The sequence below is a fragment of the Hymenobacter sediminis genome (assembly GCF_003231285.1).
GTDB lineage: Bacteria > Bacteroidota > Bacteroidia > Cytophagales > Hymenobacteraceae > Hymenobacter > Hymenobacter sediminis.
Window position 1 is genome coordinate 1 of sequence record NZ_QKNS01000009.1, and the last position, 57,671, is coordinate 57,671.

45 protein-coding genes (1 of these 45 running past the window's edge) are annotated in these 57,671 nt (G+C 58.4%); 4 read left to right on the top strand and 41 right to left on the bottom strand.

What is annotated here, in order from left to right; all coding sequences use genetic code 11:
• From DNI29_RS20470 to DNI29_RS20510, 9 genes are all read right to left on the bottom strand, one after another.
• Nucleotides 1–660: glycoside hydrolase (locus DNI29_RS20470; RefSeq protein WP_498366058.1), on the bottom strand; the 660-nt coding region annotated here is incomplete at its 3' end.
• Nucleotides 661–1,318: 658 nt separating this feature from the next.
• Nucleotides 1,319–2,713: a DEAD/DEAH box helicase gene (locus tag DNI29_RS20475; RefSeq protein WP_110980013.1), complete on the bottom strand. Its 1,395-nt coding sequence runs from the start codon at nt 2,711–2,713 to the stop codon at nt 1,319–1,321.
• A gap of 64 nt (nt 2,714–2,777) precedes the next feature.
• Nucleotides 2,778–3,830 (bottom strand): aldo/keto reductase, encoded by a 1,053-nt coding sequence (locus DNI29_RS20480; protein WP_110980014.1) that lies wholly within the window; start codon nt 3,828–3,830, stop codon nt 2,778–2,780.
• A gap of 159 nt (nt 3,831–3,989) precedes the next feature.
• On the bottom strand, nt 3,990–4,907 hold the full coding sequence (locus tag DNI29_RS20485) for a helix-turn-helix domain-containing protein (RefSeq protein ID WP_110980206.1): 918 nt from the start codon (nt 4,905–4,907) through the stop codon (nt 3,990–3,992).
• A 95-nt stretch (nt 4,908–5,002) separates the two neighbouring features.
• Entirely contained in the window at nt 5,003–5,998 is a 996-nt protein-coding gene (locus DNI29_RS20490; RefSeq protein ID WP_110980015.1) for an aldo/keto reductase, read from the bottom strand.
• 174 nt (nt 5,999–6,172) lie between these two features.
• Complete coding sequence (locus DNI29_RS20495) at nt 6,173–6,676, bottom strand: cupin domain-containing protein (RefSeq protein WP_110980016.1); 504 nt, start codon at nt 6,674–6,676, stop codon at nt 6,173–6,175.
• Between the two features lie 60 nt (nt 6,677–6,736).
• Nucleotides 6,737–7,786, bottom strand: coding sequence for a LacI family DNA-binding transcriptional regulator (locus DNI29_RS20500; protein WP_110980017.1), 1,050 nt, complete (start codon nt 7,784–7,786; stop codon nt 6,737–6,739).
• Nucleotides 7,787–7,889: 103 nt separating this feature from the next.
• Nucleotides 7,890–9,161, bottom strand: a complete 1,272-nt coding sequence (locus DNI29_RS20505; RefSeq protein ID WP_110980018.1) for a sugar MFS transporter — start codon at nt 9,159–9,161, stop codon at nt 7,890–7,892.
• 161 nt (nt 9,162–9,322) lie between these two features.
• Entirely contained in the window at nt 9,323–11,935 is a 2,613-nt protein-coding gene (locus tag DNI29_RS20510; RefSeq protein ID WP_110980019.1) for a beta-mannosidase, read from the bottom strand.
• 456 nt (nt 11,936–12,391) lie between these two features.
• Here DNI29_RS20510 and DNI29_RS24600 point away from each other — a divergent pair, with 456 nt between their 5' ends.
• The 4 genes from DNI29_RS24600 (at nt 12,392) to DNI29_RS20525 (ending at nt 15,971) form a co-directional block, all read left to right on the top strand.
• Nucleotides 12,392–12,529, top strand: coding sequence for a hypothetical protein (locus tag DNI29_RS24600; RefSeq protein WP_162303685.1), 138 nt, complete (start codon nt 12,392–12,394; stop codon nt 12,527–12,529).
• 100 nt (nt 12,530–12,629) lie between these two features.
• Nucleotides 12,630–13,706 carry an SGNH/GDSL hydrolase family protein gene (locus DNI29_RS20515; RefSeq protein ID WP_110980020.1) on the top strand — a complete coding sequence of 359 codons (1,077 nt, stop codon included), beginning with the start codon at nt 12,630–12,632 and terminating at the stop codon, nt 13,704–13,706.
• A 59-nt stretch (nt 13,707–13,765) separates the two neighbouring features.
• Entirely contained in the window at nt 13,766–14,770 is a 1,005-nt protein-coding gene (locus DNI29_RS20520; protein ID WP_110980021.1) for an ROK family protein, read from the top strand.
• 136 nt (nt 14,771–14,906) lie between these two features.
• Nucleotides 14,907–15,971, top strand: a complete 1,065-nt coding sequence (locus tag DNI29_RS20525; protein ID WP_110980022.1) for a LacI family DNA-binding transcriptional regulator — start codon at nt 14,907–14,909, stop codon at nt 15,969–15,971.
• An 84-nt stretch (nt 15,972–16,055) separates the two neighbouring features.
• Here the strand turns inward: DNI29_RS20525 and DNI29_RS20530 are convergent, their stop codons facing one another.
• From DNI29_RS20530 to DNI29_RS20680, 32 genes are all read right to left on the bottom strand, one after another.
• The gene (locus DNI29_RS20530) at nt 16,056–16,781 is read right to left on the bottom strand and encodes a 3-keto-disaccharide hydrolase (RefSeq protein ID WP_238388167.1); all 726 of its coding nucleotides are present in this window, start codon (nt 16,779–16,781) and stop codon (nt 16,056–16,058) included.
• Between the two features lie 182 nt (nt 16,782–16,963).
• On the bottom strand, nt 16,964–17,854 hold the full coding sequence (locus DNI29_RS20535) for a hydroxypyruvate isomerase family protein (protein WP_110980024.1): 891 nt from the start codon (nt 17,852–17,854) through the stop codon (nt 16,964–16,966).
• 9 nt (nt 17,855–17,863) lie between these two features.
• Entirely contained in the window at nt 17,864–19,132 is a 1,269-nt protein-coding gene (locus tag DNI29_RS20540; protein ID WP_110980025.1) for a nucleoside permease, read from the bottom strand.
• Between the two features lie 210 nt (nt 19,133–19,342).
• A complete protein-coding gene (locus tag DNI29_RS20545) occupies nt 19,343–19,822 on the bottom strand; it encodes a c-type cytochrome (protein WP_110980026.1) in 480 nt (159 codons plus the stop codon).
• 19 nt (nt 19,823–19,841) lie between these two features.
• Nucleotides 19,842–20,894, bottom strand: coding sequence for a sugar phosphate isomerase/epimerase family protein (locus DNI29_RS20550; protein WP_110980027.1), 1,053 nt, complete (start codon nt 20,892–20,894; stop codon nt 19,842–19,844).
• Between the two features lie 6 nt (nt 20,895–20,900).
• Entirely contained in the window at nt 20,901–22,049 is a 1,149-nt protein-coding gene (locus DNI29_RS20555; protein ID WP_202910552.1) for a Gfo/Idh/MocA family protein, read from the bottom strand.
• A gap of 89 nt (nt 22,050–22,138) precedes the next feature.
• Nucleotides 22,139–22,738 (bottom strand): gluconate 2-dehydrogenase subunit 3 family protein, encoded by a 600-nt coding sequence (locus DNI29_RS20560; protein ID WP_110980029.1) that lies wholly within the window; start codon nt 22,736–22,738, stop codon nt 22,139–22,141.
• 11 nt (nt 22,739–22,749) lie between these two features.
• The gene (locus DNI29_RS20565) at nt 22,750–24,426 is read right to left on the bottom strand and encodes a GMC oxidoreductase (protein WP_110980030.1); all 1,677 of its coding nucleotides are present in this window, start codon (nt 24,424–24,426) and stop codon (nt 22,750–22,752) included.
• A 60-nt stretch (nt 24,427–24,486) separates the two neighbouring features.
• Nucleotides 24,487–25,386, bottom strand: coding sequence for a sugar phosphate isomerase/epimerase family protein (locus tag DNI29_RS20570; RefSeq protein ID WP_110980031.1), 900 nt, complete (start codon nt 25,384–25,386; stop codon nt 24,487–24,489).
• Between the two features lie 510 nt (nt 25,387–25,896).
• Complete coding sequence (locus DNI29_RS20575) at nt 25,897–26,583, bottom strand: ferritin-like domain-containing protein (protein ID WP_110980032.1); 687 nt, start codon at nt 26,581–26,583, stop codon at nt 25,897–25,899.
• A gap of 217 nt (nt 26,584–26,800) precedes the next feature.
• Nucleotides 26,801–29,044, bottom strand: coding sequence for a xanthine dehydrogenase family protein molybdopterin-binding subunit (locus DNI29_RS20580; protein ID WP_110980033.1), 2,244 nt, complete (start codon nt 29,042–29,044; stop codon nt 26,801–26,803).
• Between the two features lie 11 nt (nt 29,045–29,055).
• A complete protein-coding gene (locus DNI29_RS20585; protein WP_110980034.1) occupies nt 29,056–30,042 on the bottom strand; it encodes an FAD binding domain-containing protein in 987 nt (328 codons plus the stop codon).
• A gap of 9 nt (nt 30,043–30,051) precedes the next feature.
• The gene (locus DNI29_RS20590) at nt 30,052–30,687 is read right to left on the bottom strand and encodes a (2Fe-2S)-binding protein (protein ID WP_438834633.1); all 636 of its coding nucleotides are present in this window, start codon (nt 30,685–30,687) and stop codon (nt 30,052–30,054) included.
• Between the two features lie 255 nt (nt 30,688–30,942).
• Nucleotides 30,943–31,536, bottom strand: coding sequence for a DNA-3-methyladenine glycosylase I (locus tag DNI29_RS20595; RefSeq protein WP_202910554.1), 594 nt, complete (start codon nt 31,534–31,536; stop codon nt 30,943–30,945).
• Nucleotides 31,537–31,807: 271 nt separating this feature from the next.
• The gene (locus DNI29_RS20600; protein ID WP_110980036.1) at nt 31,808–33,859 is read right to left on the bottom strand and encodes a glycoside hydrolase family 127 protein; all 2,052 of its coding nucleotides are present in this window, start codon (nt 33,857–33,859) and stop codon (nt 31,808–31,810) included.
• A gap of 198 nt (nt 33,860–34,057) precedes the next feature.
• Complete coding sequence (locus DNI29_RS20605; RefSeq protein WP_110980037.1) at nt 34,058–35,740, bottom strand: sodium/sugar symporter; 1,683 nt, start codon at nt 35,738–35,740, stop codon at nt 34,058–34,060.
• A gap of 64 nt (nt 35,741–35,804) precedes the next feature.
• Nucleotides 35,805–37,295, bottom strand: coding sequence for an L-arabinose isomerase (araA, locus tag DNI29_RS20610; protein WP_110980038.1), 1,491 nt, complete (start codon nt 37,293–37,295; stop codon nt 35,805–35,807).
• A gap of 196 nt (nt 37,296–37,491) precedes the next feature.
• Entirely contained in the window at nt 37,492–38,193 is a 702-nt protein-coding gene (locus tag DNI29_RS20615; RefSeq protein ID WP_110980039.1) for an L-ribulose-5-phosphate 4-epimerase, read from the bottom strand.
• The gene (locus DNI29_RS20620) at nt 38,190–39,923 is read right to left on the bottom strand and encodes a ribulokinase (protein ID WP_110980040.1); all 1,734 of its coding nucleotides are present in this window, start codon (nt 39,921–39,923) and stop codon (nt 38,190–38,192) included. Before DNI29_RS20620 ends, DNI29_RS20615 begins: the two co-directional genes overlap by 4 nt.
• Nucleotides 39,924–40,008: 85 nt before the next feature.
• The gene (locus tag DNI29_RS20625; protein ID WP_110980208.1) at nt 40,009–41,211 is read right to left on the bottom strand and encodes an aldose epimerase family protein; all 1,203 of its coding nucleotides are present in this window, start codon (nt 41,209–41,211) and stop codon (nt 40,009–40,011) included.
• Nucleotides 41,212–41,500: 289 nt separating this feature from the next.
• Nucleotides 41,501–43,204 carry a family 43 glycosylhydrolase gene (locus tag DNI29_RS20630; protein WP_110980041.1) on the bottom strand — a complete coding sequence of 568 codons (1,704 nt, stop codon included), beginning with the start codon at nt 43,202–43,204 and terminating at the stop codon, nt 41,501–41,503.
• A gap of 31 nt (nt 43,205–43,235) precedes the next feature.
• The gene (locus DNI29_RS25160; protein WP_262510234.1) at nt 43,236–43,361 is read right to left on the bottom strand and encodes a hypothetical protein; all 126 of its coding nucleotides are present in this window, start codon (nt 43,359–43,361) and stop codon (nt 43,236–43,238) included.
• 39 nt (nt 43,362–43,400) lie between these two features.
• Nucleotides 43,401–43,643, bottom strand: coding sequence for a family 43 glycosylhydrolase (locus tag DNI29_RS20635; RefSeq protein WP_162303686.1), 243 nt, complete (start codon nt 43,641–43,643; stop codon nt 43,401–43,403).
• Nucleotides 43,640–43,864 carry a glycoside hydrolase family protein gene (locus DNI29_RS20640; RefSeq protein WP_110980043.1) on the bottom strand — a complete coding sequence of 75 codons (225 nt, stop codon included), beginning with the start codon at nt 43,862–43,864 and terminating at the stop codon, nt 43,640–43,642. Before DNI29_RS20640 ends, DNI29_RS20635 begins: the two co-directional genes overlap by 4 nt.
• A 181-nt stretch (nt 43,865–44,045) precedes the next feature.
• Nucleotides 44,046–45,563, bottom strand: a complete 1,518-nt coding sequence (locus DNI29_RS20645; protein WP_110980044.1) for a RagB/SusD family nutrient uptake outer membrane protein — start codon at nt 45,561–45,563, stop codon at nt 44,046–44,048.
• Nucleotides 45,564–45,632: 69 nt separating this feature from the next.
• Complete coding sequence (locus DNI29_RS20650; protein WP_110980045.1) at nt 45,633–48,779, bottom strand: SusC/RagA family TonB-linked outer membrane protein; 3,147 nt, start codon at nt 48,777–48,779, stop codon at nt 45,633–45,635.
• Nucleotides 48,780–49,063: 284 nt separating this feature from the next.
• Nucleotides 49,064–50,254 carry an MFS transporter gene (locus DNI29_RS20655; protein WP_110980046.1) on the bottom strand — a complete coding sequence of 397 codons (1,191 nt, stop codon included), beginning with the start codon at nt 50,252–50,254 and terminating at the stop codon, nt 49,064–49,066.
• A 233-nt stretch (nt 50,255–50,487) separates the two neighbouring features.
• Nucleotides 50,488–51,618 (bottom strand): transaldolase, encoded by a 1,131-nt coding sequence (gene tal / locus DNI29_RS20660; protein ID WP_110980047.1) that lies wholly within the window; start codon nt 51,616–51,618, stop codon nt 50,488–50,490.
• A 155-nt stretch (nt 51,619–51,773) separates the two neighbouring features.
• Nucleotides 51,774–53,825, bottom strand: a complete 2,052-nt coding sequence (gene tkt / locus DNI29_RS20665) for a transketolase (protein ID WP_110980048.1) — start codon at nt 53,823–53,825, stop codon at nt 51,774–51,776.
• A gap of 211 nt (nt 53,826–54,036) precedes the next feature.
• A complete protein-coding gene (locus tag DNI29_RS20670; protein WP_238388168.1) occupies nt 54,037–55,041 on the bottom strand; it encodes an arabinan endo-1,5-alpha-L-arabinosidase in 1,005 nt (334 codons plus the stop codon).
• Between the two features lie 73 nt (nt 55,042–55,114).
• Nucleotides 55,115–56,071 carry a glycoside hydrolase family 43 protein gene (locus tag DNI29_RS20675; protein WP_110980049.1) on the bottom strand — a complete coding sequence of 319 codons (957 nt, stop codon included), beginning with the start codon at nt 56,069–56,071 and terminating at the stop codon, nt 55,115–55,117.
• 43 nt (nt 56,072–56,114) lie between these two features.
• Nucleotides 56,115–57,671: the 3' portion of an alpha-L-arabinofuranosidase family protein gene (locus tag DNI29_RS20680; protein WP_110980050.1), read on the bottom strand. 546 nt of this gene lie beyond the right edge of the window; the window shows 1,557 of its 2,103 coding nt (coding positions 547–2,103); the start codon falls outside the window, past its right edge; the stop codon is at nt 56,115–56,117.

Here is a 57,671-nt window from a genome sequence, read left to right on the forward strand (position 1 = left end):
GTTCTTGGTGTCCTTCATCCAGGCCGGCGGCGACCAGGGGCTCACGTACATGGTGAGCTTGCCGCCAGCGGCGGCCGTGGCCTGCTTGATGAAGGGGATTTTGTACTGCTGGTCGTGCTTGATGTCGAAGCTTTTGAGCTCCTTGTCGCCCTCCTGCACGTAGGTGTACATGTCGGAGGAGAAGTCGCAGCTGTTGATGTTGGTGCGGCCCAGCGTGTAGCCGATGCCCTGGCTGGGGCTGAAGTAGGCCTGCAGAAACTCTTGCTGCTGGGCCTTGGGCAGCTTGGCAAAGGTTTCGGCCGAGGCATCGGTCAGGGCCCCGCCAATGCCCACCAGCGACTGGAAGGTGTGGGTGGGGTCCACAAAGACGGTGGGCTGGGTTTCCAGCGGCTGGCCTACTTCCTTGAAGCTGAGCTTGTCGGTGGGCGAGAGGCGCAGCTGGGAGCCGGCGGCGGTGGTGTACACCTGCACCTGCTTGCCAGCGGCCGAGTAAGTTTTTTTGGGGGAGGTAAGAGCTTTTTGAGCGGAAGCTGCGGTGCCCATACAGGAGGCTAGCAGCGCGGCAATAAGGGTTTTCTGCATGTAGATAAAGTGAGCGTTGCGCAGGGTTGGGCTGGGCGTTGGGGGTAGGGTGCCACCACACGTAAGTGACCGTCGCACCCGGGCTGAGTGTAGCTGTCAGGGTTCTGCTTTCGGCGTGTGCAGGCGTATCAGTATAGTATCGTGACGTAACTGCTAGCCAGTGAAGGCAATAGCCCGACGCAACGCAGAAAAGCGGTGTCAACCATAAGTAGGCTGCTCAGTGTCTTTGCGCCCTCTATTTGGGTGCTAAGCAGATCGTAAAATGCTGACTGCATGCGTTACTACAAGGCTTGGGGGTTGCTGCGGGGTAGCAAAGTAGGTGGGAGTAGGTAACCCTGGCTGCATATGGTACTCTGTGCTGACCTAGGGCCGCCAAGCCAACGTCTAGAACCAAATATATTGACCTTACAGTGGAGAATACAAGCCGGAAAAACTGCGTTTCCGTAGCGTAGCAGTTGCTTTATACACTTACCGCACACTTCCGTACTGGTCTTTTTCGGCTAAGTGGGGCTTGATAGAATGCGAAGACTGCGCGGCCCGGCCGGATAAGAAACAACAAAACAAGGGCGGCTTTTTCCGGGGCGTTTCCGGGAAGCAGTTCTGGTTTCTTAGGAATGCCCAGCATGACGGAGAGTAGCCCAAAAACGAACTGGGGCCGTAGCAATAGCCGCGGCCCCGGTGGGTATTCTGAAGATAACAGGTAGTCAGCCCCGTTTGGGAAGGGCGGAGCGGGGTGCTATTCTACCACCGACACCCGCACCTTTTTACCTTTCACTTTGGCTCCGGCCAAGCGCTCGGCTACTTCCTTGGCTTGCTGGCGTGGCACGGCCACGTAGCTGTAGTAGTCGAATACTTCAATGCGGCCCACCTGCTCGCGGGCTACCCCCCCTACGTTCACGAAGGCTCCCACCAAATCGTGGGCACTTACCTTGTCTTTCTTGCCTGCCGAAACGTGCAGGGTTACGTTCTCGGGGCGGGGAGCTTTGGGAGCAGCCGGGGGCAGCTTGGGTGCGTGCATGGCTTTCCACTGAATGGAAGCCGCTACCGGCCACTTTTTCACATGGGCCTGCTCCTTGTCCGTTACCAGAATGTGCGCCGTGCCCTCAGCACCGGCGCGGGCCGTGCGGCCGGCCCGGTGCTGGAACGCATCGGCTTTATCGGGGGCATCGTATTGCACCACCGTGTCGAGCTGGGTTACGTCGATGCCGCGGGCCGCTACATCGGTGGCTACCAGCACCTGGCTGGAGCCGTTGCGCAGCTTTAGCAGGGCTTTGTCCCGCTCGGGCTGGGGCATTTTGCCGTGCAGCACCTCAGCCGCTACCCCCCGGCCCACCAGGAAGCGCGTCAGCTCCATGCACCGCTCGCGGGTGTTGCAGAATATTAGAGCGCGGCCCGTTTCAGGCTGGTGCAGCAGGTGGAGCAGCGCGGCGGGTTTTTTCTCCACGGTGCCCACATGGCCCACCAGGGTCAGGTTTTCGGGCAGCTCATCGGTGTCCTCGCCGGCGTTTACCACGCGGGGGCGGGTCAGGTTTTTCCGGATCAGCTCTACTACTTTCTCCGACATGGTGGCCGAGAACAGCAGGGTCTGGCGGCGGCGGGGCAGGCGCTTCACAATTTCCACCAGCTCATCCTGAAAGCCCAATTCCAGCAGCTTGTCGGCCTCATCCAGAATCAGGGTTTTCAGCTGATTCGGGATGATGCTGCGGCGCTCGAAGTGGTCGAGCAGGCGGCCCGGTGTGGCCACCACAATGTGCGGGGCCTGGGTTAGGGAGGCAGTTTCTTCACGGAAGGCGTGGCCCCCGTAGAAGGCCGCTACCCGCAGGTTGGGCATAAACTTGCCTAGTTTTTTGAGGGCGTCGCGCACCTGCAAGGCCAACTCCCGGGCGGGCACCAGCACAATCACCTGCACGGCATCCAGCTTCAAATCCAGCAGCTGCAGCACCGACAGGCCATAGGCGGCCGTTTTGCCCGAGCCTGTGGGTGCCTGTCCGGCTACGTCCTGCCCGGCCAGGGCCATGGGCACTACCTGCTCCTGCACGGGGGTAGGGGCCTGGAATTGCAGTTCTTCCAGGGCTTGCAGTAGCTCAGGCGTGAGGCCCAGGTCGGCGAAGGAGGGGGTAGTCGAAGTCATAAGCGGGTTGTTCGTCCCGCAAAGGTAGCCGGATTTGGGCTGGTAATGGGTAGGTAGACTTCTGCTACCAGCCTCGTACGGTGGCACCACCGAAAATACTCTGGTTCACGGCCGGAGTGAAGATAGGGTAGGGGTAAGCCGGCGTCGGCGCGCTGGCCTGGTCTAGGGCGTGCAGTTGCGGGGCAGTCAGGTGCACATGGAGCGAGGCCAGCGAGTCGCGCAGCTGCTCCACCGTGCGGGCACCCAGAATAGGGGCCGTAACGCCGGGCTGGGCCATTACCCAGGCCAGTGCCACCTGGGCTAGGGGTAGTCCAGCTTCCTGGGCTACCTGCCGCAACACCGCCAGTATCTGCCAGTTTTGGTCGATAAACAGCTGGTCGCCAAACGGGTTAGGGCCGCTGAGCCGACCCTCGCCGGTGGCGCCGCCCGCTTCTGTGGGCTGATACTTACCCGTCAGAAAGCCCCCGGCTAGTGGGCTCCAGGGCGCGATGCCCAGGCCCAAAGCGCGGGCCGCGGGCATATGCTCCCGCTCAATGTTGCGCTCCACTAGAGAGTAATCGAGCTGCAAGGCAATAGGGCCGGGCGCGCCGTGGGCCGCAGCCAGCGTAACGGCTTGGGCAGCGTACCAGGCAGGTACGTTAGAGAAGCCGAAATAGCGGATTTTGCCAGCCCGTACCAAGTCCCCGAGGGTTTGCAGCACTTCAGAAACGGGGGTAACCAAATCCCAGGCGTGCAGCCAGTACAGGTCTACGTAGTCGGTGCGGAGGCGGCGCAGGGAGCCTTCCAGCGCCCGGTAGATATTTTTGCGACCATTGCCGCCCGCATGCGGATTCCCGGGAGGCCCGGCGTTGAAGGCAAATTTGGTCGCCAGCACCACTTGGTCACGCAACCGGCGGGCGGCTACGTAACCGCCCAGCAGCTCCTCGCTGCGGCCTTTGGCGTACACGTCGGCCGTATCGATGAAGTTGCCGCCCGCATCCACGTACTCGTTGAAAATAGCTTCTGATACTTCATCCGGCGAGCCCCAGCGGGCAGTACCGAACGTCATGGTGCCCAGGGCCAGCGGGCTGACCACGAGGCCGGAGCGGCCCAGGGTGCGAAAGTCGGTGAGGGACATAAGAAAACAGGAATACAGAAAGTGAAATCCGGCCCCAGGCGCGCAGACTCTACCGTGCCCGTTAGCATGCCGTGGTATCCTCAGCGCAAAACAGTCCGGGCATGCCGCCCTACCCCACCTCGCGGGTCAGAACCACCGGGAGTAGAATAAAGGAAAAGACTACTGCGCCGAAAACCGGAAGGCGGCGGGCGTTTGGCCGGTTTTGCTTTTGAACAGGCGGGTGAAGTACTGCGGGTACTCGAAGCCCAGTTGAAAGGCGGTTTCGTTGATGGAGAGGGAGGTAGTGAGCAGCAGACGCTTGGCTTTCTCAATCAGGTGATGATGAATGTGCTGCTGAGTGTTCTGGCCGGTGAGGGTGCGGAGCATGTCGCTGAGGTAGGCCGGCGAGACATTCAGCGCATCGGCGAAGTACTGCACCGACGGCAGACTCCGCTCGGCTTCCTGCGCAAAGTACCCGGTCAGCAGCACCTCAAAGCGGGTGAGCAAGTCGTGCTCGGCCGTGCGGCGTGTCAGGAACTGTCGGTGGTAGAAGCGGTTGGCATAACTCAGCAACACCTCGAGCTGGGCAACCAATACATCCTGGCTAAAGGCATCAATCGGCAGCTCGTATTCGGCGTGGATACCTTGCAGCAAGTTTTCCAGCAATCTTTCTTCTTTGGCTGAGAGGTGCAGGGCCTCGTTGGCCTGGTAGGAGAAAAAGCCGAAGCCGCCGATTTTCTTACCCAGCGGGTATTTCAGCAGCAAGTCGGGGTGAAAGACCAGCATCAACCCCTCTATCTGCGAAACGTCCAGCGTTTCGTCGGCCGCAAACACCTGCCCCGGCCCTAAAAAGAACAGCACACCCTCACTGAAGTCGTACGACTGCCGGCCGTAGTAAATGGTACCACCCTTCAGGCCGCGCTTCAGCGCCACGGTGTAGAGTTGCTGCACCACGGGCGTAGTTACCCGCGGCAGGCAGCGGGCATATTCTAGGTCGATGACGGTAAGCAAGGGGTGGGCCGGTGCTGGTAGCCCGTAGAAGCGGGCGTAGTCCGTTACGGTGTTTAGGACCCGAAATTCTTTGGCTGCATGTTTCATGGGCATAGGGCAAAAAGTCAGGCCGACTGTCCGCCGCAGGAGCTGCCACGTTGCGTAATGGCTCCTGCGACGGGCAAAATGCGCGTCTGGAAAAACTATAGACCTTCGGGGTAGGCAGCGCCAACAGCACTACCAACCGGCATAATGGCATCTAGTTCAGCTAGCTCCTGCACCGACAAGGTAAGGCTGGCCGCTGCTACATTTTGCTCCAGGTACTTGCGGCGCTTGGTGCCCGGAATGGTTACTACCCCTTGCGTGAGCACCCAAGCCAGGGCCAGCTGGGCGGTCGTTACGCCTTTGGTTTGGGCCAGAGCCTGCAGCTTTTCTACCAGGGCAATGTTTTTATAGAAGTTCTCGCCCTGGTAGCGCGGAAAAATGCGGCGCGAATCATTCGGCTCCAAGTCGTCCGGGGTCTTGATTTCGCCCGACAGAAAGCCCCGGCCCAGCGGTGAGTAGGCCACGAAACCAATACCCATTTCCTGGGTTGCCTGTAAGATGCCTTCTTCCTCTACGTGCCGGTCGAAGAGGGAGTACTCGGTTTGCAGTGCCGTGATGGGGTGCACGGCGTGGCCCCGACGCAGCACCTCCACCGATACCTCCGAGAGGCCCAGGTAGCGCACCTTGCCCTCTTCCACCAGCCGGCTCATGGCTCCCACGGTTTCCTCAATGGGCACGTTGGGGTCTACGCGGTGGAGGTAGTAGAGGTCCACATAGTCGGTGCCCAGGTTGCGCAGGGAGCGTTCAATGGATTTGCGCACGTAGGCAGGCTGGCCGTTGTAGCCGCCGGTCCAGTTTTCCTGGTCGTCTACTTCGAAGCCAAACTTGGTGGCGATGGTAAACTGCTGGCGCCGGCCGGCAATGGCCCGGCCCACCAGCCGCTCGTTGAGCATGGGGCCGTACAGGTCGGCCGTGTCCAGCATGGTCACGCCCAATTCCAGGGCCCGGTCAATGGTGGCCAGGCTTTCGGCTTCGTCAGCCTCGCCGTACACGCTCATGCCATTTACGCCGGCCGTCATGCCCATGCAGCCCAGGCCCTCTACCGATACGCTCAGGCCCTGGCTGCCCAAGGCTACTTGTTTGATGGTGCTCATGTTGAGTTTGTGAAGTAAGTAGGTGAATAGATTACTGCACAAAGGTCTGGCCGCCACTAGGGGTAGGAGTTATACAAATCACAGGTTCTGCAACACAAAACGCAGCCCAAAAAAAGCCGCCTACCCAGCAGATGAGTAGACGGCCTTTTTTGGGCTGCGTTTTAAAGAAGCCGATTAGCGGCCGAAGTCGTCCTGCACGCGCACGATGTCGTCTTCGTCGGAAGGCTGGTTGGCGTCGGTGTGCTGCCAGATTTCGGCAATGGTGCCCCAGCCCTCGAGGCCAATGAGGCGGTGCCGCTCACCCTGCTGCAGGGTAATCTGCTCGCCGGGGCCGTAGGATTTCAGCTCGCCTTCCTCGTCGGTGTGGCTGGTGATGATGCCAACGGTACCGCTCACTACGCGCCAGATTTCGGCGCGGCGGTGATGGTACTGCCACGAGAGGCGCTGGTGCGGCGCTACCAGCAGCACCTTGGGGCTCAGTTTGCCCGAAATACGCAGACTGTCCACCGAGAGGCCATCGAAATAGGTATCAGCAAACTGCTGGGCCTGGTTTTCGTCAATCACGAAGAAGCCGCCCCACGGACGCGTTTGATCCTGGCGCTCAATGCCGAAGCCCTGCTGCTGGAGCTGCTGCTCAACTTGTTGGAATACCTGTGGTTTAGCGAGTTCTGAACTCATAAGCTGTTAAGAAAGGATGTAGGGAAAAGCAAGAAAATAAGGTTTTACACAGCCGGTCAGCTACCGCAGCAGCTCCTGCGAGCGGTGCAACGATGAATCCCGAATGATCAGCTCAGGCTTTAGCACCAGGTGGGGCGGCTCGTAGGCGGGGCCGCGCTTAAGTAGTTGCAGAAACAGGCGCACCGCTGTTTCGCCCATCTGTTCGGCCCGCTGGTCTACCACCGTCAAGTGAGGTTGAATCATCGTGGTGAAGGGCTCATTGCTAAAGCAGGCTAGGGCAATATCCTGGGGCACACGTACGGGCTTTTCGTGCAGCACTTCCAAGGCTCCCACTGAGGGTATGGCGTAGGAGGCAAACACCCCATCCAGCTCGGGGCTGAGGGCCAGCAAGTGCTGCATGGCCAAGCGGCCAGCCTCGTGGGTCAGGGCCGGTAGGGCATACACACGCTGCTCATCGAAGGGCAGCCCATGGGCTTCCAGCGCGGCCTTATAGCCCAAAAACCGGTTGCGGCTGGTATTCAGGTGTTGGGGGCCTGCCAAGTGGGCTATGCGGGTGCAACCTTGCTCAATCAGGTGTCGGACGGCCTGGTAGGCGCCCTGAAAGTCGTCGAGGATAACCGCCATGCTGCGCGGCAGGTCCGGGGCCCGGTCGAAGAACACGAGGGGCGTACCCTGCTGCCGCACCTGCTCAAAGTGCTGGAGGTCATCGTGGGTAGTGGCGGAAACCGATACCAGAATGCCCTCAACCTGCGCGGCCAACAAAGTGTCAATGTTGCGCTGCTCCCGGCGGACATCCTCGTTCGACTGGCAGAGCAGCACGTTGAAACCTTCGCGGGTGGCTACCTTCTCAATGCCGTTCATCACGGCCGGAAAAAAGTAGCCTTTGATGTGAGGCACAATCACGCCCAGGGTTTTGCTGTGGCCTTTGCGCAGGGCCGCCGCCAGCTGGTTTGGGCGGTAGTTCAGCTCCTGTGCCAGCTGCCGCACCCGCTCCTTCGTGGCTTCCCCAATGTCGCGGTGGTCGGCCAGCGCTCTTGATACCGTGGAAGTAGATAAGTTAAGCTGCCTGGCCAGGTCCCGAAGAGAAGTCTGCTGCTTTTTAGCGCTCATGAGCGGAGAATTGAGGAAACCAGCGCTACCTATAGGTGGAGGTTAAGAAAAGGCGAAGAAGGCAAGAAAAGCTTAGGTTACTACCCCGCCGACATGAGCTAACTTACGCAGTTGCTACCCGGCGGCTGCCGCGCAAGCCGTACCACATAATGTAGAGGTAGCATACAGCCGGTACCAGCAGGGCTATGCGCAGCCCGCTGTGGTCGGCCACAAAACCAAATAGCAGCGGAATAACTGCCCCACCCACGATGGCCGTGCACAGCAGCCCAGAGGCCTGCTCCGTGTGGCGACCCAGGCCAGCTACTGCCAGCGTGAAGATGGTAGGGTACATAACAGAGTTCATCAGTCCTACGGCCAATACGCTCCACATAGCAACCTCGCCGGTTGTGTTCATGGAAACCAGCAGCAGCACAATGGCGCCAACAGCGTTGAAGGCCAGGATTTTGGTGGGCGAGAACTTGTTCAGCAGGTACGCCCCCGCAAAACGACCAATCATGGCGGCAAGCCAGTAGTTGGCCACTTGATTTCCCGCTGTTTCGGCATCGTAACGCATCACGTCGGGTAGGGCCAGGTAGTTCACGATGTGCGAGCCAATGGCTACTTCCGCGCCTACGTAGGCAAAAATGCCGACTACCCCCAGCACTAGGTGCCGGTAGTTCCAGGCGCTGCCTCCGGTGGTGGTGGCGTCTGCCTCATCGGTAGCGGGCGCAATTTGGGGGAGGTGAACCCGGCTCAGCAGCAGGCTAATAAGCAACAAGGCAGTGCCGATAATCAGGTAAGGTATCTGCACGGCCGTTACGTCGATGGTTGCGGCGCTGGCGGCATCAACCTGCTTTGGTAGCTTGCTCAGAATCAGAGATGAGCCCAGTAGTGGAGCCAGGTAGGTACCCAAGGAGTTGAAGGCCTGCGTGAGCGTGAGGCGCGATGAAGCCGACTCTGGGGGCCCCAGAATAGCTACGTAGGGGTTGGCGGCTACCTGCAGAATGGTAATGCCGGAGGCCAGCACAAACAGAGCGCCCAGAAAGAGCCCGTACGCCCGTTGCGCTGCCGCCGGATAAAACAGGTAGGCACCCACTGCGGCCACCCCAAACCCAATCAGCATGCCGCGCTTATAGCCCACTTTTGCTACCAGCCGGCCTGCCGGAATACTCACCAGAAAGTAAGCCCCGAAAAAGCAGGAGTTGATCAGGTTGGCCTGAGCAAAGGAGAGTTGGAAGATGGCCTTGAGGTAGGGAATCAGGATGTCGTTCAGACAGGTGATAAAGCCCCAAAGGAAAAATAAGGTGGTTACGGCGGCCAGGGCCGAGGTGTAGCGTTGGGTGGAGGCCGGCGCGCCGTTCGCGGCGGGCCGAAGGGTAGGAGCAGGAGCTGCCATGAAAAGAAAGAAGGAAAAGAAGTGTGGGAAGAAAGGTTTATGAGTACATCGGGTGCAATGCCCACCGCAACTGGCTCACCATAGAAGCGGATGTTTGTTGCCGGCAATGCACAGGCGGGGCTTTGAGGGCAATGAGGGGGTAGGCAAGGCCGCCCGGGCCCCTAGAAAGCATCGGCTAGGGAGCGAACCGTTAGCTGGCGGCGCAGCTCGGCCAGGGTAACCGGTCCTTTGCTGGTAAAGGTCAGCGTCTTTTTCTCGCCGGGCAGCAGGTCAAAGTAGTTGTCTTGGAAGAAGCCGTCCTTTTCCGTCAGGGTCAGGTGCACGGCGCGGGCTAGGGTTTTGGTTTGCAGTGTTACTTGGAATGTGCTGTCATTGGCTTGCTTCCAGGCGGTTTGAATGCGCGTTGGGGGTAGGGTCATTTCCTTGGGCAAAGCAAAGTAATGAGTGTTGGTGCTCACTACCTCGCCCCCGGCCTGCAGTTCGCAGCTGAGCACCACTTTCTTCGGATCGTGGCCCGCCAGCAGCTTAGCTCGTGGAATATCCAGGTATCCTTTGCTGGTCAGGGGCTCAATTTGCAGACTTTCCGACTGCTTGTACAACACCTTGCCGTTGAGGTCCAGAAGACGCACCAGCACCTTGCCAGGTTGCGCGGTGGTTTTGTCCGACACCACATAAAACCGTACTTGGTCACCTTCGGCATGGGGGCTCACAAGCATCGGCGCATAGAAGCGCTTGGCAGCGTACTGCAAGGCTTTCCAGCGGCCGTAATAGTCAATTGACGCCCACGACGCTACCCCCCAGCAATCCTCCAACTGCCAGTACATGGAGCCCATGGTGCGTGGGCGGCTGCGACGCAAGTGCTCGGCGGCCAGCTTAATAGCGTTGGCCTGCAGCACTTGGCTCACGTACAGAAACGACTCGAAATTCTTGGGTTCCTTGTAATCACGCAGTAGGTATTCTTTCAAGCGCGGGTTGCCTACCATGCTGCGCTGGTGCTGCCGCATCACCGGCGACATAATATCGTGGTCCGACTCAACGGTAAATTCCTTTACTGATTTCAGTTCCGGAAACGATTGGAAGCCGTACTCGCTCATAAAGCGCGGAACTTGCTTTTCGTAGTCGGTGATGGGCGCAGTGCCGCCCCATACCTGCCAGTAGTGCATGTCGCCGTTGGTTTGGGAGCCGGCTATATCCTCAAACTCGGCTGAGGGGCTCGACGACAGGTAGGGCCGCGTGGGGTCGTGCTCTTTCAGCAAGGTGGGCAGCAGGTCGCGGTAGAGCCGGAGGTAACTGCTCCATACCTCGTTGCGGTACGGGCTCTGCTTCAGCGGAATGCCCCAATCCTGCCAAGCAATTTCATTTTCATTGTTCCCTACCCAGATGGAGAGGCTAGGGTGGTTGCGCAGGCGCCGCACCTGATAGGTGGCTTCGGCCCGCACGTTGTCCATAAACTCCTGGTTGCCGGGGTAAAAGGAGCACGCGAATATAAAATCCTGCCACACCAGCAGGCCCATTTCGTCGCAGGTGTTATAAAAGTATTCGCTTTCATAAAGCCCGCCGCCCCACACCCGGATCATGTTCATATTCACATCCTTGGCCGCCTTTAGCAGCGTATGGTACTTCGCGTCGGTAACGCGGGTAGGGAAGATGTCGGCCGGAATCCAGTTCACGCCCTTTACAAAAATCGGGATGCCGTTCACCACAAACTCAAACGACTTGCCATACTGGTCATGCTCGCGCCGCAACTGTAGGGTACGCAGGCCAATGCGGTGCTTGGCTTCATCGAGGGGCTGGCCGTTTTGCAGCAGCCGGGCCCGCATGGTGTACAGCGGTTGGCTTCCATAGCCGGCCGGGTACCACAGTTGCGGGTTATTGAGGCGCAGCTCGGCGGTTAGGGTGTGGCGGTTGGGCTGTAGGGTTACTTTTTGCTCAAGGCGTTGCCCTACGGCCTTGCCATCGGGGCCGGTGGTTTCAATCACGAGGGTGGCTTCCTGGTTTGCGGCCGAAGCGGCAGCTTCGTATTCTACCTCGAAACCTAACTGCGCCACCTCTTTGCTAAGTTGGCGCTGAATTACATGAAAGTCCGTGAGCTTGGCCCCGTCCCAGGCTTCTAGCTGCACCGGCTGCCAAATACCAGACGTTACAAAGCGCGGACCCCAGTCCCAACCGTACTGGTAGGGGGCCTTGCGGGTATAGGGGCTGAGTGCGGGGCCTTTGTCGCCCACGAAGCCCATGGCCTGCTCATCATTGCCAGCGTAGAGCTCATACCCAAACTTGGCAGGTAGGGCCGCCACTTCATTTAGGGGCGAGCGAAACCGGATGTGCAGGCGGTTGCCCTCGGCCTTCAACTGAGGCTTCACATTGGCGCGCCACTCCCGAAACATATTGTCGGTGTGCAGAATAGCCGTGCCATTAAGCGTGACGTCGGCGTAGGTGTCAAGGCCTTTGAACACCAACTCCAGATTTGCGCGCTGCAGCGTAGCAGCCGGTACCGAAAACGTGGTTTCGTACTCCCAATCCGTTTTGCCAATCCACTGCTGCTTTGTCTCGTTATCTCGGTACAGCGGGTCTTCAATCTGCTTAGTAGCCAGCAAATCGGTGTGTACGGTGCCGGGCACGGTGGCTGGCGCCCAGTTGTCTTTGCTCACCTGCTTAAAACGCCAGCCCGAAGTGAGGAGGGTAGTAGCTTTCTGGGCCTGCGCTGGCTGAACCTGAAGGAGCAGCAGAAAAGCCAAGCTGGCCAGGGCTCGTCGGAAAAAAGCGTGTGGGAGCATAGGCAGGAATTATTTTGGCGGAAAGCCAGGGCAGCGGGAGAGAAGCAGATGCAACGGGCAGTAGCTGCTCTAGAGAATCAGTGCCCAGTAGTTTTGGCGTGGGAAGCCAAATGCTTACTGAGTCAGATGCCAACTACGCAAAGCTAAAAGGTTTTAGCAATTACAATCGTTTGCGGGTGCGTTTCTTGAGAAGCGCATAAACAGAGAATTGAGAGCTATGCAAGCAAACATAGATAACGCCTCCGCAGGTAGAAATAAAAATTTATCGAGAAAATATTGTTTGAACCAGTTGCTAGGACCGAGGACTACTGTTGAGGTAGGAGGATATCTATAGAACTTAACCGCCACAGCTTCTGCTACTCTTCGCATAACTGAGTGGACAGACGGTAGTGTTGAGGCTCTCTCATACGGGTACACATAGGCAGTTGCCGATTCAAATAAATCTGCCATATTAGCTTGCAAATACGTTTTAGCAAGCACTGGGCAACGGCTGCCTTGCGCGGCAACGTGGTAGTGCTGAGCAGCGCGGCCGTGGCGGCTCCCGTGGCGGTGCGCTACAACTGGGCCGATAACCCAACCGGCAACCTCTTATAATCAGAAGGACCTGCCGGCTGCACCTTTTCGAACGGACGTCTGGGAAAAACAACGCATTCTATAGATTTTGCACCTTATCCCTTTCCTGTCAGCGCCGTGTATGATGCATGTTTTGCTACCCCTGCTTTCAACCCTACCCTTGCTGACAGGCTGTTTCGCGCAGAAGCCCGCCCCACAGAACCAAGCTACCACCTTCTATACCTCCGATAGTAAGCTGATTCAGTACGTAGGTCGGGTTGACTTCTCAAACCCAAAAAAGCCACGGTTCTGGGCGCCGGGGGTGTACGTTACGATGAAGTTTAAGGGGCCGAGCTGCGAGGTGATTCTCAACGATGGCATGGCGTACGGCAAGAACAACTACCTGGAGGTGGTGCTGGACAGCAAACCCACCCGCCGGCTGCTGACGGGCAAAACCGACACCGTGCGCGTTGGGGGACTCTCGGATACAGAGCACACGCTTACTATTTGCAAAAACACCGAAGCCAACCTGGGCTACCTGGAGGTAGTAGGCGTCAGGTGCCGACAACTGCTGAAGCCAGCCCCGCTACCTCGCCGCAAAATCGAATTCATCGGCAACTCCATTACCTGCGGTACGGGTGCCGACGAAACAGCCGTACCCTGCGGCAAAGGCGAGTGGCACGACCAGCACAACGCCTACCTGGCTTACGGCCCTACGGTGGCCCGCGCCCTGAATGCGCAGTGGCAGCTTACGGCCGTTTCGGGTATTGGGCTGATGCGCAGCTGCTGCAACATGAACCTGGTAATGCCGCAGATATTCGACAAAGTAAGCCTGCGCGAAAACAAGATTGCCTGGGACTTTAGCCGCTACCAGCCCGATGTAGTAACAGTGTGCCTGGGCCAGAACGACGGCATCCAGGACTCGGTGGCTTTCACCCGCAACTACGTGCAGTTTTTACAGAATGTGCGCGGCAAGTACCCCCGGGCCGACATTGTATGCCTAACCAGCCCTATGAGCGACGCTAAGCTGACAGCCGCCCTGAAAAACTACCTCACGGCCGTTACCAGCACCCTAGCCGCGCAAGGCGAGCGGAAAGTGCACAAGTTCTTTTTCTCGCGCCGCTACGCCAGCGGCTGCGACAACCACCCTAGCCTGACCGAACATCAGCTGATTGCTCAGGAGTTGCAGGCTTACCTTCGCACTATTACAAAGTGGTAGCTCCGGCTGTTTTTACCTGATAACTGTAGGGCCTCGCCCTGATTTAAAGCCAGAAATGCATGACTAATGATACCGTAGGAGCCTTGGAAGCTGAGGTAGGGGTAGGGAACCCGCTTAGCGCCCACGAGCCGCTGGCCGCTGGGTTTGAGCCAAGCCAGAACCTTTGGGGGCTTGACTTGGGCGGCACCAAGATTGAAGGCGTTATTTTGAAGTCGGCAGAGGAGCCGGAGGTGCTCTTTCGCGACCGGGTGCCGACGGAAGCCAGCCAGGGCTACGACCACCTCCTGGGGCAGGTGCAGCAGTTGGTAGCGCGTATGGAACAGGCGGCCGGTTATCGAGCTGAAAAGCTGGGCATTGGCACACCCGGCACTGCCATTCCGCAGTCGGGCCTGATGAAAAACTGCAACACAACTGTTCTGAATGGCCGCCCCCTCCGGGCTGACTTGACGCAGCGCCTGGGGCGCCCGGTAGTGCTAGCCAACGACGCCAATTGCTTTGCCCTGGCCGAAACCCGGCTGGGCGTTGTAAAGCAACAATTTCCGAGGGCGCGCGTGGTACTGGGCCTTATCCTGGGCACGGGGGTAGGCGGCGGCATTGTAGTGAACGGGCAGGTATTGGAGGGCTTTCATGGCAATGCCGGCGAGTGGGGCCACAACTACTTAAGTGAGGCTGATGGCAAGCCCTGCTTCTGCGGCAAAACCGGCTGCATCGAAAGCATTCTGTCGGGGCCAGCGCTGGAGCGTTTCTACCAGGAGCAAAGCGGCGAAAAGCGTGGGCTGAAAGATATTATGGCCCGCGCCGCTGCCGGTACCGATACGGCCGCTGTGCAAACCCTGAACCGGCTAACCCAATTTTTTGGGCGGGCACTGGGGGCAGTAGTCAACATTCTGGACCCCGAGGTGATTGTGGTAGGGGGCGGGGTAGGCAACATCGACGCGCTGTACTCGGCCGGCGTAGCTCAGATTCAGCAGCACGTCATCGACCACCAGTTTGCCGCACCTGTAGTAAAACCCCTACTCGGTGATAGTGCCGGGGTGTTCGGAGCGGCGTATCTGGTGGCCTAACCCCAGTGCCGCATTGCCCGACGAAAGTCGGCTGCCAGGAAGAACTTGGTCTTTGTGGGTATTTTCCACCCCAAAATTTTTTAACAAAAGAGGGCTAGGTTGTTCTTTAGAATATCTGATTCCAGAATAGTAAGTCATGAATAGTAAGGTAAAAAAGCGGACGCTCATCCACGATATAGCCAGCCACCTGGAGGTATCCATTGCTACCGTATCGTTGGTGCTGAATGGCAAGGCTAAGCAAAGCCGCATCAGCGACGCAGTGGCCGAGCGGGTGCTTAAGTACGTGGACGAGGTAGGCTACAAGCCCAACCATCTGGCGAAAAGCCTGCGCACGGGCAAAACGCACGTTATTGGGCTGGTAGTGGAGGATATCTCTAACCCGTTTTTCGCTACTGTGGCTTGGCTCATTGAAAAGCAGGCCTTCGAGCGGGGCTACCGCATCATTTATTGCAGCACCGATAACAACCCGGTTAAAGCCCGGGAGCTGATCCGTATGTTCCAGGAGCGGCACGTAGATGGTTACATTATCGTGCCTTCGGAGGGCATGGAGGAGGAAATAACCGATATCCTGCGGGAACAGACCCCAACCGTTCTCTTTGACCGTTACCTACCTGACCTACCCACCAACTACGTGGTAGTAGATGGTGCCCAAGGAACTTACGATGCCACCTGCCACCTGCTGGAACAGGGGTTCCGCCGCGTGGCTTTTGTCACCACTACCTCGGGCCAGACCCAAATGCAGGCCCGCCTGGAGGGCTACTGCCGGGCCTTGGAAGAGCAGCAAGTACCTACCCTGGTGCAGCAACTAACCGTAACTAAAGACGCGGAAGCTGTCATTACAAGCATCCAGGCATTCATTCAGGCCAATCAGGAAATCGATGCTATTATCTTTTCTACCAACTACCTGAGTATTTACGGCCTGGAGGCAATCAGCCGGCTGCAGCTCCGCATCCCCGACGATCTGGCCGTTGTCTCCTATGATGACCATGACCTGTTTCGGCTCTATACGCCAGCTATTACAGTCATTGCCCAACCAGTGGAAAGCATTGCCCAGAATGTAATTGATATTCTGTTAGCAGAGCTGCAGCCGGCTGAACAACCCAAGTTAGTCCCGGCCCACCACCTGCTGCTGCCTTCCTCCCTCATTATTCGGCAATCATCCGTGCGAAAGGTTAGCTCGTTGTTGGAAAGTAGCAGATAAACCAGTCTGGGGTTCTAGCTATTCCCAGACTCTTCCACCGGTTTTGGCAGGTTTCGTGAGGTAGGAGGGGGAGCTATAATTGGCTTACAGCTCCCGCACCCAGATGTTACGGAAGCTGATGGGCGGGCTGGGGTCGCCGTGGGCCTGGAGCTTGATGGGCGAGGGGCCGTGGGCCTGCTGGTAGCTGGGCTTGCCAATGTACTGGGTGGGGCCGGCCAGCACCGTGTTGTTCTGCACTACTACCCCGTTAAACCACACCGTCACGCGGGCCGGGGTTTCCACGGAGCCGTCGGCTTTAAACACGGGCGCAGTCCAGAGCACGTCGTATGATTGCCACTCGCCGGGCTTGCGGGCGGGGTTAGCCAGCGGGATGTGCTGCTTATAAATGCTGCCTGCCATGCCATTCACGTAGGTCTTGTTCTGGTAGGAGTCCAGAATCTGCAGCTCGTAGCCCAGGTCGCCCTTGCCAGTAGAGGCCAGAAACACGCCGCTGTTGCCGCGGGCCTGCCCCGTTTCGGTGATGCCCGTCGGGATGCGCCACTCTAGGTGCAGCTGGTAATTGGTGAAAGCCTGCTTCGTTTCAATGTTGCCGGCCTTCTTGTCCACGGTCAGCACGCCATCTGCTACCTTCCACTTGGCCGGTGCGGTGCGGTTTTCAGTGGTTACCCACTGGCTGAGATTCTGGCCGTTAAAGAGCACTACGGCGTCGGAAGGCGGCGGGGCCAGATTAGGGCTGGCCGTTACCGTTTTCGGCACGGGCTGCCATACTTCCGTATCTTCAGGTTTGCCGGTTTGCTGGGCCTGCGTCATCGTGGAAAAGCTAAGGAGTAATCCGGAAACAAGTAGGGCAGCCTTCATAGTAGGTGGGGAGGTAGGAAGAATCGAGAGTTAATCGGCTAAACCGATGTGCGCAGATTTTGGTAACGCTTCTGCTGAGTTAGTTTAGGCTTTGCTCCGGCTTATTGTGCCGCGCCGGATTGCCAGGTTTGGGGCTACACGTCGCAGAGCTGAATGGCCTGGCGCAAGGAAGCCAGCTTATCGGCTTGCTGGGGCATGAACTCCTGGGCCACGTACCCCTGAAAGCCAGTAGCTTTAATGGCGCGCATGATGGCGGGGTAGTTCAGCTCCTGAGCATCCCCAATTTCGTGACGGCCAGGTACGCCGGCCGTGTGGTAGTGGGCAATGTAGGGGTGATGTTCGGTGAGCGTCCGGATAACGTCGCCCTCGTTGATTTGCATGTGGTAGATGTCGTAGAGCAGCTTGAAGTTCTCAGAGCCCATCTTCCGGGCCAGTGCTACACCCCAGCTGGTTCGGTCGCACTGGTAGTCTTTGTGGTCGATTTTGCTGTTAAGCAGCTCCATCACCAGCACCACGTTGTGCTTAGCAGCCAGCTTTAGCAGAGGCTCTAGGCCACGGGCGCAGTTTTCCAGCCCCGCCGCATCCGAAAGGCCTCGGCGGCTGCCGCTAAAGCAAATCAGGTTGCGGTAGCCGGCCTGGGCCACTTGCGGAATCATTTCGGCGTACTGCTTCTGCAACTGGGCATGAAACCGAGGGTCGTTGAAGCCATCGGTCAGGTTGATTTCGGCCCCGTTGCACATCGAGGACTCCAATCCGTATTTTTTTAGAGTAGGCCAATCCTTTGGTCCTACCAGGTCGATGCCCCGCAGGCCCATTTCCTTGGCAGCCGCGCAGAGCTGATCCAGTGGCATATCCTGAAAGCACCAGCGGCATACGGCCTGTTTTAAAGTACCCTTCAGCGCCTCACTGCTGGCAGTTTGCTGCTCTTCTGATGGAGAACACGCCGCGGCCAAGCCCAGCGCCCCCACCGTGGCGGCACTGGTAAGCAGGCCCTGCAAAGCGGCACGACGGTTCCAGATAGCCATAGGGTAGGGTTAGTTAGTGGCAGAAGCCAGGGAGGAAGTGGCATCAGTTGCATCGTACGAGGCGGCGGTTTCCGCAGCCTGAGCCTGGGGCCGGTCCCGGAATAAAAGCAGGAACAGCACCACCACTACTCCCGCAATGCCGGCCGGAATCAGCCAGATCATGCGCCAGTCGTGAGAGGTGGCCGAAATCTGGTAGGCGTCGAAGATGCGGCCCGAGAGCAGGGTACCAATGAGCATGCCCACCCCATAAGTTGCCAGGGTAATGAAGCCCTGAGCTGAGCTTTTGAACCGCTCGCCGGCGAGGTTGTCGGTATAAATCTGGCCCGTCACGAAGAAGAAGTCGTAGCAGATGCCGTGCAGCACAATGCCGGCAATCAGCATCCAGTAGCTGCTTTCCCCATTGCCGTAGGCGAAGAACACATAGCGCAGCACCCAGGCCACCATGCCAATGGCCAGCATTTTCTTGACGCCCAGGCGGCTGAAGAATACCGGAATCAAGAGCATAAACAGCAGCTCCGACACCTGCCCGAGGCTTTGTACACCGGCCGCTTTTTTCATGCCCACCTCGTTGAGGAAAGGGTTAGTGAAGCCGTAGTAAAAGGCCAGCGGAATGCAGATGGCAATGGAAGCGAGAAAGAAAATGAGGTAGGAGCGGTTCTTGAGCAGGCCAATGGCATCGAGGCCCAGCATGTCGCCGAGAGAGGTGGACTGGCCGCGCTTTACGGGCGGGGTAGCAGGAAGCGTGAAGCTGAACAAGCCCAGCAGGGCCGAGGCCCCGGCCGCCATCAGAAAGGTGGAGCGCAGGCTGCCGCTTTGCTCCCAGTTCAGCCAGCCGATGGTAAGGCCGGCCACAATCCAGCCCAGCGTGCCCAGTACCCGGATGGGCGCAAACTCCTTCTGCGGGTTTTGCATCTGCCGGAAGGCAATGGAATTCACCAGAGCCAACGTGGGCATGTACAACACCATGTAGGTGAGGATGTTGGGGTAGAAAGAGCTAAAGTCAGCAGCCGTGGAGGCCCGCCATAACAGCAGCGCCCCGGCCAGGTGCAGCACCCCCAGAATCTTCTGAGCCGAGAAAAAACGGTCGGCAATGAGCCCGATAATGAACGGGGCCACAATGGCGCCAATAGACTGAGTCAGAAACGCTACCCCCACCTGGGTGCCCGAAGCGCTAAGGTTGCGCAGTAGGTAAGTGCCCAGCGTCACGAACCACGCGCCCCAGATGAAAAACTCCAGAAACATCATGATGGACAGCTTAATCCGGGTCGTGGCATTCATACGTGGTGGGGTTTGGAGAGGAAATAGGGGTAGGGAAGAGGCCGGTTCTCTAGCAGGGTAGCTATACTATCGGACTTGGAAAATAGCCCTGTCATCCGGAGTGCAGCGAAGTCCCTGCAGGATGCAAACAACCAGCATAAAATGACTTATGCTAGTATGAGAAGATTCTTCGCAGTACTCCGGATGACAGACGTGGGGTAGCAGGCGTTTTTACTTTAGGCTCAGGATATAGCGCACCATTTCCTGGGCATCGGCTTCGGAGAGGGCAGGGTGCGGGGTCATGGCAATGTCGCCCCAGTTGCCTTTGCCGCCGGTAATTACCTTGCTGGCCAGCATTTTCACGTTGGCGGGGGTGTTGGGGTACTTCTCCGCTACGGCTTTGTAGGCAGGGCCCAGGAGCTTGTCGTTTTCACGGTGGCAGCCGGTGCAGTCGGCACCTTCAATCAGTTTGGCACCCCGGGCTACTGCGCCGCCGGTGGGCGCCGTGCCAATTTTGGTGGAGTTGGTGTCGATCTGGGGCTGATGGGCCACCGCCGTGACGTTAGAGCCGGTGGCGCTGTCGGTGTTCAGGGTTTCTTCGGAGTCGGCGAGGGTGTATTCCTCCTTGGATTTACCAGCCGTTTTATCCGATTCGGAACCACAGGAAGCCAGGGCGGCACAGAAGCTCAAAAGCAAAAAAGTGTTTTTCATAGAATACAGGCAGAGAAAGTTACAGACCGAGCAACTGGCGGTTACGGGCATCGTCGGTGCCGGCGGCCGCGAAGTCATCGAAAGCCTTGTCGGTGACGCGGATGATGTGGTTTTGGATGAAAGCTGCGCCTTCGCGGGCACCGTCTTCGGGGTGCTTGAGGGCGCATTCCCACTCCAGCACGGCCCAGCCGGGGAAGTCGTACTGCGCCAGCTTGCTGAAAATGGCTTTGAAATCAACCTGCCCGTCGCCGAGCGAGCGGAAGCGGCCGGCACGGTCTACCCAGTTCTGGTAGCCCCCATACACGCCCTGGCGGCCGGTGGGGTTGAACTCCGCATCCTTAATATGGCATGCCCGAATCCGCTCGTGGTAGATGTCAAGGTACTCCAGGTAGTCAAGGCACTGGAGCACGAAGTGGGAGGGGTCGTAGAGCAGGCAGGCGCGGGGGTGCTGCTGCACTTTCTCCAGGAACATTTCGTAGGTGATGCCGTCGTGCAGGTCCTCGCCGGCGTGTACCTCGTAGCACACATCCACCCCGCACTCATCAAAAGTGTTCAGGATGGGCAGCCAGCGCCGGGCCAATTCGGTGAAGCCAGTTTCCACGATGCCAGCCGGGCGCTGAGGCCAGGGGTACACCATGGGCCACAGCAGAGCGCCGCTAAATGTCGCGTGGGCCGTCAGCCCCAGGTTCTGCGAGGCTTTAGCGGCGTATTTGAGCTGCTGCACGGCCCACTCCTGGCGGGCGGTGGGGTTGCCACGCAGGGCCTCCGGGGCGAAGCCATCGAAGAGCTGGTCGTAGGCGGGGTTCACGGCCACCAACTGGCCCTGCAGGTGCGTAGAAAGCTCCGTGATTTCGAGGCCGGCGGCCTGCACTTTGCCTTTCAGCTCGTCGGCGTAGGTTTTGCTTTCGGCGGCCAGCTGCAGGTCAATAAAGCGCTTATCGAGGGTAGGCAACTGCACACCCTTGAAGCCCAGGGAGCTGGCCCACTGGCAGATAGACTCCAGGCTATTGAACGGCAGCTCGTCGGAAATGAACTGCGCCAGGAAAATGGCGGGTCCCTTAATGGTTTTCATGCGCAGCTATACGGTAAACTCGGTCCACTTCTGATTGGAGCGGCCCGAGGCAATAACGTTTTCAATAAAAGCCATGCCGCGCACTCCTTCCGCAATACTGGGGTAGTCCAGCGCTTCGGGTGGGGCGGTGGTGCCGCTCAAGTCAGCTTGCAGGCTCAGGGCGAAGTTGCGGTAGAGGTTGGCAAAGGCTTCGAGGTAGCCCTCGGGGTGGCCGGCCGGGGTGCGGGTGTTGTGGCGGGCGTAGGAGCTCACGTAGCCAGCACCGGTCCGGCGAATTTCCGTGGGGCGGTCCAGCCACTTCACTTGCAGGGTGTTAGCGTCGGCTTGCTGCCATTCCAGCCCGCCTTTCTCGCCGTACACCCGCAGGCGCACGTTGTTTTCCTCGCCGGCCGCCACCTGGGTAGCTACCAGCACCCCGCTGGCTCCACCCGAAAGGCGGAGCAGCACGGCCCCATCATCATCGAGCTGACGGCCAGATACTACCGTGTTGATATCGGCGCAGAGCTGGGTGACGGTCAGGCCCGAAACGTATTCCAGCAGGTTGAAGGCGTGGGTGCCGATGTCGCCCATGGCGCCGGCCACGCCGCTGCGGGCGGGGTCAGTGCGCCAGGAGGCTTGCTTGTTAGCGCCGCCCTCCTCGAAGGTGCTGAGCCACCCCTGGGGGTACTCCACGTAAGCCTTCCGAATGGTACCTAGCTCGCCAGACGCTACCAGCTGCCGGGCCTCTTTCACCATGGGGTAGCCAGTGTAGGTGTGCGTCAGGCAGAAGCGGCAGCCACTGGCCGCGGCAACGTGCTCCAACTCCTTGGCCTCAGCCAGGGAAAATGTCATGGGCTTGTCGAGAATGACGTGGAAGCCATTCTCCAGCGCCAGCTTGGCCGGCGCAAAGTGCAAATGGTTGGGCGTTACGATGGATATTACCTGTACCCGCTCGGCCTCTGGCCGCTCTTTTTCCTGCTGAATCAGCTCCTCGTAGGAGGCATATACCCGCTCGGGGGCGAGGCCCAGTAGCTGCCCGCTGGCTTTCGAGGTTTCGGGGTTGCTGCTAAACGCGCCGGCTACCAGCTCATACAGTCCATCGAGGGCGGCGGCGTGCCGGTGAACGGCCCCAATAAAGGCCCCCTGCCCGCCGCCAATCATTCCTAATCGTATCATTGAGTTGCTAGTTGTGAGGTATCAGTTGCCGGTTGTCAGTTGTTGGTGAGAAGTTTAAACCACCTGGCAACTGACAACCGGAAGCTGATTTACGTGGTAGCCCAGGCCCGGTCGCCTTTTTTGTAGGGCACGCAGCCGTCGTATTTACCGGGAACGGGCACATAGCGCAGTGCTTTGGTACTGCCTACTTCGGAGGTGAAGTACCCCAGCAAGGTCAACTCCTTGATCATCCGGAAGTAATGATTGGGGGCTTCCCGGGTTTTGGTTTGGCTGTACTGCTTCTGCTCCGCATCGAGGGCCGTGAGCAGGGCCGTGCGTTGGGCGGGGTCCAGCTCCAGGAAACCCTTGCCGTTTTTTTTCTGGCTGGCCTGCTCCAGCTGGGTCAGGCCTTTCAGGAAAATTTGCTGGTCAGCGGGTTTGTAGCAGTCCTTCACCATCACGGCCATGAAGGAGCCCACGTCGGCGGCTTTGGCGCCGGGCGTTTTGGTGGTGGGCAGGATGGTTTCGCCTACCTCGTTGAGGTAGGCGACCTGGTCTTGGCTAAGGAAGGGCTTTTCCTGCTTTTTAGCCGTGGTTTTTTTCTCCTCTTTCGACTCAGGCGAGGAGCAGCTGGTCAGGAAATAGTCGCCGCCGATGATGGTGCCGCCCATGATGAGGGCCACGCGGGTTAGCGCATCTCTTCTGTTCATAGGGGTAGCGGTTATACGTTTTGTTTTTTCAGCTCACTCACGGCGTGGTCTACGGCGCGGGCCGTGAGGGCCAGGTAAGTCAGAGAAGGGTTCTGGCAGGCCGCGGAGGTCATGGCCGCGCCGTCGGTTACGTACACGTTGGGGGCGTCCCAGACCTGATTGTACTGGTTGAGCACCGAGGTTTTCGGGTCGCGGCCCATGCGGGCGGTGCCCATCTCGTGGATGCCGCCGCCCATGTTGTAGCCGTTGTTATAGGTCTTCACGTTTTTGAGGCCCGCTTTTTCCAGCATTTCCTGCGCATCCTGCATCATATCAATGCGCATTTTCTGCTCGTTTTCGCGAATGTGTGCATCCATGGCCAGCACGGGCAGCCCCCACTTATCCTTCTTGGTTTTGTCAAGGAAGATGCGGTTATCATGGTAGGGTAGGGTTTCGCCAAAAGCGCCCAAGCCCATGGTCCACTGACCCGGCTCGGTAAGGGCGTCCTTGAATTCACCGCCGAAGCTCATTTCAGCAATTTCTCGGCTCCAGCCCTCGCGGCCAGCGCCACCCTGGTAGCCGAAGCCCCGGATATAGTCGCGTTTGTCGCCGAACAGGTTGCGGAAGCGCGGTACGTAAATGCCATTGGCCCGGCGCCCGTACACATATTTGTCTTCATAACCGGGCATCTCGCCGTGGGCCCCTACCCGGAAGTGGTGGTCCATCACGTTGTGGCCCAGCTCGCCGCTGCTGCTACCCAGGCCGTCGGGCCATACGTCGGTAGCCGAATTCATCAGCACCCAGGCCGAGTTCAGGGCCGAGGCATTGAGGAAAATGATTTTGGCGTAGTACTCGTAGGTCTGGTTGGTTTCCGCGTCGAGCACCTCCACACCCTTAGCCCGCTTAGTATCCTTATCATAAAGGATGCGCGTAACGATGGAGTGGGGCCGCAGTGTGAGGTTACCCGTTGCCACCGCCGCTGGCAGGGTAGCCGATTGAGTGCTGAAGTAAGCCCCGAACGGGCAGCCCAGCCAGCACTTGTTGCGGTATTGGCAGTTGGTGCGGTTGTGATGGGGCTTCGTGATGTTGGCCGTGCGGCCAATCACCATGTGGCGGTCCTTGTAGTTCTTTTTAATGCGGGCGGCCACGTCCTTTTCCACGCAGTTCATCTCCATGGGCGGCATAAAGTCGCCGTCGGGCAGCTGGGGTAGGCCGTCGCGGTTGCCGCTGATGCCAGCAAATTTTTCGGCATGGCTGTACCAGGGAGCCAAGTCTTTGTAGCGAATCGGCCAGTCCACGGCAATACCATCTTTGGCGTTAGCCTCGAAGTCGTAGTCGCTCCAGCGGTACGACTGGCGGCCCCACATCAGGGAGCGGCCACCCACCTGGTAGCCCCGAAACCAGTCGAAGGGTTTCACCTCCACATAGGGGCTTTCCTTCTCGTTCACCCAAAAATCAAGGTTGCTCTCATTCAGGGTATAGTCGCGCCCTAGTACGGGGTAGTCCGCAATCATCTGCTGGGTTTTGCCGCCGCGGTGGGGCAGCTCCCAGGGGTCTTTGTTGGCGTTAACGTAGTCTTTGATGTGCTCCACGTTGCGGCCCCGCTCCAACATAATCGTCTTGAGGCCTTTCTCCGTCAGCTCCTTGGCAGCCATGCCGCCCGAAATGCCGGACCCGATGACAATGGCATCGTAGGTATTTTTTTCCATAAAACAGGTGGGTAAGGAAAGCACAGATGGGCCGGTTTGCCGACCCAGAGGGGGGTAGGGTTATACCAGCGTGCGCTTGATGTGCGCAATGCTTTTTTGAATGCTGTCAAAGGGGGAGCCAGGCGTTTGGTCCTGCTCCACAAAAAAGTACTTCATGCCTGCCGTGTTGGCCTGGGCGAAGATGCGCTTGAAGTCAATGACGCCGCTGCCTACTTCCGTGAAGTCGTGCTTGGGCGTGTTATCCATGTCCTTCACGTGCCAGAGTGGGAAACGGCCGGGGTGCTTCTGAAACAAAGCCACGGGGTCCTGGCCGGCTTTGGTAGCCCAGTACAGGTCCAGCTCCATTTTCAGCAGGTCTTTGTCGGTGGCGCTCAGCAGCACATCGAAGGGTAGCTGACCTTCTAGGGCCATAAACTCGAAGTCGTGGTTGTGGTAGCAGAGCTGAATGCCCGCTTTATTGCACCGCTCACCCGCCTTATTGAGGCGGTCGGCCAACAGCTTGTAGTGGTCAAGGTTGCCGCGTTCAGCTTCCGAGAGGTAGGCACACACCATGTACTTTACGCCCGCCTTGGCGGCATCGTCTACGGCTTTGTCCCAGCCGTGCAGGATGGTGCCTTGCACAGGCTGGCCTTTCTCCTGCTCTTCGCCGAGACGGTAGTGGCTGCTGGGCATAATTAGGCCGGCCTGCTTGAGCTGCTTGGCGAAGGCCGACGGCTCCATGCCATAGAACTTCTGGCTGCCCGTATAGGTAGCACCTTCCACAGAGGTGTACCCCATCTTTGCTATCCGGGTCAGCGTACCAACTGGATCTTTCTGCATGGCCTCGCGCACAGTATATAGCTGCAGGCCGATGTATGATTTGGGAGCAGGGTTGGCGGCAGCGAGGAGGGTAGGCGACACCAGTGCCCCAGCTGAGAGCAAGGCAGCCGACTTAAGAAAGTCGCGGCGGGAAGTTGACATGTTGGAAGGAGATAGGGTAGGAAAATCAGAGGCAGATCGGGCACAGGCAAACCACCAAAAAAGCAGCAATCAGCCCTTGCAGCCCGCTAAAAGGAGGGCTAGCTGCTGCCAATGTATCGTTCCTTTTTCCCAGAATCAAAGCTCTAGCAAACGCTAGATTATCAGGTAGATGCACTTTGTGCACCTGTTTATACACTTACAGCACACGTAATCAACTGTATTTCCCCACTAGCAGGCTGGAATCGGGCTTTTTTAAAGACCTAGATTGTCACGTAAAAAACACTCAGTTATTAATCCCTGTCTAATGACGAAATAGACCAGCTCAAACTACATTGGAGCAAAAAACCTTCTATAACATATCATCAGTAAGTGAAAGCTTACTTACTTATTCTTCTTGAGATTTGCCTCATTCAGGCCTTTCTTGTGAGCGGATGGTAAGCACAAAGCCCCCGTATTCACTACTCAGTCGAGTGGTGAATACGGGGGCTTTGGAGCGGATGTACTCTGAATTTATTGCTGAGCTTGCTGCTGTTTCAGCTCCTCATACGTCTTCTGTGACTGGGCATATTGGCGCTCCACTTCCTGGCGCAGCTCGCCGGTCAGGCTCTGGCTACTGAGGGCATCTTCATAAGCTTTTAGGGCCCATTCTTCGCCGAAAATGTTAGCGCCAAGGATGGCTTTTTCGTCGGAGCCGGTTACGGCAGCTTTGGCATCCATCCAGCGGCGGTAGAGCTTGCCCTTAAGGGTAGTGCTGGTTTCGCGGCCGCCACCTAGCTCGCGCAGATAGGCGTTCAACTCGTTGGCAAAGCGCTGGCTCTGGCTTACCAGCTGCTTGTAATAGCCGCGCTTCTGGGCATCCTGGCTCTCATTAACGGCCCGTTGGTAGCCCTCAATGCGGTCATTTACAAAGTAAAGCAGCTCCCGCAGTGTAGCGGTATCATCTGGCTCGGTGGAGGCGCTATTCTTGCCGCGGGTGGTCAGCACAACTGCTCCCAACAGAATCAGGGCACCGCCTACAATCTTCTGGGTAGTACTGAGCTTACCAATGCTGGAGCCTGCCTTTTTCAGGGAAGGACCTACTTGGTTTAGTAAGTTGCCCAGGTTTTCTTGGCCGATAAGCTGTTGCGCCTGATCGAGCAGGGAGCCGTTCGATTGGTTATCGGAGCCGGTAGCGGAGTTTGTTTGCGGTTGGTTCATACAGGTAGTAACTTAAGTGAATGTGCTACCCCTTACGACGGTTGCAAGCGGTTCGTTAGCTTGATTTTCAACTTATTGCACTGCTGCCAGTCAGTAGCTCAACACTACCTTACCCCATCCTCTGCGCGAAATGCCAGGTCTGGTGGCTGCATTTTCCTTTCCTGGAGTAGCTATAAAACACAAGCGGCATCCTGATCAGGATGCCGCTTGTTGCTGGTTAAATTAACTTATCAGGAGTAATGGGCAACTCCCGGATGCGTTTGCCGGTGGCATTGAAAACGGCATTGGCAATGGCCGGCGCAACACCGATAATGGCAATTTCTCCAATGCCTTTAGTGCCCAGCGCATTCACATAAGGATCGGGCTGGTTCACGAAGGCAACTTCTACGGCCGGCGAATCGGCGTGCACGGGTACGTGGTAGTCGGCGAAGTCCTTGGTCACGTAGCGGCCAAACCGGTCGTCGATGCGGGCGTGCTCCATCAGGGCCATGCCAATGCCGCCCACGGCGCCACCTTTCATCTGGTTGCCAGCGGTTTTCTCATTTACAATAGTACCGGCATCGGCGCAGGAAACCAGTTTGCTGACCCGCACCTCGCCGGTAAGTTGATGCACGCGCACTTCTGCAAAGTGCACCGAGAAAGAGTACATGGAGTATTTCTGGCCTTCGCCGCCGGGCTTGGCTTCTACCATCACGGCCGTGCCGCCGGCTTGCTTGAGCAGGTCGGCGTAGGATACGCGCGTGTCTTTGTTGCCACCCACCGTAAGGTAGCCGTCCTGCATGGTCACATCCTCTTTCCGGGCCGAAGCGAAGGCCGGGTTGTTGGCGCCGGCCAGGGTACGCAGCTTGTCTTTCAGGGCCAGGCAGGCTTCCTGGGTAGCCGGACCCACGCTGTTCACAGTAGAGGAACCGCCCTGGGTACCCGCTTTCGGGAAGGACGAGTTGCCCAGCTCAAACCGAATCTTGTCAGGCGAAATGCCCAACGTGTCGGCGGCAATCTGGGTCATGGCCGTGCCGGTGCCGGGGCCGATGTCGGTGGTAGCGCATTGCAGCAGCACGGTGCCATTGGCCAGCAGCTGGGCCCCTACCGTTGCTGCACCGCGGTGCGCCCCAAAGGTTCCTACCCCCATGCCGTAGCCAATCAGCCAGTCCCCGTCGCGGAGGGAGCCGGGCTTAAGCTGGCGCTTGCTCCAGCCTATGCGGTCGGCACCCAATTGGTAGCACTCCTTCAGAAACTTGGTGCTCCAGGGCTTGTTCTTCTCCGGGTCCTGCTCAGTGTAGTTGCGCAGGCGGAATTCCAGCGGGTCAATGTTCAGCAGGTAGGCCATTTCATCCATGGCCGACTCTAGGGCAAATGCACCAGTAGCTTCGCCGGGGCCGCGCATCCAGATAGGAGAGCTGATATCCAAGGCCGCCAGCCGGTAGCGCGTCGTCACGTTCGGCGACTGATACATCATGCGCGTTTGGGCCAGGGTCGATTCGGTAAACTCCTCGTAGGTAGAAGTTTGGCCGACCGACTCGTGGGTGATGGCCGTGATTTTACCGTCGGGGGTGGCACTCATGCCCAGCTTCTGCCAGGTGTAAGGCCGGTAGCCCACCATCGTGAACATCTGCTCCCGGGTCAGCATCAGCTTCACGGGCCGGTTTACCACTTTGGCCGCCAAAATAGCCGCTGACTCGTGGGGCCAGCTGTGCAGGGCGTTGCCAAAAGCCCCGCCCACGTAGGTAGCAATAACTTTTACGTTTTCCTCAGGCAAGCCCCACTGCTTGGCAAAGTCGCGGCGGGTAGCCATGGTGCCCTGGGTTTTGTCGTAGAGCGTAAGGCGGTCGGGTGCTTCCCAATGGGCCGTAATGGCTTGCAGCTCCATGGGGTGGTGCACTTCGGTAGGAATCACGTACTCCGCTTCCAGCTTCACGGCGCCCGTTTTGTAAGCATCTACCTGGCCGCGCTGGTAGTCGTTCATCGGGTTCTTGGGGTTCTTCTTGGCGGCGGTGGGCAAGAAGGCGTTCGACTTGTTCTCCTCCAGGTTGGTTTGGTGCGCTTCTTTGGCATACTGTGCCTTCACCAGGCCAGCGGCGTAGCGGGCCCGCTCCCAGCTGTCGGCCACCACTATGGCAATGGGCTGGTCGTTGAAGCGGATCTTGTCGTCGTTGAACACCTGCAGGGGGTTGCCCTGGGTTTGGGGCTGCGAGGGGTCTTTGCCCTCGGGCTTGGGGCCTGGGGGCTTCGGGGCGTTGAGGTGGCTGATGACCGCCAGCACACCTGGGGCGCGCTCGGCCGCTTTGGTATCGAGGCCGGTGAGGCGACCTTTCGTGACGGTGCTACCCACCAGCACGGCGTAAGTGATGTTGGGCAGTTGGTACTCGGCCGAGTAGGTAGCTGCGCCCGTTACTTTCTGGTGGCCGTCCACCCGGTTCATCGGCGCCCCGATTTGCTTTTTCGGCTTGGGTTGTTCGTTCATGAGTTCGGGGCTTAGGCTACGCTGGCGGCGGTTTTCAGCGCCTGAATGATGGTATTGGGACCCAGCTTGAGCTTGTAGGCGTTGTGCTTGAAGGCTTTAGCGCCTTGCATGGCAATAGCCGCAGCCTGGCGGAAGCTTTCTTCGGTGGCGGGCTTGCCTACCAGAGCCTGCTCGGCGGCCGTGAGGCGCCAGGGCTTGTGGGCTACCCCGCCCATAGCAAGGCGGGCAGCTTTGATGTTGTTGTTGCTATCGAGGTCCAGCGCCGCCGCTACCGAAAGCAGGGCAAAGGCGTAGGAAGCCCGCTCGCGCACCTTCTGGTAGTGCACATGCTTGGTGAAGGGTCCGTCGGGCACATCCACGGCCGTAATCAGCTCGCCGGGCTCCAGGGTCGTGTCCTTCTGGGGCATATCACCGGGTAGGCGGTGCAGTTCGGCAAAGGGAATGCTGCGGTTGCCTTTCGGGCCGCTGACTTGCACGGTAGCATCGAGGGCCACCAGGGCCACGCTCATGTCGGAGGGGTGCACGGCAATGCACTTATCCGAGAAGCCGAAGATGGCGTGCATGCGGTTAATGCCCTCCAGCGCCCCGCAGCCCGTTCCTGGCTCGCGCTTGTTGCAGGGCATGGTTGTGTCGTAGAAGTAGGAGCAGCGGGTGCGCTGGAGCATATTGCCGCCCACAGTGGCCATGTTGCGCAACTGGGCCGAAGCGCCGGCGTTGAGGGCCAGGGCCAAGAGGGGTTGCCGCGCGCGCACCTGCTTGTCGTCGGCTACCGTCGAGTTCAGGGCCAGCGCCCCGATGCGCAGCTTGCCAGGGTCGGCGTCGATGCGGGTCAGGGGTAGGCGGTTGATATCGACCAATTTCTGTGGGGTCATCACCCCACGCTTCATCAGGTCGACGAGGTTGGTGCCGCCGGCAATGAAGGTGGCCGTGGCATCTTTCGCTACGGCGTCGATGGCAGCCTGCTGCTTGGTGGGGCGGACGTATTGGAACTGATTCATAGGGAGTCGTTATACTTTTTGCCCGCCGCCTTTGACCTCCTGAATGGCGGCCACAATGTTGGAATAAGCGCCGCAACGGCAGATGTTGCCGCTCATGTACTCCCGGATTTCGCCTTCCGAGTCGGCCTTGCCTTCCCGGATGCACGCCACCGCCGACATAATCTGGCCGGGCGTGCAGTAACCGCACTGGAAACCATCGTGCTTCACAAAGGCTTCCTGCATGGGGTGCAGCTTGTCGCCGTTAGCCAGGCCCTCAATGGTCGTGATTTTCTTACCCTCGTGCATCACGGCAAAGCTCAGGCAACTGTTCACGCGCTGCCCATCTACGTGCACGGTGCAGGCGCCGCATTGCCCGTAGTCGCAGCCTTTTTTGGTGCCCGTGAGGTGCAGGTTTTCGCGCAGAAAGTCCAGCAGCGTGGTGCGGGGCTCCACGGAAACCTTATGCTTAACGCCGTTTACTTCCAGTTTGAGCGGGATTTTCTCGAAAACGGCGGCCACTTTCTCGTCCAGCTCGGCGGCGGCGGCCTGCACCAGTGGCCCCGGCACCAAGGCCATGGCTGTGAGCAGCGACGATTGTTTCAGGAAGCTCCGGCGGGCCTCATCGTGGCTGTTACCGGGCGTATCGTGTTCAGAGTTCATAGCCATAGTTGAAAAGGGCAAAACAAAGGGTGGCCCAAGTAGGGCAAAGACCCGACAATACCGCTGTAGTTGCGGCCAGTGTGCGTCAGTAACCAGCGTTCTGGACTTAAGTTAAGGACAAGCGCAGGAAATTCATCCTATAAATCCCTGAAAAAAGCCTGCTATACTTAGGCAAGCAGAACCGTTTCAGCCGGAGGGTTCAGCAGCAAATAGGATGTAGCAGAACAGGACCCCGATCTTATCAGGTTGCTGCTGAAGTTGCTACCCCTTGGCCAGTGCCCGGCACTCGGCGTGGCGGGGGCAGGAAGTGAGGTGGTCGTTGACGAGGCCGGCAGTTTGCATAATGTTATAACACGCCACCGGGCCGGTCATGACAAATCCGCGCCGCTTCAGCTCCTGGCTTAGGGCCAAGCTGGCCGGGGTGGAAGCCGGGGGCAGGTTATCGGGGCTGCGTTGGGTGTCGAGCGGCCGGCCCCCGACAAAGGCGTAGAAAAAGGGTAGGAGCCCAACTGCGCCGCCTACCTCCCTGCGGAGCTGCAACCAGGCGCGGGCATTTTGGAAGGTGGCTTCCAGCTTATGGCGGTTGCGGATGATGCGCGGGTTTTGCATCAGCTCCTCTACCTCGGCCTCCCCAAACCGCGCCAGCCGCTCTGGGTCGAAACCAGCCAGCAACTCCCGAAACGCCTCGCGCCGCCGCAGCACCACCGGAAAGTCGAAGCCTAGCTGGAAGGTGTGCAGCACCAAGTACTCAAACAGAATATCTGGGTCCGAAACCGGCTCGCCCCATTCATGGTCGTGGAAGCTTTGCAGCAGCTCACTTTGCTGCATCCAGACGCAGGGCGGGGGAGGGTTCATGACGAAACAGGGGGTAGGAAACGCACAGGGTAACGCAGAACCAGTTGCTCCGGATGCCAAGCGGGCAGCCGGAGCATATCATTCAGCAAAATACAGGGGGTAGGAACAACGCGTTCCTACCCCCCGCTGCGAGCAGTTGTATTTCTCTTTCCCTTGTTTCCTGTCATCCTGAGCAGCGCGAAGGACCTCTACAGAAGGTAATTACTAACGGTAGAGGTTCTTCGCGCTGCTCAGGATGACAGGTGGTATAGCTAGATAAATCTTCCTCTGATTACTTACCCACCGTTACCTCTTTCGGCTGGCGCGACACCAGATCTACATCCGTGATTTGCTGAGGGAACCACACCACCATTTCGCCCTTGCCGCGGTTGGCCCAGGCGTAGTAGGGAATGGCCGTCAGGGTTTGGCGCGTGGTGCTGATGGAGTTGTTGGCGGCATCTACCTGTACGGCGGGCACGGTGGCCGTGAGCTGCATGATGCCGTTGAGGACCTCGGGCTGGTAGCTGGCCGTGAAGGAGGTAGCGGCTGGCACGATAAGGTTGCTGGCTTTGCCGTTGTTGTCTTTCCACTCGGCGCAGTACACCACGGGGCCGCGCTGCAGGGCTACCCGGCCCAGGTTATCTTGCACCTTGGGGTTGGCTACTACCTGGCGCACGTCCATGGGCAGTTTCACTTCCACCACGTCGCCGCGGCGCCACTTGCGGGGGAGCACGGCGTAGCCCTGGCGTGTGGTGTACTGCACAGGCTTGCCATTCACCGTGATGCTGATTTTCTCAGTAGCAGGGGTAGCAAAGCGGTATAAATCGGAGGGAATGGCCTCGCCCTGGGCCCAGCCAGGTATGCGCACCAACAGGTTGAAATCGGTAGTGGCGGCGGGGCTGACGGTAAACTTCAGGTCGCCCTGCCAGGGGTAGTTGTTTTGCTGGGTGATGCGCACGGCCTTGGTGCCCACTTTCAGGTCGGTAGTGCCGCTGATAAACAGGTTGGCGTACACGTCGTTGCCTTTCTGGGCATACACGTAGCCGGGCAACGAGGGCATCAGGCGGGCCATGTTGGTGGGGCAGCAGGAGCAGTCGAACCAGCCGGCCCGCGCGGGCTCGGTTTGCGGGAAGCTCGTGCTGTTCTTGATTTGCATGGCGTTGGAGTAGAAGAACGATTTGCCGTCCAAACCCACCCCGGAAATCAACCCGTTATAGAGCACTTTCTCCATGACATCCACGTACTTGGCCTCGCCGTGGAGCTGAAACATCCGCTGGTTCCAGTACACGTTGGCTACGGAGGCGCAGGTTTCGTTGTAGGCCGTGGTGTTGGGTAGCTCGTAGTTGCCCCCGAACCGCTCCCCGCCGGGCACGGCGCCGGTGCCGCCCGTCACGTAGAGCTTCTTGCTGACCATGTTCTGCCAGATGCTGTCCACGGCCGCCAGCATCCGCTGGTCGCCGGTGAGGGCCGCTACGTCGGCCATGGCGGAGTACAGGTATTCGGCGCGTACGGCGTGACCTTCGGCTTCGCGCTGATCTACTACCGGCTTGTGGTCTTGCCAGTAGGAACCGTTTTTCCACGCATCCGAACTCTTAGGGTCGTAGCCGTTGTACTTGCCGCGCTCCTCCAGGAAGAACTTGGCCGTGCTCAGGTACTCGGGCTTGCCCGTTACGCGGTAGAGCTTCACCAGTCCCATTTCAACAATTTCGTGGCCGGGCGCTACCCCCCGCTTGTCCGGCCCAAATACGGAGCACACCAGGTCAGCATTCTTGAGGGCAATGCTGAGCAGGTTCTTTTTGCCGGTAGCCTCGTAGTGCGCCACGGCTGCCTCGTATAAGTGGCCCGAGTTGTACAGCTCGTGGCTCAGTTCCCGCTCTTTCACCCAGCGCTCCGGCCCGGCCCACGCGTGGGGGTGGGCCGGGTCAATGGTGCGGGCCGTGTAGAGGTAGCCGTCGGGCTCCTGGGCGGCGGCCACCTTCTTGATCAGTGCGTCCATGTACTCGTCCAGCTTTTCATCGGGGTAGAGTTGGAGGGAGTACGAGGCGCCTTCAATTGTCTTGTAGATGTCCGTGTCGTCGAAGGGAAAGATGGTGGCAAACTTGCCCGACTTCGCCGCGGCCATTTCAAAGTTCTTCACCCGGTTGGTGGCCTCACAGCGCTGAAACGAGGCCGGAATGGTGACGTCGGTGTTGGTCTTAAGGCGAGGTAGCCAGAAGTTATCCGCCAGCTTCACCCTCGTAAAGGAAACTGCCTGAATAGGATAGTCAGACCGCTTAACCGACTGCGAGAAGCCAGCGGTAGAAAGAAGTCCGGATAAGGCCAAGAAAGGAAGAAGGCGGTTCATGGAGCGGGAAGGGGTAGGAGTTTGGGTATTTCAGAGCGAAGGCACTTCGCAGAAGTTATCCGCAGACAATCAGTGACTCACTAATATAGTGACTCTTGCACAAACGATTGTGTTGTTATTAAAACAGAAGGGCGGTATCACTACCGCCCTTCTGTTTTAATGTGCCTTGGTTGAGCTAGTCAGCAAAGACTATTTGGCCTACCAGTAAATCGTGTAAAGCGCCGTGATGAGGGCAATTACCACGATAGAACCAATGGCGAAGCTGCGGTGGGGGCGGAACATGCTGGCATCCACTTCCAGACCTTTGGTTTTTACGCCGCGGCTGGTTTCGAGTACGCTGATCAGCACCATCACCAGCACGCAGAGCACGAACACGATGCCCATGCGGTCGAGGAAGGGAATTTCGTAAACGCCCTCAGCATTCGGTACGGCAAAGCCAATAGAAGCCAGGCCCGACAGGTCCGTGAGGTTCGGAAGGGCTTTCAGAATAACCGACAGTATGAAGCCGCCGATGGTAGCAAACAGGGCCGCCGAAGAAGTGGTCCGCTTCCAGAAGAAACCCAGAATGAACATGGCGAAAATGCCCGGCGACACGAAGCCAGTGTACTCCTGAATGAACTCGAAGCCACCTTTCTTATCGATACCCAGGTGCGGCGCGATGAGCACGCCCAGCAGCATCGCTACTACCACCGTAATCTTGCCTACCGATACCAATTGCTTTTCCGAAGCCTCGCGGTTGAATACCTTCTGGTACACGTCGAGGGTGAAAATGGTAGCAATGGAGTTGGCTTTGCCAGCCAGCGAGGCTACTACGGCCGCCGTAAGAGCAGCGAAAGACAGGCCTTTCAGACCTACCGGCAGAATGTTCAGCAGCACGGGGTAGGCGCGGTCGGGGTTTAGCTCCCCGTTCTGCATCATCTCCGAGCCGAACACGTTTTCCTTGTAGAGCACGTAGGCGGCAATACCCGGCAGTACCACGATAACCGGCATCAGCAGCTTCAGGAAAGCCGCGAACAACAGACCGTTACGAGCCGTGGGTAGGTCGGCGCCGAGGGCGCGCTGGGTGATGTACTGGTTGCAACCCCAGTAGTTCAGGTTCACAATCCACATGCCGCCGAGCAGCACCGTCAGGCCGGGTAGGGCGCTGTAGTTGGGGTTTTCACGCTCCAGAATCATGTGGAAGTGGTCGTTGGCCTGGGAAGTCATCTGCGAGAAGCCCGCCAGAATACCCGTTTGGCCGTAGTGCTCAGCTACCAGGTTCAGGGCCAGGTAGGTGGTAGCCAGGCCGCCCAGAATCAGGAAGAATACCTGAATTACGTCGGTGAAGCCGATAACCTTCATGCCACCCAGGGTAATGATGATGGCGAAGGCGGCCAGTGCGTACATGCAGAAAGTCAGGTTCAGGCCCGAAATACTGCTTACGGCAATGGCACCGAGGTAGAGAATGGAGGTCAGGTTTACCACCACGTAGAGCGCCAGCCAGAAAATGGCCATAATCATGGCCACGGTGCCGTTGTAGCGCTGGCTCAGGAACTGCGGCATCGTGAAGATTTTGTTCTTCAGATACACCGGGATGAAGAACACGGCTACAATGATGAGTGTGAGAGCGGCCATCCACTCGTAGGTAGCAATGGCCAGACCCATCTTGAAGCCGGAGCCCGACATACCCACAAACTGCTCGGCGGAGATGTTGGAGGCAATGAGCGAGGAGCCGATGGCCCACCACGTCAGGGAGCCTTCTGCCAGAAAGTAATCTTTAGAATCCCCCTCCATGGTCCCGTCGTGACCTGTTTTCCGACGGTAAATCCAGATGCCGTACCCGGCAACTATGGTGAAATAGACAAAGAAAACGATGTAATCAATCGTAGCAAGTTGGTTCATTGGGGAGGAAACAGTAGGGCTTTAGGGTGCGGATGCGGATGAAGATTTCAGAAAAGTAGTGAAATTATCGTCCGCTAAAAGCCACTTCGTTGTAACGAAGCTCATTTTTAAAGGTACGCAGCTTGGTTTCCTCGTCGATGATGACGTACTCGATACCGGCCATTTCGGCAAAATCTTCCAGATACTCAGCGGTTAAATTCTGGCTGTAGCCGGTGTGGTGCGCGCCGCCAGCATAAATCCAGGCGGCAGCCCCTACGTTCAGGCTGGGCTTCACCTGCCAGAGCACGCGGGCCACGGGCAGCTTGGGCAGGTCCTGTTCAGGAGCTACGGCTTCCACCTCGTTTACCACCAGCCGGAAGCGGTGACCCAAATCGACAATGGTGGCGTTCAGGGCCGGGCCGGCGGGGCAATTAAACACCAGGCGAGCCGGATCGGCTTTGCCGCCAATGCCGAGTGGGTGCACTTCTACCTTCGGCTTGCCCTCCGCAATAGTGGGGCAGATTTCCAGCATGTGGGAGCCAAGGACCTGCTCGTTGCCGGGCTGGAAGTGGTAGGTGTAATCTTCCATGAAGGAGTTGCCGCCGGGCAGGCCTGCACCCATCACTTTCATGGCGCGCACCAAAGCAGAGGTTTTCCAGTCACCTTCGCCACCAAAGCCGTAGCCTTCAGCCATCAGGCGCTGGGTAGCAATGCCGGGCAGCTGGGCCATGCCGTGCAGGTCCTCGAAGGTATCGGTGAAGCCGATGGCCTTGGTGTCCTGCAGGAACTTGCGCATGCCGACCTCAATGCGGGCCGCTTCGCGCAGGGAGTCGCGCTGGGCGCCGCCTTCGCGCAGGCTCTCGCCGAGCTCGTACTCCTGCTCGTAGGTTGCCAGCAACTCGTTTACCTGCTCGTCGCTTACCTCCTTGATAACCGCTACCAGGTCGCCGATGCCGTAGGTGTTCACCGAGTAGCCAAACTTCAGCTCGGCTTCTACCTTGTCGCCTTCGGTTACGGCTACGTAGCGCATGTTGTCGCCGAAACGCACGATGCGGGCGCCCTGCCAGTCAGCCCAGGCGCAGGCGGCGCGGGCCCAGATGCTGAGGCGCTCATGCACATCGGCGCTCTGCCAGTGACCAACTACCACCTTGCGCTTCAGCTTTAAGCGGGCCCCAATGAAGCCAAACTCCCGGTCGCCGTGCGCCGATTGGTTGGTGTTCATGAAGTCCATGTCAATGTCGCCCCACGGAATGTCGCGGTTGAACTGGGTGTGCAGGTGGGCCAGGGGCTTCTGCAGAATCTTCAGGCCGTTGATCCACATTTTGGCCGGCGAGAAGGTGTGCATCCAGGCAATCAGGCCCACACAGTTCTTGGTGGTATTGGCCTCCTGTACCAGCTGGTAAATCTCATCGGGACCCGTCAGCACGGACTTGTACACGATTTTGATGGGTAGGGCGCTGCCAAGGGCTTCGGCAATCTGCTGGGAGTGCTGGGCTACCTGCTCCAGGGTTTCGGGGCCGTAGAGGTGCTGGCTGCCGGTGATAAACCAGGCTTCGTACTGCGAAATGTCAATCATATACTTGGGGTGGAGATGTCAGGGAGAATTGTCGTGCAGAGCGTAGCATCTCGCCTGCCGACGGTGTGGTACTATTGTCATGCTGAGCGTAGCCGAAGCATCTCTACCGCTTTGTTGCTACCCTAGTTGATTAGCTAGAGGTAGAGGTCCTTCGCTCCGCTCAGGATGACACGTAAAGTTGTTTTAAGCAGCGTCCTTACGACTGGCCGTAGTATGAATGCAGGCCGTGCTTGCGCTCGTAGTGTTTCTTGATGAGGGAGTCCTTGAGGCGGGGCACGTCGGGGCGGAGGGTGCAGCTGAGGTAGGCCATGCGGGCTACTTCTTCCAGCACGGCGCTGTGGTAGACGGCTTTTTCCACCGTTTTGCCCCAGGTGAAGGGGGCGTGGTTGCTTAGCAGCACCATTTCCACTTCTTCGGGCGAGAGGCCGCGGCGCTGAAACTCGTTGATGATCTGCCAGCCAGTCTGGTGCTCGTAGTCGCCGGCAATCATGTCGTCGCTCATGGGCGGGGCGCAGGGAATGTCGGCGGTGAGGTGGTCGGCGTGGGTCGTGCCCAGAATCGGGATGTCGAGCTGGGCTTGGGCCCAGGCCGTAGCGTAGGTGGAATGCGTGTGCACAATGCCCCCGATGTGCTCCCAGTGGCTGTACAGCACCGCGTGCGTCTTGGTGTCCGATGAAGGACGCTTGGTGCCTTCTACTATCTCATTGGCAAAGCTCACGATGACAATGTCTTCGGGCCGGAGGGTAGCGTAGGGCACGCCGCTGGGCTTAATAGCAAACACGCGGTTTTCACGGTCTACCACGCTGGCATTGCCAAAGGTGAAAAGCACCAGCCCCAGTTGAGGCAGCTGCATGTTGGCCTCGTAGCAGGCCTGCTTTAAGTCTTGGTATTGGCTCATGCTTGGTCAACCAGCTCGGTTTCGGCAACTTCGCCGGCCTGCAGCTGGGTAGCTTGTTCTACATACTGCCCGAAGGCCTGGTACTGCTCGTAGCGGCGCTGGTAGTCGGCTACGCGGGCGGGGTTGGGCGTGTAGGTTTCGGCGAAGCCGTTGCCCATAGCCTTCTGGGCCGATACCACATCGGGGTGGATGCCGGCGGCTACGGCCGCGTATATGGCCGCACCCAGGGCCGGCGCCTGGTCCGATTCGGCCACTTTGATGGGACGGTTGAGCACGTCGGCCAGGGTCTGCATCATAAAGCCCGACTTCTTTGCTACCCCGCCCAAGCCAATTACCTGCTTAATCGGAATGCCTTCCTGCTCGAAGCGCTCCACGATTTGCTTGGAGCCGTAGCAGATGGATTCCACCAGGGCCCGGAAAATCTGGGGGGCCGAGGTGCCCATCGTGAGGTTCATGATAGCGCCTTTCAGGGCCTGGTTGGCGTCGGGCGTGCGGCGGCCGTTCACCCAGTCCAGGGCCAATACCTGCGACTCGTCGGGGTTTACGGCGGCAGCAGCCTTGTTCAGCTCAGCCATCATCTTGTCGCTCAGCTCCTCGCGCAGGGCGGCTTGCTGGTCCGGGGTTAGGACGGAGGACTGGGGTAGGAGGGCGCGCAACGGCCATTCAATCACTTGGCGGAACCAGGCCAGCAGGTCGCCTACGGCCGATTGGCCGGCTTCCAAACCCAACATGCCCGGAATCACGGAGCCATCTACCTGCCCGCAGATGCCGGGCACTAGCTTGTCGCCTACCTCGTTCATGGGCGCTACTACAATGTCGCAGGTAGAAGTGCCCATTACCTTCACCATCGAATAGGCCTCGATTTCACCCGCCACGGCGCCGGCGTGGGCATCGAACGAGCCCACAGCTACCACCGTGTTGGTGGTCAGGCCCAGGCGTTGCGCCCACTCTTCCGAGAGGTGACCGGCTACTTCGTCGGCGGTGTAGGTTTCCTCGAATAGCCGCTCCCGCAGGCCGCCCAGCTTGGGCTCCAGCAGGGTTAGGAACTCTTCGGAGGGTAGGCCGCCCCAGCTCTCGTGCCACATGGCTTTGTGGCCGGCGGCGCAGCGGCTGCGCTTAAAGGTGTTTAGCTCGCCGCCCGTGAGCAGCAACGTCAGCCAGTCGCAGTGCTCCATCCAGGAGTAGGCGGCTTTGGCTACGGCTTCGTCCTCGCGCACGACGTGGGCAATCTTGGCCCAGAACCACTCCGAGGAGTAGATACCGCCCTCAAACTGAGTGTAGTCGGGGCCGCCCCAGGTGCGGGCTTTGTGGTTGATTTCGGCGGCTTCGGGCAGGGCCGTGTGGTCTTTCCAGAGCACGAACATGGCGTTCGGATTGTCCTCGAAGCCGGGCTTGAGGGCCAGGGCTACCCCATGCTCGTCCACCGGACCCGGCGTGGAGCCCGTGGTGTCCACAGCCAGCCCCACAATCTGGGCGGCGGGAACGTGCTGGGCCACGCGCCGCACGGTAGCCTCCAGCCCCTCAATGTGGTCGAGGGGGTGCTGGCGGAACTGGTTTTTGGTGGCGTTGCAGTAGCGCTGCTCTTTCCAGCGGGCGTAGGGATGCACGGCCTGGGCTATTTCCTGGCCGGTATGGGCATTCACCAGCACGGCCCGCACGGAGTCGGAGCCGTAGTCGATGCCAATAACGTAGGCTTCGGTCTGGGAAGATGCTGAATGAGAGGTTTCCACGGAATGGTGAAGTTGAGAAGTTGTGAGTTGATGGGAGGTAGTCAGCGGAATGCTTTGAATGACAGTACTGCTGACCGCCCTTCACCTATTGTCGCACGCCAAACGTGTAGGTAGTCGTGGATTGCAGAGTTTGGCCCGGCTTCAGGATGGTAGTCGGGAACTTAGGCTGGTTGGGCGAGTCGGGGAAGTGCTGGGTTTCCATGCAAAAGCCCGCGTGCTTGCCGTACACGGTGCCGCCTTTGCCCTTCAGGGTACCATCGAGGAAGTTGCCGGTGTAAAACTGCAGGCCCGGCTCGGTGGTCTGCACCGTCATGGTGCGGCCGGTAGTGGGCTCGTACACCGTGGCGGCCGTATGCAGGCCGCTGGCCTGGTTGAGAATCCAGTTATGGTCGTAGCCACCGGGCACCTGACCAATCCGCTCGCCAATGGTATGGGGGGTAGTAAAATCGAAGGGCGTGCCCTTAACGGGACGCAGCTCGCCGGTCGGGATGAGGCCGGCATCCACCACGTTGTAGCGGTCGGCGGCAATGGTTACCTCGTGACCCAGTATGTCCTTGGTCTGACCCAGGCCCAGGTTAAAGTAGGCGTGGTTGGTGAGGTTGACGGGGGTAGCCTTGTCAGTGGTGGCCGAGTAGTCGATACGCAGGGCATCGTCGGGGGTGAGGGTGTACACCACCTTCACGTTGAGGTTGCCGGGATACCCTTCTTCACCGTCTTTGCTGAGGTAGGTGAGCGTAAGGGTCTGCCCCTCGGGGGAGGTGCCGGGCTGGGCCTGCCACACTACTTTGTCGAAGCCTTTTTTACCACCGTGCAGGGTGTTTTCGCCGTTGTTTTTGGCCAGCGTGTACTCCTTGCCGTCCAGGGTGAACTTACCGCCTTTAATACGGTTGCCGTAGCGCCCGATCAGCGCCCCAAAGTAGGGCCCCGATTTCAGAAACTCCGGACTCTGGTAGCCGCTCACGTTGTCGAAGCCCAGCACTACGTCGCCCAGCTTGCCGCTTTTGTCGGGCACCAGCAGGCTCGTGATGGTGCCACCATAATTGGTGATACCCACCTTCAAGCCATGCGCATTGGTGAGGGTGTAGAGTTGCACTTCGGTGCCATCTTGGGTTTTGCCGAAGGAAGCGGCGGTAGGTGCTGTGGTATTGGCAGCGGATGTTTGGGTGGTATCGGCAGTGGCGGTGGTGCCGACTGCTGACTCCTGCGTGGGAGCCGACTGGTTGCAGCCGCTGAAAGAGAGTAGCCCGGCCGCGCTAAAAGTCAGAAGGCCAACGCGGTTTATGTGCATCATAAGGGTAGGAAGTTGGGAAGGCATAGAGAGTGGAAACGGTATCCAATGATACATGTTATTAATAGACAATGGATTGTGTAAATCGATATATTGTATAAATCATTGATTTATAGTATGTTGATATTGGCATTGGGCCTTGTGTATTCGCTCAATTCGTTTTCGATTCGAGTTTTCGAACTGTAAAGTAGATATTCATTCTTATTTCGCACAATCGTTTGTGTCTATTACACATAAAAATGTCCTCCAATTGGGCGTAAAAGCTGATCAGTTCCCTCTTCTGCAGGCCTTACAAGACAGTTACCTTTTGTGTAAAGAAGCCGGCGGCACGGCGAACATGGACTATATATATGCCCGGCCGCAGGTTGGCCTCTACGCGCAGGGTAGTAAGCTCACGCCGGAAATTGTGCCGATACACAACTGTGCCCAGCTGGTTGACGACTTCTACGTGGGTAGTCTGCTGGCTTGGTTGGGTTCCGAGGTCAATGGTGAAGCTTCCAGTGGGAGAAGGTACCGGATACACCGCTACCCCTTGTAGCTGCACGCCCGAAGCTGCGGACAGAGGGCCACTGGCCGCCGGGGTAAGCGTCCACTGCTGACAAGCGCAGCCGTTGTAGTCCCATAGGCCGAGCTGCTGCCCGGCGACCTGCGAAGCGTTAGGCACTTCTACTACCCGGTTGCCGTTGGCTGAAGCCAGTACAAGGCCACCATCGGCGGCGCGGTCAATGCGGTAGCGCTGGCAGGGTAGGCCATTATAAGCGAACAATTGCAGTTTGGCTCCGGCGTCGGGTGAGCAACCCGAAACATCGGCTGCTAAGCCCCCTAGGGCATTGGTAATTTTGTACTCACCATCGCCCAGTGGGGTGAAGTCCCAGCGCTGACAGTCCAAGCCGGTGGGCGTGCCCTGAGCAATCATCTGCCCCGATACGCCAGTGCAGCCCCAGGCGTCCCACACCAGGTTGCTGTTGCGGCTCTTGATTTCGTAACGACCTGCAGCTACCCAGTCGCGGCTGACGGTGGGCCAGCCGGCGGCCGTCCAGGTCAGCTTGGCCAGGCCCAGCTTCGGAACGCCATTGTCGTCGCCATCATAATAATGGTGCGAGAAATAGCTGACGCCGTTTTCCTCAAAGATGCCCGTGTGGCCCGGCCCCACGTAGCGCCCCGACACGTTCAGAATCAGGTCGCCGCCGTTGTTGTTCAAATCAACCCCTTGCTGGTCCAGAAACGGCCCGGTGGGGGAGGTAGAGCGGCCGGCCTGAATGTAGTAGGTACTGTTCACGCCCTGGCAGCAGCTGCCCCGGTTGATGAACAAGTAGTAGTAGCTGCCGTGCTTGGTGAGGTAGGCTGCTTCTACGTTACCGTTGGCCACGGCAAACTGCTGGGTGGTAGCGCCATTGAGGGGCTTGCCCGTGGTAGGGTTGAGCTGGAGAATCCGGATGCCACCGAAAAACGAGCCGTAGCTAAACCACACGTCGTTGTTCGCGTCGCGGAAAACGGCGGGGTCAATAGCATTGGCACTGCTGCCGGCGTTCGAGCTGATAACCTCGCCCTGGTCTTCCCAGCGGTAATTGGGGCTGGCGGGGTCGAGGGTGACATTGGTGGCCAGACCCATAGCCGATACTTTGGAGCCGAAGGTGGAGCAGGAATAGTAGAGGTAGTACTTGCCGTTCATGAAAATGCACTCCGGGGCCCAGAAGTTACCCGTAAAGCCAGGCACTTTGGCCGTAATCCAGCTGGGGATGGCATTGTTGGCAAACACCGGCCGGGGGCCAGGTGTCCAGTTTACCAAATCGGTGGAGTACAGGCTATAGATGCCCTGGCCAGTAGCAAAAATCCAATACTTATTGCCCTCCTTCACAATAGAGGAAGGGTCATGAACTCCAGTCAGGCCCTGCAGGGCGTAGGCACGGGGGCTGACCCAGGCCAGCAGAAATAAAATGGCGCTCAGCCGAAAAAAAGCCCGTAGGCGCTGGGTGAGTAAGAATGTACGCATGATGGTGGGAAGTAAAGTGGGGGAATTATTGTCATGTAAACCGCTTTTCGCCGCCTGGCAGGGGTAGGGCAGTGCCCACGGCAGCTGGTACGCCGAAGTTGGACGTGCCATCGGGGTTCCAGGTGAACTGCTGCATGCGCGGATTGCGCTTTTCCACGCAGCTTTCGTTTGGGTTGGAGTTGGCGTGGTAAAGAATCTAACCCTCCTGCCCGTTTGCGGATTTAAAGAAAGAATTGTGGCCCGTGGAGTACGCCCGCCCCGCTGGGTTCGGCGCAAATACAGGGGTAGCTGATTTCTGCCAAGAGGCCGGCTGCATGGGGTCGGCGGTGGCTGCGGCAGTGAGCATGCCGAGGGCGTACTGGTCGGTTCCGCAGAAGCTGGCCGAATACACTAAAAACGTTTTGTCGGTGTACTTCAGAATCGCAAGGCCTTCATTCACGCCGAAGCCAGCGGCTTCCCAGTGGTACTGGGGTAGGAAAGCTCCACACGCAGCCCCTCCAATGTCCAGGGGTTACTCATGCGTGAGATGTACAAGCGCTGAATAATATCTACCCTGTTGCGACTCAACCAGATAAAGTAGCGTTTGTCGTTCTGCTCCAGCACCATGCCATCAATGGCCCAGTGGTCTTCCAGCGAGCTGAACAGACGGCTCTTATCCACTTAGCTACCCGTGGTAGGATCGGCGGCCGGGTTTTCTACCACCCAAGTGAGCTGCAAGCCCAGGTCGGTTCCGGCCGGACCCGTAGTATCTCGCATGAGTAAGAAGTAGGAAACGCGCTTGGCTGAAAGCATAACAGCCGCTCCAGTTGGCGCCCGGAACGGCTGTTGTAAGCGTGTTGTCTTAGAAACCAGGATTTTGCTTTAGATTACGGTCCACGTCGATGTCGGTCTGCGGAATCGGCAACAGGGCGTTGCGGGGATAAACGAAGTTGTTGAAGTCGGCGTCGCGGGCTTTGAGTTCGTTGAGGCCAGCCGGGGTTTCAAACAGGCCGTAACGCACCAGGTCGCTCCAGCGCATGCCTTCGCCGGCCAGCTCCGTTACCCGCTCGTGCCGCAACTGCGTCCGCAGGGTCGTTTGGTTAAAGTCGGCGGCATTGAGCGGCACCAACTGGACGCGCGTCCGCACTTGATTGATCAGGGCCACGGCGGCCGGCACCTGGTTTTGCTCATTCATAGCTTCGGCCTGCATCAGCAGCACATCCGCGTAGCGAATCAGCCGGATGTTGATACCCGAGAAGAAGTCCTCGAAGTTGCGGGTACGGTCGTTTTGGTACTTGCGCCACAAAATGCGGTTGGGGGCGATGTTGAGCCCGGCCGGTCCCACGAAAGCTTTGCCGTAGAGTGTGGGCGTGCCCACGGCGCTGAAAACCGTTGCGTCGCGTCGCGGGTCAACCCCCCCGGTCGTGGTCTTGTCCGTGAATTCATCGAACACCCAGCGGCGTACTTCCACGTCGGTGAACCCAATGCCGGGAGGGCCAAAGAACTGGGCCCGCTCGTTGCCTTCGGTGCCGCCGGGAATGTCTTGATCGAAGCTTTTGTTTACACCGGAAAACTGGACTTCATAGATAGACTCTGAGTTGTTCTCATTGGCCTCCGTGAAGTTGTCCTCGAAGTTGGGCACTAGCGCGTACTGGTTGGAGTTAATGACCTCCGCGAACTGCGCTGAGGCCAGGGCCCACTGCTTTTGTTGCATGTACACCTTGCCCATTAGGGCGGCGGCGGCCCCGCGGGTAGCCCGGCCTTTGTCGGCGGCGCTGTAGTCCTTGGCCAGGGGCAAATCGGGTTTGGCGGCGGCTAGGTCTTTTAGTATCTGTGCGTACACCTCGTTCTGCGTCACCTGTGAAACCCGGGTGTTGGCGTCGAACACCGTGATTACCAGTGGAATATTGCCGAACAGCAGGCCCAGGTCGTAGTACACCATCGAGCGCAGGTACAGGGCCTCGGCCAGGGTCCGCTTCTTCAGGTTTTCATCCATCTGAATTCTCGGCACGTTGGCCAGCACCTGGTTGCAGCGGAAAATGATGCTGTACATGTCGTTCCACATGAACTGCGACCGTTGATCGGAAGTGTTGACCTGGCGGAAAACCAAGTATTGGTTAAGGCCTGTATCAGGAGTGTTGGTGAATGATTCGTCGGAGCGACCTTCGGTGGCAAAATGCCAATACAGGCTGTAGTTGGAGAAAATCTGCTGGCGCGAATACGCGGCTATCATAGCCCGTAAGGCATCATCCTGGGTTTTCCAGAACTGTTCGGTGCTAGGAGCATTGGGATCTACTTTTTCCAGCAGGTCCTTTTCACAGCTGGTGTTCACCAGCAGGGCGCCGAGCAAGGCCAGCGTCGAGAATTTAGATATTTTCATGGGAATTAAGTCGAGAAATGGAGGAATGCGGGGCCTGAGAGCAGGCCGGAGGTTGGGCCATCCGATGGCTTAGAAGTTCACTTGCAGCCCGCCCGTGAAAGTGCGCACGTTTGGATAGGTCCCATCGTCGATGCCGCGGCCAAACACGCCATTGCCCGGCGTTTCCGGATCGAAGCCGGTGTAGTTGGTGAAGGTGACGATGTTGCGCCCCGTCACGTACACCCGCACGCTGCCCAGGCCCGGTACCACATTCGACACCGATTTGGGTAGGGTATAGCCCAACTGCACGTTTTTTAGACGTAGGTAGCTGCCATCTTCCACCCAGCGGGTGCTGATGCGCTCATAGTTTTTCACGGTGCCGGCGCCCCCGCCATATACTAGGCGAGGAGTAGTGTTCGAGCCGTTTTGCGGCGTCCAGGGCTCAATATCACTTCGGAAGTTGCCGGCCCCGTCCAGGATGTCGAGCGAGGCCCGCGTGGAGTTCAGAATGTCGTTGCCAGTTACGCCCTGCAGGAAAACACTCAAGTCGAAGCCCTTGTAGGCGGCCGTTAGGTTCAGGCCGTATTGTAGGGTAGGGAAGGGGTTGCCCACAAACTGGCGGTCCGTATCGAGGTTGATGGAGCCGTCGCCGTTGGTGTCCTCAAACTTCACGTCGCCAGGCTGGGCCAGGGGCTGAATGATGGTTCCGTTGGCGCTCCGATAGTTCTGGATTTCCTCCTGGCTTTGGAAAACGCCAATCATCTTCAGCAGGTATAGCCGACTGATGGGCTGGCCCACTGTGGTGCGGGTAAGCCCCAGGAAGCCCGGCACGTTGGGCTGCAACTCCGACAGGGCCAAGACCTTGTTTTTCAGGGTTGTCAGTGTCAGATCGGCGCCGTAGGTGAAAGCCGTGCGGTTCTCATGGTAGCCCAGGGCCAGCTCGAATCCCCGGTTTTCAATTTCGCCCAAGTTGGCGAACGGGTAGGCCCCCGCACCAGCCACACCTCCGTAGCCCGGCAACGGTGGGTTCACCAGCGCATTCTTGGTGCGGGAAATGTAGTAGTCGGTGGAAAGCGTCACCCGGTTGTCGAGCACGGCCATATCCAGGCCGAAGTTGGACGTGTAGCGCGACTCCCAGCGGATACCTCGGCTTTCAATGGACCTCTGAATGGCCCCATTCACGAGGGTTTGACCAGCGCCCAGGGGGTAGTAAATCGTTTGGTTGACGGTGGCCTGGTAGGCGTAGTTGCCTGCAGCGAATATCAGGTCGTTGCCGTTCACGCCGTAGCTGGCGCGCAGTTTCAGGTTATTAACGAAGGGTAGGGAGCTCTTAAAGAAATCCTCTTCGCTGATGCGCCAGCCCAAGGAGCCGGCTCCGAAGTTGGCGTAGCGCCGTTCCGGGTCGAAGCGGGAGGACCCGTCGCGGCGGAAGCTGCCCGTAACCAAGTAGCGCCCTTTATAGTCGTAGTTCAGTTGGCTGAAGTAGGAGCGCTTGGCATAGGCATCGAAGCCGCCAGTAACGATGGGGGCGCTGGCCGTGTTGGAAGCCCCGCTCAGCACGAAAAAGTATTGAGGCGACGACTGGAAGCCCGTGGCATTGGCCGTGGCGTTATCGGAGTCATACTTCTGCTCCGAGTAACCTAGCAGGGCCGTTACGTTGTGCTCACCAAAGCGCTTGTTGAAGTTCAGGGTGTTTTCTACGAGCGTAAACCGCTGGGTGCCCCGGTTTTCAAAGAGGTAGGTAGTGTTCGGGTTCGACTCGCCCAAACGAATATAGCCTTCCTTGCGAGCATTTCGGTCGTTGTAGTCATGCACTTCCAGACCGAGGTTCAGGCGGTACGAGAGGAAATCGAAGATGGAAAACTCGGCATTTGCGCTGCCCTGAATGCGGTTGTTCTTCTGGGTTCTGTTTAGAATTTCCTGGGCCCCGATGGGGTTCACGGAGTAGTTGAACAGATTAGCGCTGCCGTAGCCGTAGCCCCCAAAGTTGTTGGGGTTGTACACCGGAATGCCGGGTAGCTCGGTCAGCACGTCCACGAACGGCACTTCGTTGAGTAGAGTGGTATTGATGCGTGTGAGCAGGGCGCTCTGCCCCAACTTAAGCCGGCCTCGGGTAAAGCCGGAGTTTAGGCGCACGCTATAGCGCTCAAAGTTGGGTCCCTTCACGATGCCGTCCTGGCTGAAATATCCCCCGGAAATCAAAAAGTTGGTAGCGCTCTTACCTGAGTTGCTACCCCCGGAAAAAGACAAATTGTAATCTTGGATTTTGCCTGTTTGGAAAAACTCCTTCTGCCAATCAGTATCAATTGAATCTGTATAGGCCGGCGTGCCTTTCACGGCCCCCGGCGAGGGAGAGGGAATGCCAGCATTAATGGCAGCTTGGTTGGCCCAGTCGGCCCACTGACTGTGGTTGGCCAACTCGTACTTCTTATAAATGCTTTCTACCCCGGTGTAGCCGTTGAAGCTGATTTTAGGCTCGCCGCTCTGGCCGCGTTTGGTAGTAATCAGGATAACGCCGTTCGCCCCACGCGAGCCGTAAACCGCAGTCGAGGAAGCGTCTTTCAGAACTGTAGTCGATTCAATATCATTGGGGTTCAAATCCCGGATGTTGTCTGTCCACAGTCCGTCAATCACGTACAGCGGGTTGCTGCCAGAGCCCACCGTGCCTACCCCCCTAATCAGGATGTTGGGCACCGCGCCGGGGTTGCCCGCGCTTTCTACCTGAACGCCCGCTACCCGCCCCTGAATGCTCTGCGCCAGGGTCGGAACGGGGGTTTTGTTAGCTTCTCGGGTATCGAGGCTGCTGACGGCGCTTGTCAAGTTTTGGCGGTCCTGGGCCACGTAGCCTACCACCACTACCTCCGAAAGAGCCCGATTGTCGGGGGCTAGCGAGATACTGATAGACGTACGGCCGTTCACAGCTACTTCCTGAGAGGTGTAGCCTACAAAGGAAATCTGCAGAGTGGCATTATCGGGGGCGGTGAGGGTAAAGCGGCCGTCGGCATCGGTTTGGGTGCCGGTGGTAGTGCCTTTCACAATCACGTTTACGCCGGGCAGGCCCGCGCCCTTTTCATCTACTACCTGCCCCGAAACGGTAATGTCGGCCTGAGGCCGGGCCGTGAGGCGCTCTGTAGCGGGATTTGGTGCAGAAGCCACCGCCAATACTGGCTGTAAAGGAAGGCAGCAGAGCAAAGCCGGAATAGTGACCCGCGGCATTTTGGGTATGGACTTTTTCATGTACAGGGGTGTGGGAATTAAGGTGAGAAAACACAAACGATTGTGTTATTGATTATTCACAATCGTTTGTGTAGAGTGACACAAAAAAAGGCACGATTGAAAGACGGACCTGAGGAGAAGCTAAGGAAGGACTGCTGGGGAAGCCCTTCGAGCTATTAGGTGAGAGATTGAGTGAGTAAGATTACTGATTTGATAACAAACTACCAATAAAATATTGCAACTATTTTTTTAAATGTAAGCACTCGCTCACCCAGGGTTCCACACTGTATCTGTTATGTAGTAAGTTAATAATCAGATGATATGGGGTCGGGCTTAGGTAACTGATTGGGAGTTGGATTTGCTGATGCCCGGCTTGCTGCCAGCACTCCAATGGCCGCCCCCAGTCCCGCTACCACTGCAAACGACACGCGCAGATTAAAAAGCTCAGCCATCAGCCCAATCAGCGGCGGCCCTAACAGAAACCCGAGGTAGCCAATGGTGGAAACCATAGCCAGTGCAACTCCCGGCGAAACGGCGGTTGACTGCCCGGCTGCACTATAGGCTAAGGGTGTCACGGAGGCAATACCGAAGCCTACCAGCAGAAACCCGATAACCGAGGGGACAAAGGCGGGCCATACCACGGCAGTCAGTAAGCCCACCGTAATCAGGGCGCTGCTGATTTGCAGCATGCGGGTTGTGCCGAAGCGGTGGGTAAAGAAATCAGAGATAAAGCGGCCCAGGGCCATGGTACTCATGCAGGCCACGTAGCCCGCCGTCACGAGGGTAGCATCCGGGCGCACTACCTTCTGAAAGTACACCCCGCTCCAATCAAACATGCAGCCCTCGCAAAGCATGCCGCAGAACGCAATCAGGCCAATGCGGAGCAGGTAGGGCTCGGGGCGTCGCAACCCGGAACCCTCAGTCTCGGCGCCCACATCATGGGGCAGAGTGCGCTGGTGAGCCAGCACGGTGAAAATCAGGCCTACCCCCATGACCAGCAAGAAGTGCTGAAACGGAGTCTGCTGCCACCGAATGAGGACAGTACCCAGGGCGCCGCCTAGAAAACCTGCCAAGCTCCAGAGTCCATGAAAGCTAGCCATAATGGGCTGGCCGTAGGCTGCCTGCACGCCAATGGCTTGCGTATTAACGGAGATATTCAGCAGGTTACCGGCAAAGCCAAATAGTACTAAGCTGGCGGCCAAGGTCCAGAAATCGGTTGCCCAGCCCAGCAAGGGTAGGAAGCCAGCGTACAGACACGTAGCCATTAGTACCACCACCCGGCTGCCATAGGTGTGCACTAGCCAGCCAGCAATGGGTAGCGCTAGCATGGAGCCTACCGGCAAGGCTAGCAGCAATTTGCCCAACTCGCCCTCGCTCAAACCCAGTTTTAACCCAATGTCGGGGATGCGCGAAGCCCAGGATGCAAAGCACAAACCTGCCACGAAGAACAGCACGCTAACGGCCACGCGGCGCTGGCCAGAAGTAATTGCAAGCATAAGTAATACGCAAAACAACGGGGAGCCACCATAGTGGCTCCCCGTTAGTCATGGTCAGTCTGAATAAGGCAAGGAATTCGGGAAGTGCGCTACAAACAGCCAAAACAAGCTTGAACATGCTCAGCAGAGCGGGTACATCCCTACCCCTTGCTACTGCATAAAGGCTGCAAAAGGAAGCGAGAGATGCTTCAGCAAGCAGATGCCGGATTAAGCAGGATAATGGGTTATGGAAACTACGCCGTAGCGCCGGTCAGTGCCTCCTGGCGTTTCTGCTCTAGCACGTTCATCAGTTTGCCGAAGGGCTCCGTGAACTTCTTGGCGCCTTCCTGCTCCAGCTGGTTGGTAAGAGCCTCCAGGTCGAGGCCGAGTTCCGGCAGGCGGTCCAGCACAGCTACCTCTTGCTTGCTAGCCAAGCGGTTGGCAGGCTGGCCTTTGGCACGGTAGAAATCCAGGGTTTCCACTGGAATGGTATTTACGGTGTTCGGGCCGATGAGTGCTTCTACGTACTTCAGGTCGTCGTACTTAGGGTTTTTGTTGCCGGTGCTGGCCCACAGCAGGCGTTGCGGCTGCGCACCCTGGGCTTTGAGGGCTTCCCAACGCGGACCGGCGAAAATTTCCTCAAATACCTCGTAAGCGCGTTTGGCGCTGGCAATAGCTACCTCGCCCACCAAGCTCTGCGCTAGCTCTCCTTTTTCGCCGCCTTCGGCCGCCAGTTTTTCCAACATGGGGTCAATCAGCACATCGATGCGGGAGAGAAAGAAGCTGGCTACGGAGTCAAGGCGCTTTACGGAGCCGCCGGCTTTTACCCGGTCTTCCAGGCCGGCCAGGTAAGCTTCGGCCACCAAGCGGTAACGCTCCACGCTGAAAATCAGGGTCACGTTTATGTTCACGCCGGCCGCAATCAGCTGCCGGATGGCGGGCAGGCCTTCCAGCGTGGCGGGTACCTTAATCATCACGTTGGGGCGGTTTACTTCCTTCCAGAAGTGCAGCCCTTCTGCTACGGTGCCTTCCGTGTTGTTCACCAACTCCGGCGATACTTCCAGGCTGACGTAACCGTCGCCACCGTTTTCGGGGTGGTCATAGAGGGGGCGGAGCAGGTCGCAGGCTTGCTGCACGTCGGCCACGGCCAAGCGGGCGTAAATCTCATCGGCCGACAGACCTTCCTGGGCAAATTTGCGGATGTCTTCGGCGTAGTCGTCGGAGCCGGCAATGGCTTTTTCGAAGATAGCCGGGTTCGACGTCACGCCGCGCAGGCCGTCTTCGGTGATGAGGCGCTGCAGCTCTCCGTTATGGAGAATATTGCGGCGGATATAGTCCAGCCAGATGCTCTGGCCGAAATCGTGAATGGCAACTAAAGGATTCATATCGAGCGGGTGTTTCTGATTTCAGTACAATGAAAAAGTACATCATAGCTGAGCTTGTCGAGGCATCCCGCGTACGGCCGTTGCAAGAGTGCTCCTGACTTCAGCACGCGGAATGCGTCGACAAGCTTAGCATGGTGTTCCTTGTTTAAGCTGCTTTACGACAGCACTTCTTTCTTCTCTATTTCAGCGGGCTGGCCCTGCAGTACCCAGTTGGCCTGCTTTACCACGTTTTCTACCGAGAAGCCAAAGTATTCCATTACAGCCTCGCCGGGGCCCGATTCACCGAAGCGGTTCATGGCAATGACGGTGCCTTCATCAGTTACGTACTTGTGCCAGCCCAGGGGTGAGCCAGCCTCAATGGCTACGCGCTTGCGCACGGCCGAGGGCAGCACTTGCTGCTGATACGCCTTATCCTGCTTCTCGAACAACTCCCACGAAGGCATGCTTACTACGCGAGTTGCCACGCCTTGTTGCTGCAACGTTTCCTGCGCTTGCATAGCCAAGGATACTTCGGAGCCCGTGGCTAAAAGAATTAATTGGGGCTGGCCACCTTCGGCTTCGCTGAGGATGTAGGCGCCTTTGGCCACCCCCTCGCGGGCTGACCCATACTTCTCCTGATCCAAAACGGGTAGCTTCTGGCGCGACAAAATCAGGACCACCGGCGATTTGGGCGTGGTTAGGGCCACGCGCCAGGATTCTACGGTCTCGTTGGCATCGGCAGGGCGCAGCACTACAATGTTCGGGATGGTACGCAGGGCCGCTACCTGCTCTACGGGCTGGTGGGTAGGGCCGTCCTCGCCCAGGCCAATGCTGTCGTGGGTGAAGACGAAGGTAGCGCCCGACTCGGCCAGGGCCGTGAGGCGGATGGCGCCGCGCATATAGTCGGAGAAGGTCAGGAAGGTGCCGCCGTAGGGGCGCACACCGCCGTGGTGGGCCATGCCGTTCATGGCGCCGCCCATGGCGTGCTCGCGCACCCCAAACCAGATGTTGCTGCGCTCGTAAGCGCCCGGCTGGAAGCTGGCGTCGCCGCTGGTGGGCATTTCGTTGGAAGAAGCCAGGTCAGCGGAGCCCCCGAACAGGAAGGGTACCGTTTGCTTAAGCGCATTCAGGGCTTTGCCCGAGGCCTGACGGGTAGCCAAGGCGCCGTCGGCGGCCGTGAAAACCGGCAGCGAGGCATCCCAGCCTGCAGGAAGCTCACCCGCAAACGAAGTCCGGAACAGTTCCCACTCTGCTGGGTACTCCTGCTGGAACGCTTCTGTTTTCTGCTGCCATTCAGCCTGAAGCTGAGCGCCGCGCTGGCCGGCTTCGGCCAAGTGCGTGCGCACCTCTTCGGGCACTATAAAGGTGGCTTCGGGGTCGAAGCCGAAGAACTCTTTGGCTTTCTTTAGATTGTCGGGGCCTAGCGGTGAGCCGTGCACCTTGCTGGTGCCTTCCTGCGGGCTGCCGTAGCCGATGATGGTTTTCACGGAGATGAGGGAAGGCCGCTCAGTTTCCTGCTGAGCCGCTTTGATGGCAGCCTCAATTGCGTCGAGGTCGTTGCCATCGGTTACACGCTGGGTATGCCAGCCGTAGGCTTCAAAGCGAGCCAGGGCATCCTCGGTGTACGAGAGGTTGGTAGGCCCGTCGAGGCAGATGTCGTTGTCGTCGTAGAGGTAAATGAGCTTGCCCAGCTTCAGGTGGCCGGCCAGCGAGGCTGCTTCGGCGGCAATGCCTTCCATCAGGTCTCCGTCGCTGACAATAGCATAGGTGTAGTGGTCCTGCAGGGTGTGGCCGGGCTTGTTGTACACGGCGGCCAGGTGAGCTTCGGCCATGGCCATACCTACCCCATTGGCAAAGCCCTGACCCAGCGGTCCCGTCGTTACCTCCACACCGGGCGTCAGGTTCGACTCGGGGTGGCCAGGCGTTTTGGAGTGCAGCTGGCGGAAGGCTTTCAGATCATCCAGAGACAAATCATAACCATACAAGTGTAGCAGGCTGTATAGCAGGGCCGAGCCGTGGCCCGCTGACAGCACAAACCGGTCCCGGTTCGGCCACTTGGGGTCCTGGGGGTTAAAGCGCAGAAAGCGCGAGAACAGCACGTAGGCCATTGGCGCTGCGCCCAGGGGTAGGCCGGGGTGGCCGGAGTTGGCCGCCTGCACCATGTCCACCGACAACAGGCGGATGGTATTTACACTGAGGTCAGCGAGAGAGTTGGATGGCTTAGTCACGAAACGACAATAAAAAAGGTAGGAAAGATGCTAAGCTACGGCTTCAAAGTCCCGGAATACAGCCTTCAGATAAGCAGAAGGCTAGAAAAAGGACCGGTATCGATACCGTAATCGGTGCCGGTAGTCAACCTTTTAACGAGTAAGGTGGAAAGTAGATGTAGGCGCTGATACAGACAAACGATTGTGTTAAATCAATCCGTAGTCATTAGTGCTAAGGCTGCACCTTAGGCCAGCCGGCCTCGTCCCAGGCAAGCTTTTCTAGGCGCAGCTTGGAGCGGCCCTGGTCAGCGGCATCATAGCCGTGGAAAACCAGATAATCGGCGTTGTTGAAGGTGTAAACGGAGTTATGGCCCAGCCCGAACCAGTTCTTGTCGCCGGCCAGTACCTCGGTGCCGTCGCCTTGGTCGAGGGGTTTACCAGCTTTGTCTAGGTAGGGGCCCGTTACGTTTTTCGCGCGGCCTACCATAATCTTGTACGTACTCTGCGGACCGCGGCAGCAATAGTCGAAAGAAGTGAAGAGGTAGTAATACTCGCCTTTACGGAAGATGAACGGAGCCTCAATGGCGCCGTCGCCAGGGAGGGAGTCGTTGAGTTGGGGGCTGCGGGGGCGCTTAGCTACCGTGCGCCACTGCTCAGGCTGAGCCGGGGCTTTCAGATCGGGGGTGAGCTTCACCAGTTTGATGCCCTCCCAGAAAGAACCGAATGATAGCCAAGGGTTTCCGGCATCGTCCCGTATCAGGTTAGGGTCGATGGCGTTCCACATGTCGCGGCCCGGCACCGACTGTATCACGCGGCCGTGGTCGACCCACTTGAAATCTTTGGAGCTAGGGTCCAGGGTTTTGTTAGTGGCCAGGCCAATGCAAGAGGTGTTTTTGCCGAACGCGGAAATGGAGTAAAATAGCGAGTACACGCCGTTGTAGTAGGAAATATCGGGCGCCCAGATGTGGTTGTTTTTAAAGCCCGGCACGGCCTGGGTGGCCCAGGCAGGAGGGGTAGCAAAAACCGATTTCTCCCGCGTCCAGTTCTTGCGGTCCTTCGACGACCACACGGCAATACCCGGCCCCGTGCAGAACATGTAGTAGGTGCCGTTCTGTTGCGCCATGACCGGGTCGTGGGCCGGAATGAGCGGAGGGGCCGTCTGAGCCTGTGCCCACATTTCAAGCCTTGCCAGCAGCAGAGCCAACAGCACCAGCTTATTTACTAACCTGAAATACATAAACGATTGTGTGAGATTTGGTAGAATAGAGGTGGTAGGCAGCTAAGCCGTTCAGAACGCAACGCTGGTCCGGTTATTTGGCTGGTTTTACGCCCTCAGTGGTCATCTGCACCCGCTTCATCGTGCCGTCCTTGTTGTAGTAGAGGTAGTCGATGCAGACGGAGCGGCGGAAAGAGCCGCCATCGGTGGGAATGCTACCGTTGTGGTAGATAAAATACGACTTCCCCTTGAAGTCGATGATAGACTGGTGGTTGGTGTTGGAGTTGCCCGCCACTTCGTTCAAGAGGCCTTTAAACTCCCAGGGACCTTCCAGGCTGCGGCTCATGGCGTAGGCAATCTTCTCGGGAAACTGGTAGGCGTAGCTCAGGTAGTACCAGCCGTTGCGCTTATGAATCCAGGGGGCTTCCGTGAACTTGGGCAGGGTAGTCACTTTATTAACAGGGCCGTCCAGCTCCATCATATTAGGTTTCAGTTTGGCCCAGTAACAGTTCGTGTTGCCCCAGTAGAGGTAGGCCTGGCCTTTCTCATCCACAAACACCGTCGGGTCAATGTCGTCCCAGGTAATAGGACTGTCGGTCATGTTATTGGTGATGATGGCCGAGCCCCGGGCGTCTTTGAACGGACCGGTGGGGCTGTCGGACACGGCTACCCCGATGGCTTTGCCCGGAATGGAGCCGTGCTCCACCGCAGCGTACCAGTAGAACTTGCCACCTCGCTCAATTACCTGGGAGGCCCAGGCATCGGCCTTGGCCCAGGCAAACGCCTTCACGTTCAGGGGCGAGGGGTGCTCTTTCCAGTTTACCATATCCTGGGAGGAATAGCACAGCCATTCGTTCATCACGTAGCGTTCCTGCCGGGCCGGGGCCTCGTCGTGTCCGGCGTAAAGGTACACCGTGCCTTGGTGCACTAGGGCGGCCGGGTCGGCGGTGTACTTGTCTTTGATGATGGGGTTGCCGGCCGTCGGCTCGGGCACTGCCTGCCCCAGCGCCGCGGTGGGCGCCAGGGTAGCAGCGGCCGTAGCCAATAGCATACTTGCGAGCAGGGAGAGAGTCTTTGTCATGGTCTGCTGCTGCTTAGCGCTTGCCGGGAATGCGCAGCACCGTGAAGGAGTTCGGGGCCAGCGTGTAGGTTACATTAGATGACGACACTTTGAACGAAGCATCCTTGGGGGCTATGTTCATGGGCTGGTCCAGGCTGTTCACGGCGTTCAGGTCGGGGCTGGCCAGCACGGTGGCTTTACCAGTTTTGCCCAGCTTCTTCACGCCCTGCAGGCTCACGGTTATGGGACGGGCCGAGGCCGAGTAGTTAACCAGCTTTACCACGATTTCACCGGTTTTGTCGTCGGCCACGGCGCTGCTGAACAGGTTGTCCTGGCCGTTTTTGGCGCCGGCGCTGAGCTGTACCGGAAGCATAGTCGTGCCTTTGTTGAGCGAGAAGAGCTTCTGCACGTAATAGTTGGGCGTGCCGTAGGAGCGCAGATTATCAAACCAGATCATATCCGGGGTCCACTGCCAGGCATCTACGTGGGCCAGCATGGGAGCATACGAGGCCATTACCACCTTATCGGCGTTGCGCTCCAGGCCGGTCATGAAGGCCGCCTCGGAAATAGCCGTGTCCCAACTGTTTTTGTTGTCGGGGCTGCCGATGGCTACCGTCTGGGCGGCGTACTCCCCGGCGAAGATCTTGGAGCCAGTAGTAGGGTAGTTGTCGTAGCGGCCGGCGTTCTGGCGGAACCACTCCGGGCTAGCGTAATAGTGCTCGTCAATTACCTCGGCCTTCAGCTCGCGCAGGCGGGTAGTCGCTTTATCGAACAGGTCGCCATCGGGGCTCGGACCGGCGCTCGACACGATGTTGATGTTAGGATACTTCGCCTTCACGGCCTTCATGAACGGCTCGTAACGCTCCAGGTATTGCGGACCCCACTGCTCGTTCCCGATGCCAATGTATTTGAGGTTGAACGGCGCCGGGTGGCCCATGGCTACGCGCTTGGCGCCCCAGGGGCTGCTGGCGGGGCCATTGGCAAACTCCACTAGGTCCAGGGCGTCCTGAATAAATGTTTCCAGGGTCGGGTCATCGTCGTGGCTGTGGGCTTCAGCGGCATTGGGCCCGCCCGGCGCAGTGCTGCTGGTAACCGGAGCTAGCTCCGAGGAATTGAACTGACAGGCCATGCCTACGTTCAGAATGGGTACGGGCTCAGCCCCAATGTCTTCGGAAAGCTGGAAGTACTCAAAGAAGCCCAACCCGAAAGATTGGTAGTAATCGGGGGTAGAGCGGTGCTTGAACTCCATGTTCCAGCGGTTAATGAGGGGAACCCGTGCGGCCACGTCGCCGATGGTTTCCTTCCACTGATAGCGCTCCGAAAGAGTACGGCCTTCCACAATGCAGCCCCCGGGAAAGCGCAGGAAGCCGGGCTGCATATCTTTTAGCAGCTGCACCAAGTCGGTGCGCAGGCCATTCTCGCGGTTTTTCCAGGTGTCTTTCGGAAACAGAGAAACCACATCCAGATCCAATGTGCCCGCACCCTCCATCGTCAGCCGAAGCTGGGCTTTGGCGGCCGTGCCCGTGGGCTTGAGCACCACCGTGTACTTTTTCCACTCGTTGGTGAGTCCGGTAATCTGGGCTTGAGCCAG

What these genes read in the sequence shown, in the direction of transcription:
- DNI29_RS20475 (WP_110980013.1), bottom strand. Translation starts at nt 2,713, where the DNA reads ATGACTTCGACTACCCCCTCCTTCGCCGACCTGGGCCTCACGCCTGAG.
- DNI29_RS20480 (WP_110980014.1), bottom strand. Translation starts at nt 3,830, where the DNA reads ATGTCCCTCACCGACTTTCGCACCCTGGGCCGCTCCGGCCTCGTGGTC.
- DNI29_RS20485 (WP_110980206.1), bottom strand. Translation starts at nt 4,907, where the DNA reads ATGAAACATGCAGCCAAAGAATTTCGGGTCCTAAACACCGTAACGGAC.
- DNI29_RS20490 (WP_110980015.1), bottom strand. Translation starts at nt 5,998, where the DNA reads ATGAGCACCATCAAACAAGTAGCCTTGGGCAGCCAGGGCCTGAGCGTA.
- DNI29_RS20495 (WP_110980016.1), bottom strand. Translation starts at nt 6,676, where the DNA reads ATGAGTTCAGAACTCGCTAAACCACAGGTATTCCAACAAGTTGAGCAG.
- DNI29_RS20500 (WP_110980017.1), bottom strand. Translation starts at nt 7,786, where the DNA reads ATGAGCGCTAAAAAGCAGCAGACTTCTCTTCGGGACCTGGCCAGGCAG.
- DNI29_RS20505 (WP_110980018.1), bottom strand. Translation starts at nt 9,161, where the DNA reads ATGGCAGCTCCTGCTCCTACCCTTCGGCCCGCCGCGAACGGCGCGCCG.
- DNI29_RS20510 (WP_110980019.1), bottom strand. Translation starts at nt 11,935, where the DNA reads ATGCTCCCACACGCTTTTTTCCGACGAGCCCTGGCCAGCTTGGCTTTT.
- DNI29_RS20515 (WP_110980020.1), top strand. Translation starts at nt 12,630, where the DNA reads ATGATGCATGTTTTGCTACCCCTGCTTTCAACCCTACCCTTGCTGACA.
- DNI29_RS20520 (WP_110980021.1), top strand. Translation starts at nt 13,766, where the DNA reads ATGACTAATGATACCGTAGGAGCCTTGGAAGCTGAGGTAGGGGTAGGG.
- DNI29_RS20525 (WP_110980022.1), top strand. Translation starts at nt 14,907, where the DNA reads ATGAATAGTAAGGTAAAAAAGCGGACGCTCATCCACGATATAGCCAGC.
- DNI29_RS20530 (WP_238388167.1), bottom strand. Translation starts at nt 16,781, where the DNA reads ATGACGCAGGCCCAGCAAACCGGCAAACCTGAAGATACGGAAGTATGG.
- DNI29_RS20535 (WP_110980024.1), bottom strand. Translation starts at nt 17,854, where the DNA reads ATGGCTATCTGGAACCGTCGTGCCGCTTTGCAGGGCCTGCTTACCAGT.
- DNI29_RS20540 (WP_110980025.1), bottom strand. Translation starts at nt 19,132, where the DNA reads ATGAATGCCACGACCCGGATTAAGCTGTCCATCATGATGTTTCTGGAG.
- DNI29_RS20545 (WP_110980026.1), bottom strand. Translation starts at nt 19,822, where the DNA reads ATGAAAAACACTTTTTTGCTTTTGAGCTTCTGTGCCGCCCTGGCTTCC.
- DNI29_RS20550 (WP_110980027.1), bottom strand. Translation starts at nt 20,894, where the DNA reads ATGAAAACCATTAAGGGACCCGCCATTTTCCTGGCGCAGTTCATTTCC.
- DNI29_RS20555 (WP_202910552.1), bottom strand. Translation starts at nt 22,049, where the DNA reads ATGATACGATTAGGAATGATTGGCGGCGGGCAGGGGGCCTTTATTGGG.
- DNI29_RS20560 (WP_110980029.1), bottom strand. Translation starts at nt 22,738, where the DNA reads ATGAACAGAAGAGATGCGCTAACCCGCGTGGCCCTCATCATGGGCGGC.
- DNI29_RS20565 (WP_110980030.1), bottom strand. Translation starts at nt 24,426, where the DNA reads ATGGAAAAAAATACCTACGATGCCATTGTCATCGGGTCCGGCATTTCG.
- DNI29_RS20570 (WP_110980031.1), bottom strand. Translation starts at nt 25,386, where the DNA reads ATGTCAACTTCCCGCCGCGACTTTCTTAAGTCGGCTGCCTTGCTCTCA.
- DNI29_RS20575 (WP_110980032.1), bottom strand. Translation starts at nt 26,583, where the DNA reads ATGAACCAACCGCAAACAAACTCCGCTACCGGCTCCGATAACCAATCG.
- DNI29_RS20580 (WP_110980033.1), bottom strand. Translation starts at nt 29,044, where the DNA reads ATGAACGAACAACCCAAGCCGAAAAAGCAAATCGGGGCGCCGATGAAC.
- DNI29_RS20585 (WP_110980034.1), bottom strand. Translation starts at nt 30,042, where the DNA reads ATGAATCAGTTCCAATACGTCCGCCCCACCAAGCAGCAGGCTGCCATC.
- DNI29_RS20590 (WP_438834633.1), bottom strand. Translation starts at nt 30,687, where the DNA reads ATGGCTATGAACTCTGAACACGATACGCCCGGTAACAGCCACGATGAG.
- DNI29_RS20595 (WP_202910554.1), bottom strand. Translation starts at nt 31,536, where the DNA reads ATGAACCCTCCCCCGCCCTGCGTCTGGATGCAGCAAAGTGAGCTGCTG.
- DNI29_RS20600 (WP_110980036.1), bottom strand. Translation starts at nt 33,859, where the DNA reads ATGAACCGCCTTCTTCCTTTCTTGGCCTTATCCGGACTTCTTTCTACC.
- DNI29_RS20605 (WP_110980037.1), bottom strand. Translation starts at nt 35,740, where the DNA reads ATGAACCAACTTGCTACGATTGATTACATCGTTTTCTTTGTCTATTTC.
- araA (WP_110980038.1), bottom strand. Translation starts at nt 37,295, where the DNA reads ATGATTGACATTTCGCAGTACGAAGCCTGGTTTATCACCGGCAGCCAG.
- DNI29_RS20615 (WP_110980039.1), bottom strand. Translation starts at nt 38,193, where the DNA reads ATGAGCCAATACCAAGACTTAAAGCAGGCCTGCTACGAGGCCAACATG.
- DNI29_RS20625 (WP_110980208.1), bottom strand. Translation starts at nt 41,211, where the DNA reads ATGCACATAAACCGCGTTGGCCTTCTGACTTTTAGCGCGGCCGGGCTA.
- DNI29_RS20630 (WP_110980041.1), bottom strand. Translation starts at nt 43,204, where the DNA reads ATGCGTACATTCTTACTCACCCAGCGCCTACGGGCTTTTTTTCGGCTG.
- DNI29_RS20645 (WP_110980044.1), bottom strand. Translation starts at nt 45,563, where the DNA reads ATGAAAATATCTAAATTCTCGACGCTGGCCTTGCTCGGCGCCCTGCTG.
- DNI29_RS20650 (WP_110980045.1), bottom strand. Translation starts at nt 48,779, where the DNA reads ATGAAAAAGTCCATACCCAAAATGCCGCGGGTCACTATTCCGGCTTTG.
- DNI29_RS20655 (WP_110980046.1), bottom strand. Translation starts at nt 50,254, where the DNA reads ATGCTTGCAATTACTTCTGGCCAGCGCCGCGTGGCCGTTAGCGTGCTG.
- tal (WP_110980047.1), bottom strand. Translation starts at nt 51,618, where the DNA reads ATGAATCCTTTAGTTGCCATTCACGATTTCGGCCAGAGCATCTGGCTG.
- DNI29_RS20670 (WP_238388168.1), bottom strand. Translation starts at nt 55,041, where the DNA reads ATGTATTTCAGGTTAGTAAATAAGCTGGTGCTGTTGGCTCTGCTGCTG.
- DNI29_RS20675 (WP_110980049.1), bottom strand. Translation starts at nt 56,071, where the DNA reads ATGCTATTGGCTACGGCCGCTGCTACCCTGGCGCCCACCGCGGCGCTG.